The organism is Corynebacterium sp. BD556 (genome assembly GCF_038452275.1).
Classification (GTDB): Bacteria; Actinomycetota; Actinomycetes; order Mycobacteriales; family Mycobacteriaceae; genus Corynebacterium; species Corynebacterium mayonis.
This window is the reverse complement of sequence record NZ_CP141643.1, coordinates 2,232,871-2,288,412: the sequence shown is the minus strand read 5'-3', so window position 1 is coordinate 2,288,412 and position 55,542 is coordinate 2,232,871. Positions and strand designations below refer to the sequence as shown.

Here is a 55,542-nt window from a genome sequence, read left to right as displayed (position 1 = left end):
GGCTCCACCGTGCTCGCTGACGCCACCGTTTTATCCACCGGGTGGGTCCAACCCGCCTCCCCCTTCATGTCCGGCGGCGTGTGGGTGGGCCCAGATAACCCCATCGAGCAGGACGTGGATTCGCTTCCGGCCGGCGAGGAAGTGTTGGTGCGCGGGCTCGGCATGGGCTTTTTCGACCTGATGGCGCTGAGCACCATTGACCGTGGGGGCCGCTTCGTACAGGACCCAACCACCCGCTCGGGGCTGCGCTACGAGCCTTCCGGGCGGGAGCCGCACCTGGTGGTCACCTCCGGGCGCGGCTACCCCTACCTACCCAAATCCGAGTACCGCTCCCTGCCGCCCCAACCTTTGCTGCCGCGGCTGCGCACCACCCTTAAACATCTCAAGCGCACCGAGGACCCCATCAGCTTTGGCACACAGGTGTGGCCGGCACTAGTCCGCGACTCCTACGCCGCCTACTACAGCACGCTTTCTCGCGTGCGCCCCGACGCACTGCACGTGGAAATACATGAAGTAGTGCGCCGCATTGAGGAGGCCGACCTTGAATCCGCGGCGACAACCTCCGACATTGAGCGGGTCCCGACCGCACTCAACGCTGCGCTGAGCGCGGTGGCAGATGAGCCTTTCGACATGCTCGACTGGATCGACCCGCTGCGCAACGCCGACGGTTTGAGCATCGTTGCACTCAACAGCATGATTGCGAGTCGGATGGAGCGCGACATCACCGAAGCCGTCGCGGCCTGGGATTCGCCGCTCAAGGCGGCGCTGTGGGAGATTTCAGCGGCCCGCAAACCCACGGCGATCGCGGTCGAAAACGGCCGCGGCGCCGAACAGGACCGAGTGGGCGCACTGCGCGACTACCTCGCCTTTGGCCAGATGGTTGGCTCCGGCCCGCCGCTGTTTCGCACCCGCGAACTGCTCGCGCTTCACGACGCCGGCCTTGTCACCTTCTTGGGCAACAACCCCACGGTCACAGGCGGGCCCGATGGTTACAAGGCCGTCAGTTCCACCCGCAGCTTCAGCGCGAGCGCGCTTGCCGACGCCTTCTTGCCCAGCCCCGACATCCGCCTGACCATCGACGCCCTGGGAACCTCACTGCTGAAAAGCGGCCGAACCCGCCCCTTCGCTCCCCACGGCACCCCCACCTCCGCCCCAGAAACCGACGAGGCTACCCGCCGCACAGTGCGCCACGACGGTGGCCTAGACCCGCGCCTGCACATCGCCGGAATCCCCACCGGCGGGCAATGGGCAGACACAACGATCTCCCCCATGCCCGGCACAAACGCCCCCTTCCTGCAAGAAACAGACAAGGTCGCCGCCTCGCTTTTGCGCGCCGCGGGGATCCTCACACAGCCAGACTAAGCGCCACCTCAGTGCCGTGCCCCGCCGCAGCGGAAATGGTGGCTGTCCCCCCGGCGCGCTCCATACGCCCGATGATCGAGTCGCGCACACCGTGGCGATCCTCCGGGATTTGTGCAACATCGAAACCGGGGCCGCGGTCGCGCACAAAAACCGACACCTCGCCACCTAAGTGCTCGGCGTAAACATCGACGCGGGCCACACCCGCGTGCTTCGCGGCGTTGACCATCGCCTCGCGTGCCGCCATGACGATCGCCTCCGTTTGGTGCGTGTAGGCCACATCCTCCCCGACGGTGACCGGGCGGATGCTGACACCATGCAAGTCCTCAACCTCTCCAGCCGCCTTGGCCACGGCCCCGAACAGCGACCTCGTCTCGTTTTGAGTGTGCGAGTCGGCGTCGAAAAGCCACGCCCGCAACTCGCGCTCCTGACTACGCGCAAGACGAGCCACATGCGCCGAATCACCGGCGTGTTTCTGAATCAAAGCCAGTGTTTGCAACACCGAATCGTGTAAACGTGAGGCGAACTCGGCACGCTGATCCGCCACCGCTTTAGCTTGGCGCTCCGCCACCAACGAGGAGGCGAGCCGCACCACCAAAGGCACCACCAACAGCGCAATACCGAACACCGTGGCCAGCACCGCCACGACAATACCTGCGGTTCCGCCTGCATCTCCCAACAGCGCAACCGCCATCACCCCGCCCATCACCAGTGAAACACCAAGCGCCAAAGCAAAGAAATTACCCACCGAGGACAACCCCCGGTCATAGGCCTGCCAAGCGACGACCGCGCCGACGACGACGATGCCAGCCAGCAAAACAAACACCCCTCCCACGCCGCTGACCAAAGCCAGCGAAGTCACCGCCCCCACCACCGCTAAGGCGACGAGCAGCATATATACCGGGGCGGGCCAGCTCGTCTTTATAGGACGGTCCCCTTGGGCTGCTTCGGGCTCCAACGGGCTAAACACCCACAACATCGCATAGAGCAAAAACCCGAACCCGTTGGCAAAGCTCGCCGCCGCGAAAAATACCCGCACCCAGCGCAGATCAACATCCAACTGGGAGGAAAGCCCGGCGGCGACGCCGCCGACAACACGGCCACGCCTAGCGCGCGTAAAACGCGGAAACAACACGCCCTCGGCGCCCACAGAAGCGCGGCGTGCGGAAGATGCAGGCATGAAACCATCATCGCACGCGGCAGCGCTGAGCGGATCGGGGATAACCCTGAAATTGAAATTCAGGGTCGTTCCCGATGGTGCATGGCCAAGCTGTGCGAAAGACTTGAAGCATGAACACCAACAAACCGATCCAGCACCCCGAGCCCACTTTCAACGACACCCTCAAGCAACTGTGGGCCACCCGCCCACCCCGGATTCCCTCCAAACAAGGCGGCAACGCCATGCTCGCCGGCGTGTGCGAAGGCATTGGCGCGCGCTACAGCATCGACCCCCTCATCGTGCGCATCGCCTTCGTGGCGCTGGCTTTTACCTTCGGTGGCGGGATCTTCCTCTACCTGCTTTTCTGGCTCAACATGCCACTGTTTGGCACAACCGTCTCCCCGTGGCGGGCCATCAATATGCCCAATGATCGCCTCACACAGGTAGAAAAAGACCAGCGCAACACCGGCTGGGCGCTTCTCGTTGGCCTTTTTATCTTCCTGCCCTCGATCGCCGCGGGCGACGGCAGTTGGGCCGCGAGCTGGGTGGTCACTGTCGTGGCTGGCGCTACGGCCATCTACCTGCTGCACCGCGCGCGTCCCGTTGCACCGGAAGGTCTGCTCCCCCGCCCCGCCGACCTGGGCCAAGAACAAGAACACACACCGGCTTCGACTCAACCGCAAGGCACGGCCCTGCGTCTCGACACCTCCAACCTCACCGTCCCCGAAGGCTACGAGCACCCCGCCCAAACTGCCCCGACGCCACCTAGCTGGGACCCGCTGGGGGCTGCGCCCGGACTGTGGCACCTCCCGGAGCCACCGGAAGCACCGGCCCAAGAACAACCACGCACACGAGCCAACCCGCTGCGCTGGATACTCATCGGCTTAATTCCGCTTGCTGTCGCGCTTTCCGTGGCTGCCGCAGCTTTCACCCTCGGCGTACCTTGGTTCTCCGTCAACACAGAGAACTCCAATATGCACATCAATGTCAGCGACCATTTGGAGGACACCTACGACTCCTCCGTCGGCACCACCCGGATCGACCTGAGCGAACTTGAACCGCTCAAGGAATCGCGGGAAGTCACCATCGACCACGGCATCGGCACCGTGGAGATCATCGCGCCGAAAAATGTGCGGGTGGAAATGACGTGCGACGTCGGCGTAGGCACAGAAGACTGCCCCCCGGTGATCAACGACGATGCCGAAGGTCGAACCCTGCGCCTCAACGCGCACGTCGGCATCGGCAGTATCACCGTGCGAGACGCCGCCTAAACCTGGGCCGTGTCTATTCCCACTCGATAGTTCCCGGCGGCTTCGAGGTCACGTCCAACACGACGCGGTTGACCTCAGCGACCTCGTTGGTGATGCGGGTGGAAATTATCTCCAGGACCTCATAGGGCACGCGCACCCAGTCGGCCGTCATCGCATCCTCCGAGGCGACGGGACGCAACACGATCGGATGGCCGTAGGTCCGCCCGTCTCCCTGGACGCCGACAGAGCGGACGTCGGCAAGCAAGACGACGGGGCACTGCCAGATCTGCTCGTCAAGGCCGGCGCGAGTGAGCTCCTCGCGGGCGATGGCGTCAGCGGCGCGCAGCGTCTCCAAACGCTCCTGCGTGACCTCGCCAACGATGCGGATACCCAGGCCCGGGCCCGGGAAAGGCTGGCGGTTGACAATGACCTCCGGCAGGCCCAACTCGCGCCCCACGGCGCGGACCTCATCTTTAAACAGCAGGCGCAGCGGCTCGACGAGGGTGAACTCCACATCGTCCGGAAGCCCGCCCACGTTATGGTGGCTCTTGATGTTTGCGGTACCGCTGCCCCCACCGGACTCAACCACATCCGGGTACAAAGTGCCCTGCACCAAAAAATCCACCTGGTGGTCCGAGAGAACCTCAGCGACGGCGCGCTCAAAGGAACGGATAAACTCCGCGCCGATAGCCTTGCGCTTCGCCTCCGGCTCGCTGACCCCAGCCAACTTATCCAAAAAGGCTTGACGCTCGTCCACAGTGACCAGCTTCGCGCCGGTCGCGGCAACGAAATCGGTTTCTACCTGCTCTCGTTCCCCCTGGCGAAGCAAGCCGTGGTCAACGAAAACGCAGGTTAAACGGTCACCAATAGCGCGCTGAACTAAAGCCGCCGCCACGGCGGAATCGACACCTCCCGACAGACCACAAATGGCCCGGCCGTTGGCGCCAACTTGCTGGCGCACCTGCTCAATGAGCTGCTCCGCAATGTTGGAGGCCGTCCAAGTCTGCTCCAGCCCAGCGATCTCGGTGAGGAAGCGGGTCAGCACCTGCTGGCCATGCGGGGAGTGCATAACTTCCGGGTGGTACTGGACACCCGCGAGGCGCCGAGCGGTGTTTTCAAAGGCGGCGACAGGCGCGCCGGGGGTCGAAGCGGTGACCTCAAAGCCCTCCGGGGCGCGGGTGACCGAATCGCCGTGGCTCATCCACACTGGGTGCTGCTGCGGCAACCCCTCATGAAGCACGCCCGACGCACTGGTCATGGTCGTGCGACCGTACTCGCGGGCACCGGTTTCCTCCACGGTGCCGCCAAGGGCCTGGGTCATGAACTGGAATCCGTAGCAGATGCCAAAGATCGGCAGGTCAAGCTCGAAGACGCCCTCGTCGAGGTGCGGCGCACCCTCGGCATAAACCGAGGCAGGTCCGCCGGAGAGCACCAGCGCCGCCGGGTTCTTCTCGCGGATTTCGGCGGCAGTGATCGTCGAAGGCACGACCTCGGAATAGATACGTGCTTCGCGCACGCGACGGGCGATAAGCTGCGCGTACTGGGCGCCGAAATCGACGACGAGTACCGGGCGAGGTTGGGCATAAGTCACGCCCCAAAGCTTAACGCACACAAGGCCCGGTGCCCTAGCGGGGCCCAGGCCTTGTGACGGCGAAACGACGTGCCCGCTTAGCGACGCATCGCCAACCCCACTTTCTGGAAAGACTTCAGCTCCGTGTAGCCGCACTTGGCCATGGCACGGCGCAACCCACCCACAAGATTCATCGTCCCGTAAGGGTCCGTCGCCGGGCCGTTGAGGATGACATCCAACGGTTCGCGCTCACCCAGGTAACCCGTGGGCACAACCGAACCGCGCGGGAAGCGCGGGTGCGCCGCCGCAGCCTCCCAATACACCCCGTGGCCCGCGGCTTCCTCGGCGGCGGCCAAAGGGCGGCCCACCATGACGGCGTCCGCCCCGCAGGCGATTGCTTTGGCGATGTCCCCGCTGTTTTCGATCTCACCGTCTGCGATGACGTGAACGTAGCGCCCGCCAGTCTCGTCTAAATACTCGCGGCGCGCAGCCGCGACATCAGCAATGGCGGTGGCCATCGGCATGCCAATGCCCAACGTCTTGCTGCTGGTCGTGTCGCCTGAGCCGACGATAATGCCCGCGGCCCCGGAGCGCATCAGGTGGGTGGCGGTGGTGTAGTCATAGACACCTCCGGCGATCACCGGCACCTCCAAAGAACCGATGAACTCCTTTAGGTTCAGTGCCTCCCCGCCGCTTCGGACGTGCTCCGCCGAAATCAACGTGCCTTGGATGAACAAAATCTCAGCGCCGGCTTGCACGACCTTCGGCGCGACCTCGCGGGCGTGTTGCGGGGAGACACGGACACCGACGGTCACCCCGGCGTCGCGCACTGTGGCGATGCGCTCGCCAAGCAGATCGAAGTCGATGGGGGCGGAATGCAACTTCTGCAAAATACGTGTCGCCGATGCGCGGGAGTTGAGCATCTCGTCCATGTGGGCGAAATCTTCTTCTTCTACCGCACCGATCCCGGCGACCTGGGCGATCGCCTCCCGGTAGTTGGCGTGGCGGCCGAGCACACCCTCCGCGTCGATCACTCCGAGCCCACCGAGTCGACCCATCTCAATGGCGAACTCCGGGCTGGCCAGGGCGTCCGTCGGGTGGGAGATCACCGGAAAATCGAAGGAGTAAGCGTCGAAGTTCCAGCTCGTGTCCACGTCCGAGGAGGAACGGGTGCGACGCACGGGGACCACGGAGACGTCGTCAAGCCGAAATGCTCGACGCGCTTCGCGGCCAATCCCGATTTCGACGTATTCGCGCATAAAAGCAGTGCCCCTTCCGGTTAGCTGCGGTAGTTCGGTGCTTCGACGGTCTGCTCGATGTCGTGCGGGTGGGACTCGCGCAAACCGGCCGCCGTAATCTGGACGAACTGGCGCTTTTGCAGCTCCTCGATGGAAGACGAGCCAGTGTAGCCCATCGCCGCACGCACACCACCGATGATCTGGTGGGTAAGCGAATCGATCTCGCCGCGGAAAGGCACCCGCCCTTCGATTCCCTCCGGCACCAGCTTGTCCTCGCTGGACACTTCGGCCTGGAAGTAACGGTCCTTGGAAAAGGAACGCTTCTCTCCGGTCAGGCCACGTCCCTGCATCGCACCCATGGACCCCATGCCGCGGTAGCGCTTGTACTGCTTGCCGCCAACGACCACTATCTCGCCTGGGGCTTCCTTCGTGCCGGCAAGCATGGAGCCGAGCATGACGGTCGATGCACCAGCCGCCAAAGCCTTGGCGACGTCACCGGAGTGCTGCATGCCACCATCCGCGATGACCGGAACACCAGCGGCCTTAGCCGGCACACTAGCCTCAAGGATCGCGGTGATCTGGGGGGCTCCCACGCCGGCCACAACGCGGGTGGTGCAAATCGAACCTGGTCCGATACCCACCTTGATCGCGTCCGCCCCAGCTTCCACCATGGCTTTAGCGGCCTCTCTGGTGGCCAGGTTGCCGCCGATAACGTCGACGCGGTCGCCGAAGTCCTTCTTCACCCGACTCACCATCTCAAGCACGCGGTTGTTGTGGGCGTGGGCGGAGTCGACCACGAGGGCATCAACACCGGCCTCAACAAGAAGGCCGGCGCGCTCATAGGAATCGTCGCCGGTGCCGACACCCGCGGCGACCAGCAGGCGTCCCTGGTTGTCCTTGGAGGCGTTCGGGTACTGCTCGGATTTTACGAAGTCCTTGACGGTAATCAGGCCGGTGAGCTTGTTGTTCGCGTCGACAATCGGCAGCTTTTCCACCTTGTTCGCGCTCAGCAGGCTAAGAGCATCTTCTTTGCTTACACCGTCACGGGCGATAACCAGTGGCATAGCTGTCATGACTTCGGTGACGCGGCGGTTGAAGTCGCGCTCGAAGCGCATGTCACGGTTGGTGATGATTCCCACCAGGGTGCCATCAGCATCAACTACCGGCAGGCCAGAGATGCGGAAGCGGGCGCATAGCTCGTCGACGTCGGCGATCGTCATGTCCGGCGAGGCGGTAACCGGGTTGGAAATCATGCCGGATTCGGAACGCTTCACCAGGTCGACCTGCTCTGCCTGGTCCAGAGCGCTCAGGTTACGGTGCAGCACGCCGATACCGCCTTGGCGCGCCATGGCAATAGCCATGCGCGACTCGGTGACAGTGTCCATGGCAGCGGAGGCGATAGGCATGGACAAGCGGATGTTGCGGGTGAATTGGGAGGAGGTGTCCACCTCACCCGGAACAATGTGCGATTCTGCGGGGAGCAGAAGCACATCGTCAAAGGTCAGACCCCGCAGGGCAATTTTATTCGGGTCATCTCCGCCCGTCGCAACCCGATTGGTGACATCTTCAAGTGCCATAAAAAGTGCAACTCCTTCGCGCGTTATGTAGCCCTGCCTGTTTCAAACATGATATAACGGGGCACCAAATTCTCCTACAGCTCCACTACTGGAGGGGAATTGCTACTGCCACGCAGCCGCAATATGGTGTCTTGTTGTGAACTATGACGACATGATGCCCCTCGACCCGTTCGCGGACGACCCCAATGACCCGGCATCCTTCATCGAGGATGATGAGGTCGTCGAGCCCTTGTCACCCGAGGAGCGCATCGACGTCATCCGCGATCTCGCCCAAGTCCGCGAATTCAAGGCCATGCTCGGCCCCCGCGGCATCCTCGGCATCTACTTCATGTGCGAGGACTGCGAGCAGGTCCACTACTACAACTGGGAGATCATGGAGGGCAACATGATCGCCACCCTGCGCGGTGAGCTGCCCCCCGTACATGAACCGAGCGCCCAGCCCAACATCGACGCTTACGTTCCTTGGGACTACGCCTGCGGCTACCTCGACGGGCTCGAAGCGCCGAAATAAACCAGGGCCTAAAACTGCGGCCACGCCCCTGCCGGCCGCTAAATGTCAGCAGCCCTTAGCCGTGGGAGCTGTTCATCTGCACCTGCGGCCCGTTATCCTCCGGGATGCTGCGGGGGGTCGGCTCCCCGGTTAACAGGTCGGTGCGCGAATTGGCCACCGAGGTTGAGCTCGGCTCCGGGCTCGCTCCCGAAGATTTCGGCGTCGACGGCTGCGCACTGGGCGTGACGGTGACCGTCACAGTCATAACCTCAGTCACGGTAGCGACCTCGGTCGTGGTGGTCACCTCCCGGGTAGGCAGCGGCTTGCGCGCAGATGTCAACGCGGCGCCCGTCTCCGCGTCAGGTTTGTGCCTCACCTCGCTCGACCCCGGCACAGTGACAGAGGTTGTCTCAACCGTCGTCTGCGTCAAAGTGTTGCTCCGCGGCTGCTCCTTTTGCATCGAATCGACAAGCACACGCGCCTGCTCCAGAAGCTGACGAGCCGTGTCCTCGTCGCCAGAGGCGTTCGCCGCCTCCAAGTTATCCAGAGTAGAAGCCAGCTCCACCACCGTCTCACGCTCACCGAACACCGCGGTGGAAACACCCCACAGCGGCGATCCCGGGGTCGCGCCGTAAAGCGCGGCACCAGTGCCGACAACGGCAACGGTCGCCGCAGCAGCACCAATCACACCAGAGGTCCAGGGGCTTACGCGGCGGCGCAAACGGGCCTCATCAAGAGAGGCGACACCGGAGCCTGCACCTACCACTCCAGCAACCTCCGGCGGCTGCGGCAGCGGACGCTCCACGTCTTCACGCAACCGCAAAAGCAACGAAGCCAGCTCATCTTCCCCACCGGAAGGATCCTCGCCGCGTGACAGGGCGGTCAGGAACGCATCATCGTCGACAACCGGCTGCAGGTACGGAAAGGCATCCCGGGGCTCGCCCTCGTGAGAACGACGGTTCATGCTATTTCCCTTCTTCCACGGCCTTGCGGAGGGTGGCTAGAGCGCGGTGCTGAGCGACACGCACGGCTCCCGCGGTGCCACCCACAATTTCCGCTGTTTCCTCCGCTGACAACCCCACGAATACCCTCAGGATGAGAATGTTCCTGGCCTTTTCACTCAGTACATCGAGAAGTCCTCTCACTCTGTTACTTTCATCGCTCAGCAGCGCCAAGTCCTCGGGCGTTCCGCCGCTAAACTCCTCGTCGGGCACCTCCTCTGTGGGGCTTAGCTTGTCGCGGGCCATCGCGCGGTGAGCGTCGGCAACCTTGTTAAACGCGATGCCATAAACAAACGCCATGAAGGGCCGCCCCGTGTCCACGTAACGCTCAATGGAGGTGGCCACCGCAAGACAGATCTCCTGCGCCACGTCCTCGGCGGTGGGGGTGCGCCCTCCGCCGATGCGGGCGCGTGCGTAGCGCAGCACCGGCGTGTGAATCAGCCGGATAATTTCCTGGAGGGCGCGCTGATCGCCCTCGGCAGCGCGGGGGACGAGGGAAGCGAGAGTGGAATCTAGCTCGGATGTAGACATCGCTTGGCCTCCTCCACTCTCGCCCGCAGTGTGGTGTCGTCGCTGGATACTTTTCGCCTAGCTTCCACGCGCGGGTGAGCGGGAAATGGAAACGCTTGCGTCAACACAGTAATCGACGAATAAGTCTACGCCTCGCGGCCTAACGATACACAACGAGCAGCGCTTAAAGACGGACATTTCCGCAGGAGGCAGGGTCAAACAAGAAGTTCACCGAGGTTTAACCTTGGCCCTAAACCGCAGGTGGGGGCGTTTTTCTTCCAGCGCAAAGCCCTCTTTCCAACTCGCCGTCACCGAGGCGACACCTACCGTTAACCATCTTTCGCAAGTATTCGTCAGCGGGAGCCGGAAGGAATGTCCTTCCGGCCAGGATGATCCCCAGTTGTAGTTTTCGTGAACAAGGAGCCACTTTTCATGTCACAACCCCACCTGCTTCCGGGACCGAACGCGGACTTTTGGGATTGGCAACTGCGCGGCGCGTGCCGCGGCGAAGCCTCCGAGGTTTTCTACCACCCGGACGGGGAGCGCGGACGCGCTCGGACCCAGCGTGAAAACCGCGCCAAGGCCATCTGTTACTCCTGTCCGGTACTCACCCAGTGCCGCGACCACGCGCTGAGGGCGGCGGAGCCTTACGGCATTTGGGGTGGCATGAGCGAATCCGAGCGCCAGGCAGTGCTGCGCGGCGGCTCCCACGGTATGAAGGTTGCCGCTTCGGCGGCCTCCTCCCGCTAGCGCTGTGGGTTGAAAAACACCACAACCCTGGCTGCGGCGCGACTGCGCTGCGGCCAGGGTTGTTGAGGGGATACCTAGTGGGCGTGACCGTGGGAGTGCTGGGTGCTGTCCTCCTCCGGCTTCGTCACAACGGAAGCTTCGGTGGTTAGCACCATGCGAGCCACGGAGGCCGCGTTGACTACAGCGGAGTGAGTGACCTTGACAGGGTCGATGATGCCCTGCTCAAGGAGGTTGCCGTACTCAAGCGTGGCGGCGTTAAAACCTTCACCGTTGCCCAGCTCGGCAATCTTGGACACCACAACGGAGCCGTCGAGTCCAGCGTTTTCGGCGATCCAGAAAGCTGGCTTGACCAGTGCGCGGGAAACGGCGAGCACACCGGTTTTCTCCTCGCCCTGGAACTGCTCGGCGTAGCCTACAAGCTCTTTGGCAATCTGCACCAGGGCGGAACCGCCGCCAGCGATGATGCCTTCTTGGGCTGCGGCGCGCGCGGCGTTGATGGCGTCTTCGACGCGCAGTTTGCGCTCGTTGACCTCGGTTTCGGTGGCGGCGCCGACGCGCAGCACAGCAACTCCTCCGGAGAGCTTAGCGAGGCGCTCCTCCATCTTTTCCTTGTCCCAGGTCGAGTCGGTGGCCTCGATGTCGCGCCGGATCTGCGCACGGCGCTCCTCAACGGCCTCGGCGGTGCCCGCACCGTCGACGATGACGGTGTCGTCCTTCGTCACGCTAATGCGGCGGGCGGAACCGAGGTGCTCAAGGGTAGCGTCTTTGAGGTTGATGCCAACCTCCGGGTCGATGACGGTGGCGTTAGTGACAACCGCCAGGTCGTCCATGAATGCCTTGCGGCGCTCACCGAAGTAGGGCGACTTCACGGCGACAACCTTGATCGACTTGCGGATCGAGTTGACCACCAGGGTCTGCAGCGGCTCGCCGTCGACGTCTTCCGCAATGATCAGCAACGGTACGGAGTCGTTGGCGACCTGCTCCAAAAGGGGCAGGAAGTCCGGCAGGGAGGAGATCTTGTTGCGTACCAGGAGCACGCGGGCGTCCTCCAACACGGCCTGGCCGGCTTCTGGGTCCGTCATGAAGTAGGGGGAAAGGAAACCCTTGTCAAAGGAAATACCCTCGGTAATGTCCACGTAGGACTCGATCGACTGGGATTCCTCGACGGTGAGTACACCGTCTTTGCCCACCTTGTCCATGGCGCCGGCAACCATCGCGCCGACTTCCGGGTCGCGAGAGGACACGGTGGCCACGTTGGCGATCTCGGTAGAGGACGACACCGGGGTGGCGCGGTTTATCAGTTCTTCGACAACCTTCTCGGCTGCAGCGCGGATGCCGTGGTTCAAAGCTACCGGGTTAGCGCCGGCGGCGACGTTGCGCAGACCTTCGGCGACGAGCGCCTGGGCCAGAAGGGTCGCGGTGGTGGTGCCATCACCGGCGATGTCGTTGGTCTTGACGGCCACGGACTTCACAAGCTGCGCACCGAGGTTTTCGAAAGGATCCTCAAGATCGATGTCGCGGGCGATGGTCACGCCGTCGTTGGTGACAGTCGGCCCGCCCCACGCCTTAGACAGGACCACGTTGCGGCCGCGGGGGCCGAGGGTGACCTTAACGGCGTCGGCGAGGGTGTCCACGCCACGTTGGATGCCCTCGCGAGCTTCCTGGTCAAATGCAATGAGTTTTGCCATTGGTGGCTATGCCCCCTTTATTACTTTTCGACGACGGCCAGCAGGTCGCGGGCAGACAGGAGCAGGTACTCCTCGCCGTTGTACTTCAGCTCGGTGCCGCCGTACTTAGAAAACACCACAGTGTCGCCTTCCTTGACGTCGATGGCGATGCGGTTGCCCTGATCGTCGAGGCGGCCCGGGCCGACGGCAATGACGACGGCTTCCTGGGGCTTTTCTGCTGCGGAATCCGGGATTACCAGGCCGGAGGCGGTGGTGGTTTCGGCCTCGGCGATCTGGACGAGAACTTTGTCTTCGAGCGGCTTGATGTTGACGTTTGCCATGATCGACAACCTTTCGTGTGTTGAGCCTTAAAGCTTCAAGTATCAGCAGAGATAAAGGTCTTTAAGTGGGCACAGCCGTCGTCGCGGGTGAACAACTGAGCTCTTAACAACCTGTTAGCACTCTACCCCCACGAGTGCTAACTCTCAACACGCCCCCAACCTCCGCAGAGGTGTTTAGTCTAGGCCTGATCCGCAGCACGGTTAATCACCGCGTTGCGCCACAGCTGGTACTCATCCTCCGCATCCTCACGATAGTTACGCACCGCACGGATCGCCTGCTCCACCGAGGAAATGGTCGACTCATCAACGCTTTTCCCCTCCTTGGCAGCGAAAATGACCGGGCCGCAAATCGCCCGGCTCGGATCGGTGAGAAACTCCGGATTTGCAGTATCGGCAGTATTGCGGGCCAGCGAAGCCACCGGGTTCGGCTCCATGCCTTCCTTACCAGCGTTCGGGTTAAAGATCGCGTGGAAGCGATTGCCCTCCTGCTCGAAGGCAACGTCAACGAAGTCGTCGACAAGCGAGCCCAGGAACTTGTGGGCAGTGTCCATGTCGAACACGATCCGGCGGTAGCTCAAATCGGGGTTGACCAAGAAACCGAAGCGTTCCTTATCTGCCTGTTCCGGATGGGTGGTCACAATCGGAGTGTGGTTTAACGAGGCGGCGTCGTTCATGATGTCCAGCATCTTTCCGTGAAGAAGACAATTCTGGATTAAAACTAACCTGTTTTGCCCCACTTGGCAGCGCGAGCGGCAACAAACGCTAAACCAGGGGAACCTCCACCTCCAACGAAGGGTTCGTCGCGGCGGCCAAATCGGACCCCTGTGCACCCTCGTGGATTAGCTGGGCAGCCAACGCCGCGATCATCACACCGTTATCGGTGCACAGGGAAAACCGTGGGATACGCAGCTCAATGCCATTGTCCGCGCAACGCTTCGCAGCCAGCTCACGCAACCGCGAATTCGCCGCAACACCCCCACCTAAAAGCAGCGTCCGCGCGCCCGTGTCCGCGCAAGCCAACATTGCTTTCTTAGTCAGCACATCGCAAACGGCTTCTTGGAAAGAAGCGCACACATCCTCCACCGAAATCACTCGCCCGTCGGCTTCCGCCTTCTCCACGTAGCGCGCGACAGCGGTTTTCAGCCCGGAAAAAGAAAAATCATAGCGGTGCTCACCGCGCAGGTCCTCGGCCTTGCTTAGCCCCCGCGGAAAATCGATAGCCGAAGGGTTTCCCTTCTGCGCAAACTTGTCCACAACCGGCCCGCCCGGATAGCCCAACCCCAGCAGGCGTGAAACTTTGTCGTAGGCTTCGCCGGCGGCATCGTCAAGGGTAGAGCCCAATTCCCGCATCGGCTTGCCCACCGCGTCGACTTCCAGTAGCTGTGTGTGCCCGCCGGAGACAAGCAAGGCGATCGAGTGCGGCAATTCGCGGTCATCATCAAGATTCGCTACGGCAACGTGCCCACCCAGGTGATTGACACCGTAGAAAGGCACCCCCCACGCCGCGGCATAGGCCTTCGCCGCCGAAGCACCAACTAGCAGCGCACCCGCCAGGCCCGGGCCGATCGTTGCGGCGACAGCATCAGGCTTGTCGACGCCCGCCTCACGCAACGCCTCCTCCATCACCTGCGGCATGGATTCTAGGTGGGCCCGCGACGCGATCTCCGGCACGACCCCGCCAAATCGGGCGTGCTGCTGCATCGACGACGCCACCGCATCCGCGAGTACCTCCATCGAACCGTCCGAATCCAGCCGCACCACACCCACGCCCGTTTCGTCGCAGGAGGATTCAATGCCCAAGACAATCATGTTGTCTCCTCACTAAGCCTTTCACTTTTGCGCGGACGCATCATCGAGTAGGCGTCCGCCCCGGAAGGCTGATAGTAGTTTTTGCGCACCCCGGTGGGCACAAAACCGAAAGTCTCATACATGGCAATAGCGGCAACATTATCGGTACGGACCTCCAAAAACATCGGCCCGTCGAGCAAATCCGCTGCGTAGACCAACTGACCCAGCAGCGCCCGACCCACGCCTTTGCCCTGGTGGACAGGGTCCACACCGATGGTATGCACCTCAAACTCCGGATCACTTTTCGGCCCAAGCATGGCCACACCCGCGTACCCCAGTAAGGTGCCCTTCTCGTCGAAAGCGCCGACATAGAAAGTGTAAGGCTGAGCGAACTGGGTGACGAAAACTTCACGGGACCAGGGGCCGTCGCCTTTAAAAAGCACCTGCTCAATCTCCGCCACACGGACCGCGTCCGAAGATGACAGCTCGCGTATTTTCATGCCAGGTCCACATCCGGAATCGCCGGCGACTTCGGCTTCGCAGCGGGAGGCACCGCATCAGGCCGGCGCAGGTAAAGCGGTGTCAGCGGCGCGGGCGCGGCACCAAGATCAGCTACCGCAACAAGCCCCGCCGCAGTCGGCGCCTGGTAGAGCACAGTTGCCGCATCGAAAGCGGTCTTTCCGCGCAACGTTTCGGGCACGCTCGCTACCGCCACCCGCCCTGCAGGCACATCGGCGGGCGCGCAGACATCCGGGCCTAGCTCACGCACACCTTCGCGGTAGCGCGCCCAGTACACCTCGCGACGGCGCGCATCAGTGACCACCAGGCAGGTTTGCGCGCCCAACGCGTGAGCCACTGCGTCATGGGTGACCGCGCCGTGGACCGCAATCCCCAACGCCTGACCGAAAGCGGAGGCCGTTGCCATCCCGACACGCAACCCGGTAAACGGGCCGGGCCCGCAGCCGACGACGATGGCGCCGACGTCCGCAAAGGCAAGGCCGGCGGCGCCAAGCAGAGAGCGCACCGTGGGCACAAGCTGTTCGTTGTGCGCACGCGTGGCCACGCTGCTTTCTTCCAGCGTGTCTCCCGAGACAGTGTCGACCACGCCCACGACCAGGTCCGTGGTGGCCGTGTCGAGGGCGAGAACTATCACTGGAAGCTGGCCCCCATCAGCGCGTTTTCATTCGGCTTCGCGCCCAACTGCCAGGTGGTGCCATCAAAGTAAAACGGCAGCGGACCCTGCAGCAGCAGCGGCTGCTCCATGAGCTGATTGCAGATGTTGACACTGTTCAAGTTGACCTTGTCCAAACCCGACTCAGTCTCGGTCTGGGACAGCAAAACCATGTAGCCCGTCTCGTCGTCGAGGTGGAGCTTGTCCCGATCCAGCCCGAGCTGTTCAATTTTGATCTCGCTAAGATCTTGCGGCTCGTCCGGGCACAACGTGATAAACCCCTGGTACTGCTCGGCGTCGTAGATCCGGGACAGATCAATCAGCTCACCCGCGGTGGCCTCCGAGTCGCTGGGGCGGCTATGAACCAGCGCCTGCTCCAACGTCGTCGGCCCCTTCGCCAGCGTGCCTGTGGCCGACTTGGACAGCGGCAAGAAAATCAACGCGGCAAGAACCAAAAGCCACACGACGACAGCGATAACGACCCAGCTACGGTGCTTGTTGTTCAACTTCATAAACCACAAGCCTACATCCCGGCCACGACACCGCCACGGTTCAGTCGCTGCTCGCGGAACCAACCACGCGCCAGGAAATGATGCGCGCCTCTAAGTTCGGGTCCGCCTCGTTCAACGTTTTTCGGTCCAGCTTCACCACCAGGTAAGATCCAGCGATCCGCTCCACTAAACCACCGCCCCACTCAGCGACTACAACAGCGTCGAGAAGCTCCGTATCCAAATCGAGAGCGTCAAGCTCGCCCAAAGGGTCCCCGGAGGAACCTTCCCCAACAAGACGGTAAGCGTCGACATGCACCAACGCCGGGCCCGACGCGCGGGGGCGATGCTCTCGGGCAATAACGAAGGTCGGGCTGGTCACTCGGCCCTTGACGTCCATTCCCCCCGCGATGCCCTGCGTCAGCGTGGTTTTGCCAGCCCCCAGCGGGCCGTCGAGAATGACCACATCCCCAGCCTGCAACACCTCCCCCAGCTCACGACCAAGCTCTTTGGTGTCCTGGGAGGTGCGGCAAACCCTCTGCCCCGCCTGCGCAAATGCTCCCCTCATTGCCTCTCCTTGCCTGCGGTTATGTACGTGCGAACGGTACGCCCAGACGGCGCACACACAATCTCGTAGTTGATGGTGCCCGCCCGGCGCGCCAACTCAGTCGCGCTGATGCCACCTTGACCGAAGATAACAGCTTCATCACCAGCAGCGACACCGAACTCATTGGCACCTAGCCAGATCACAATTTGGTCCATGCACACCCTGCCCACCTGCGGGTAGAGCTGCCCGCCCACACCTATATCCAAGTGATCCTGCCAGGCGCGCGCCACCCCATCGGCGTAGCCCGCGGAGACCACCGCCGTGTAACCGTCCACCGGCGCAGTCCAGGTCAACCCATAGCTGACCCCCTCACCGGCCGCGACCGGCTTAACCGCCAACACCCGCGCCACCCAACTCATCGCGGGCCGCAAGCCATGATCCACACCAGTGATCGGTTCCAGGCCATAAAGGGCAACACCCGTGCGCACCTGATCACAACGCAGATGCGGCCGAGACAAGGCTGCCGGGGAATTAGCTATGTGGTTGCGCTGCACCACCAGCCCGTGGGATCGAGCCGTGTCCACTGCCCGACAAAACGCCTCCACCTGGGTGTCAGTAAACCCAGAGGAGGGATCATCGGCGCATGCCAAATGCGACATCACGCCAACGACATCAAGCCCCGCCTTTGCAGCCAATGCGCAAGCCTCATCCCAGTCCTGCTCATCAATGCCGGCGCGGTTCATGCCCGTGTCCGCTTTCAGGTGGACACAGCCGGTAAAGGAGGCGTCGACAAGCGCGCGAATGTGCGCAATGCTCGGCGCCGCCACCTCAATGCCCGCCGGGACGACCTGCCCCGGCACCCACAGCCACGCAAGCACGGGCAAGGTGCTCACAGCCTGCACAACTTCAGCCTCAGCGAAAGTAGCCACGGCGAATGAATCAGCACCAGCAGCCTCCATCACAGGCACGACCTGTTCAACACCGTGGTTATAGGCGTCAGCTTTCACCACACACATCAACTGCGCGTCGCCCACCAGCGCCTTCATCGTGCGCACATTATGCGCGATAGCGTCGAGGTCAATTCGGGTTTCCAGCAGATTCATGGGCCTTAACTTTAGAGCAGGTGCGCAACACCCAACGCGACAAGCAACACAGTCACCGCCCACGTGGCGGCCAAAGTGGTGGTGCGCGGATTGGCCCGCGCCCACTCGAAGGCGCGACCGGCGAGACTATCCGGGCGGGCGCGGACCCAACCGACCACAAAAGCGCTCAAGGTAGGCAAGCTCAACGCCACCGTAGCGTAGAGCACCAAGGAGGCATAGCGCACCGCCGGATCAATACCGGCGGCGGAAAGCACCGCCAAACCAAGATAGAAAGGAATCGAGGTGGCTGACTGAACCACACCCAAAATGAAACCCGTAAGCACCGTCAGCGGCCCGGGGCTGCGAAGCGGCCGCATAATCTTGTCAATCAACGCCGAGTTGTCCCCACCCCGAAACGCAAGCAGACCGATCACAACACCCGCCACGATGAGCAAATAGCCGAAGGAAGGGCCCTCGACGAAGCTTTGCACCACCGATCCGAGCCCGTCGAAGATGACCAGCATGACAAAGGCGAGACTAGCCACGCCAAGCCAGTCACCAACAATAAGCAGCGTGGCCGTCGCCGCGTAGCGGCTCTTTCGCGCCCCACTGCTGCGCGGCAAAACAATGCCGACAGCAACGATGACACCAATCAACAACAGGTTAATCGAGTCGATGAAGGCCAAAGACAAAGCGCTCAGCACGGTATGCGCCCACTCCTTCCATTAATAAACCGCCGCCCCGTGGCGGTGGGCGGGGCAGGCGGTTGCGCGGGCGAAAAAGCCACTATTCCACGGTGACCGACTTGGCTAGGTTGCGTGGCTTGTCAATGTCCTCGTTGCCGTTTTCGCGGGCAATATCGGCAGAAAGGAACTGAAGCGGAACCGTGGCCAAAAGCGGCTGCATAATAGTGGGGGTTTGCGGGATGCGAATCAGCCAGTTCGCATAAGGCTCCACGGCGGTGTCGCCGTCTTCCGCGATCACAATCGTCTTCGCGCCACGCGCGCGAATCTCCTGAATGTTGGACACAATCTTGGAGTGCAACTGGGATACCCCTCGCGGGCTCGGCACGATGACCACCACCGGCAGACCATCCTCGATCAGGGCGATGGGGCCATGCTTGAGCTCGCCGGCAGGAAAACCCTCGGCGTGGATGTAAGCCAACTCCTTGAGCTTCAGGGCACCTTCCAAGGCGATCGGGAAGCCGACGCCGCGGCCCAAAAAGAGCATGGTCTTGACCGCACCAAGCGTTTCAGCGGTGGAATCGACCTGTTCTTTGACCTTGAGCACCTGTTCGATCTTCTCCGGGATGGCCTCAAGTTCCTCCCAAATCTGCTTGATCTCATCCGGGTACTTCGTACCCTTGGCCTGCGCTAAGGCCAAACCCACGATGTAGTTCGCGGCAACCTGGGCAAGGAAAGCCTTCGTGGAGGCCACACCGATCTCCGGCCCGGCGTGGGTGTAGAGCACAGCGTCGGACTCACGCGGAATCTGCGAGCCGTTGGTATTGCACACCGCCAACACCTTCGCACCCTGGGTTTTAGCGTGGCGCACCGCCTCGAGAGTATCGGCAGTCTCGCCGGACTGCGAGATCGCCAACACGAGGGTGCGCTCGTCTAGAATCGGGTCGCGGTAGCGAAACTCGGAGGCCACCTCAATTTGCACCGGGATGCGCACCCAGTGCTCTATGGCGTACTTCGCGGCTAAACCAGAGTGGTAGGCGGAGCCGCAGGCGACGACGAAAACCTGGTCGAAGGACTTCAAATCGTCGTTGGTGAGGTGGTTTTCATCGAGCACGACACGCTCACCATCCCAGTGACCAGCAAGCGTGTCACGTACCGCACCAGGCTGCTCGAAGATCTCCTTCATCATGAAGGAGTCGAACCCGCCCTTTTCCGCGGCTTCCAAGTCCCAATCAATGGTAAATGGCTTGCCTTCGCCTTCGGAGCCGTCGAAGTTAAGGACCTCGTAGCTGTCTTTATCAATGACCACCACGGAGTCCTGTCCAAGCTCGATAGCATCCTTCGTGTGCTCAATGAAGGCGGCGACGTCAGAGCCGAGGAACATCTCGCCATCTCCCACCCCGATCATGAGCGGGGTAGAGCGGCGGGCGGCAATGATTTGACCCGGATGGTCGGCGTGCATGAACAGCAACGTGAACGCACCTTCGAGGCGGTTTAGCACCTTCAGTGCCGAGGCACGGAAATCACCGGCAGTCTCGCCGCCGTTATAGGCCAAAGCCAGCAAGTGCGCGGCCGTCTCGGAATCCGTTTCGGAAGCGAACTCGATGCCTTCTGATTCCACTTCCTTGCGCAACACACTGAAGTTTTCGATGATGCCGTTGTGCACGATGGCGACTTTGCCGTCGAAGGAGACGTGGGGGTGGGCATTTTCATCGGTCGGGCGGCCGTGTGTAGCCCAGCGGGTGTGGCCGATGGCAGTGTTTCCCGTGAGCTTATCGGGGCCGACTTCCTCAATTTTGTCGTCCAGGTTTGCAAGCTTTCCTGCGCGCTTGACCACGGAGAACTCTCCGTTTCCAGCGATGGCGATACCCGCTGAGTCATACCCTCGGTACTCCATCCGGCGAAGCGCTTCCACAGCGATGTCGAGCGACTGTCGCTGTCCTACATATCCGACGATTCCACACATGGAAATCAGAATACAACGGCAACAAAAAACTGCCGCGCTTGTCGACGCCACCCCCTATCCCTCATCCCCCAGAGGTGGTCATCACGTATCCTTGAGTGCGTGTCAGCGAATTTGAAGAAACTCTCCGCCCTGTCCCAACGCGGTCCGCACCGCGTCCTTGAGGGCGACCTCGGCTACACCGGGTTGCCTGGCAAGGTCTACACTCCCGCCGAGGGCTCAAATTTGCCTGCCGTCGCTTTCGGCCACGACTGGATGCGCACCGCCGACAACTACACCGCCACGCTGCGCCACCTCGCCAGTTGGGGCATTGTCGTGGCAGCTCCCGACACGGAAACTGGGTTCAACCCAGACCACGCGGGTTTCGCCTCCGACCTGGAAACCACCTTACAAATCCTCGCCGGTGTCCGCCTCGGCAACGGCAATGTGACCGTCTCCCCCGGAAAGCTAGGCTTGGCCGGTCACGGGATGGGCGGCGGCGCCGCGGTACTTGCCGCCGTAAACAACGAAAAGCTCAACGCTGTGGCCGCGGTCTTCCCGGCGGCGACCGCCCCCTCAGCCATCGAAGCGGCCCGCAACCTATATGTTTCCGGTATGGTCATCGGCCCGGACAAGGACGCTGATGCGCTTTTCGACCCAGGCAACCCGTCGGCCTTGGCCTACAACTGGGCCGGTGAAGTGGTCTACCGTGTGGTGAAGAAAGGCAACCAGCAAAGTTTCGCAGAGGACGGCCTTGGCAAACGGCTTTTGGGCCTAGGCGCCCCGAAGCGGTCGGTGCAGACAACTGTGCGCGCCCTTCTCACCGGTTATTTTCTTCACCAGCTCGACGGCAACAAGAAGTACGACGACTTCTCTCAGCCGAACGCGAAAGGCAAAGCAGTGTCCTCCCTGCGCAACGACGAGCTGGCGAAGCGCGCCGGGTTGACCGCGCAAAGTTCGGGCCTGACTATCCGCTAGCGGCCCCACCTGGGTTGTCGCGGCGCAGCACCCCTTGTACCCGCCCACCGCGTGGTGGGCGGTAAGCGCCTTTGGGCACGGGCATGGGCGGGCGCAAGTTCAGCTCTCGCGCAAGCTGCTGTTGGCGCCCCATGATTTCCATTTTGCGGTGCGATTCTTTAATCGCCGCCTCGAAGTCCAGCATGCGTTTGGCGGTGCGCCTTTTGTATTGCTCCGCGAACTCAAGAAAATCCATCACCATTCACCTGTCTTTTTAATGCGGGCGCTAAGACCCGGGTCCTCCGGCTGCACTGCTCGCTCCGGGCCTTTTGGGTTCTCTACGATCTCTGGGTCAAGTCTGGGCTGGATCTGCAGGGTATCCGTCGCAGCGTGCATGGCTGCCTTCTCAGTGGCTGCCTGCGGTTGCGCCACCTCCGCTAGCTGCGGCGGCGGCGGCAACGTGCCCTCGGCCAGCGGAGGCCCCGGAAGGTCCACAGGTTCGGCTTCAGTGCGCTCCGGCTGCGGCTGAGGTGCGGAACATGCAGTTTCGGCGGCCTCCACACATTGAAGCAACACATCAATTCCACCCATGACGGCGGCCGCACCGATCGCACTAATGGTTCCTGCAACCGCAATGGCCCAAGCAGTGCCCTCAGGCGAGAGTGGCTCGGGGAGAAGAACCTGCGACGCCTGCAGGTTGCACGGCGCCATAGGTGAGGTAGCCGACGAGACAGCACCTCCGTCTGCAACTGGGTTGCCGCTCGGAAGCGGCACCTCAAGCGGAGGCGCAGGCGGCGCAGAAGACGCAGCGAAACTCCCCTGCCCTGGAACCTCCGGTGCTTCAGATGGCTCCACCGCCGCGGGCTGTGTCGCTGGCGGCACCACAGAATCAACGCGTTGGTGGTGTTCTTCCCCACTGCCCCCTTGCTCCGAGGCAACGGGCGGGCACTCGAACTGCGCCACCGGCGCAGGTTGTTTTTCCTGAACGGTATTGCAGCGCTCAGTACACGCCGCCAAACAGGCTTCAATCGCGCTGTTGCGGTCCTTAGTTGTCGATTTGACCTGGGCCAGCCCCTCAGCGGCCAAATCAAGGACAAGGCCCGCGATCCTTACGCCCGGGTGGATGCGGGCAATCATCAAAGGCATCATAATCAGGTCGAGGAGAATGTTAGTGGAGGAATCAGAAACACTGGTGATCTCCTCGATGGCTGCGCAGCACTCCTCCACTGCCCGGCACAACTCGTCGGTTTCCTCTCCCTGCCGCGACTGTTCCTCCTGCCGTGCCCTTTCATCTGGGCCGATACCGATATCATCGAGCCATCCCCGGATCCGCGGCGCAAGGCTGGAAAAGCCGAACGCAATGAAGTCCACCAAGACCTCCTCGAACACGGATTTGCCGAATTCGATCAAAGGTGAACTCCGACCTCTGCCCAACACCAAAGCGTCAGCCCCAGCACGCAAATAATCCAGGTCCATCCCGGCAGTTTTTGTGTACTCCTGCGCGATCTGCGCCGTCAACTCGTTAATATGCGCCACCTGGGCAGCACTGGCCTGGGGCAGAGCATTGGCCTCCGTGGCTAAGCGGGAAAGCTTCTCCACAACCCCGTTCATCGTGTCCCCCGCCCACCCAACTCGGCGGCGTTGACAGAGTCGTGGTTGTCGATAGCGTCGACAAGCGAAAGTATCTGCTGCCACGCCTCAACCCTGTTGCGCAAAAAATGAACAGTTTTCTGGTGCACCCCACCCATCGCTGCGGCAAGCTCGGCAGTGTGGGCGGTAAAACCCTCCCCCACCGCATGCACCGGAACATCGGGCTGGTTGGCCTCAAATTGCCCGATGAGTTTCTCGTGTTGTTCGATCGCGGCCCGCAAATGCCGACGCATCGCAGACGGGTCCACGTTCAGTGAAACGCCCACTTGAATCCCCCCAAAAACTGCCCCGGAAGGCGCAACGCGCCCTCCCCCAAATTAGTCATTACACCTTAATTAGACTGCCGCCGAAGGCGCGCGGTTCCCTCCCCCCGGGAAAAGTTTTTTGCGCATCCGCCGATCGCTAGGTGTATCTGGCGCCAATCTACACCGCAGCGACGACAGCCGCGAGGCGACCAGCCACCTTACGGGCAACCTCCTCGTCGGACGCTTCCACCATCACACGGAACAACTCCTCCGTGCCGGAGGGGCGCAGAAGGACCCGACCCGTGCCACCAAGTTCGGCTTCCGCCGCCTCCTTCGCACCACACACGGACTCATCTGAGAGGATCAGCGCCTTATTCGACACCGGAACGTTAATGAGCACCTGAGGCAGCACCTGCATGACCTGCGCAAGCTCACCTAAGGACTTGCCAGTCTCCGCCATGCGGGCCATCAGCATCAAACCCGTCAAAGTGCCGTCGCCGGTCGTGGCGTGGGCCGGCACAACAATATGGCCCGACTGCTCGCCGCCCAAGGAATAGTCGCCGCGGCCGATCTCCTCAAGCACGTAACGGTCGCCCACCTGAGTTTCTTTCATCTCGATGCCCTCGCGCTGCATGGCCAGCTTCAAACCCAAGTTGCTCATCACGGTGGCGACAAGCGTGTTGGCGTGCAGGCTGGTCTTTTCTTTCATCGCGGTGGCCAAAATCGCCATGATCTGATCGCCGTCGACGATGTTGCCCTCAGCATCCACAGCGAGGCAGCGATCCGCGTCACCGTCGTGGGCCAGACCGAGATCGGCGCCGTGCTCGATAACGGCAGCCTGAATCTTGTCCATATGTGTCGAGCCGGAACCGTCATTAATGTTGAAAGCGTTCGGCTCGTTATAGATCGCCACCACCTCAGCACCAGCAGCACTATAAGCCTTCGGCGCCACCTCGAAAGCGGCGCCGTTGGCGCAGTCAACAACAACCTTGATGCCGCTCAGATCCGTGCTCACAGCCTCCCGCAGATGGGTAAGGTAGCGCTCCTGGGCATCCGGGGCCTCCTCAATGACGCGCCCGATGGCTGCGCCAGTCGGACCAGCCTCGTCAAGGTCGAGCATGGCTTGCTCGATGCGGTCCTCAACATCGTCGGGAAGTTTCTTGCCGCCAGCAGAAAAGAACTTGATGCCGTTGTCTGGCATCGGGTTGTGCGATGCGGAGATCATCACGCCGATGTCGGCGCCGTAGTCATCCGTCAAAAAGGCCAGCCCCGGGGTGGGAATGACGCCGACTCGCAACACATCAACGCCTTTCGACGCCATCCCAGCCGCCATTGCCGCAGCCAACATCTCACCGGAGACACGCGGATCCCGGCCGATCAGCGCCGTCGGACGCCGTCTGCCCGTCCCCGTCTTCTCGGTGAGCACCACCGCGGCGGCCGCACCCAGTTTCAAAGCGAGCGGGGCGGTGAGTACCTCGTTGGCGAGGCCGCGAACACCGTCTGTTCCAAACAATCGAGTCATGTGCCCAATTATGCCCTAGCCCCGCTCACCCCCAGAAAACGGCGAAAGCCGCCTCGTTGGCACCCAACGAAGCGGCTTGTGTGCCCAAAGCACACAGCGGTTTAGCGCTTAGAGTACTGCGGAGCGCGGCGGGCCTTGTGCAGACCGGCCTTCTTGCGCTCGACAGCACGAGCGTCACGGGTAAGCAGGCCAGCCTTCTTCAACGTCGGGCGCTCAGCCGGGTTGTAGAGGTTCAGCGCACGGGCAATGGCCAGGCGCAGGGCACCGGACTGACCCGTCGGGCCGCCACCGTGGATGGTGGCCTTGATGTTGAACTGGCCTTCACGCTCAAGCAGCGTCAACGGGGTCAAGATGTCCTGCTGGTGCAGCTTGTTCGGGAAGTACTCCTCAAACTCGCGGCCGTTGATGGTGATGGTGCCATCGCCCTCGGTCATGGTGACGCGGGCAATAGCGCGCTTACGGCGACCAACGGTTTGGATCGGGCCTTCGTGCAGCGAAACCGGCTCGACAGCCGCGTCCGATTCAGCCTCGACCTCGGGAGCAACGGCGTCACCGATGGTGTAGTTGAACTCCTCGGTGGCGGCGGTGGCTGCGTCGATGTCAGTCACTGCGGCGAGGTTTTCTTCTGCGAAGTTGTTCGGTTCAGTCATTACTGTGCCACCTGCTTAAACTCGAAGGTTTCCGGCTTCTGACCCGCGTAGGGGTGCTCGGAGCCGACGAAGACGTGAAGCTTCTTGATGGACTGGCGGGAAAGGCGGTTGTGCGGCATCATGCCGCGCACTGCTTCCTCGATGACGCGATCCGGCCGCTCATCTAGGGCGCGACCCAGGGTCATGGACTTCAGACCACCCGGGTAACCGGAGTGGCGGTAGCGCATCTCACGATCACGCTTGTTGGACGAGATGTGGACCTTGTCAGCGTTGATGACTATGACATGGTCACCAGTGTCGACGTTCGGCGCAAACTGCGGCTTGTGCTTGCCGCGCAGCAAATCAGCCACGGTGGAAGCAAGCTTGCCCAGCACCACGTCGGTGGCGTCGATGACGTACCACTTGCGGGTAATGTCACCGCTTTTCGGGTGGTAAGTAGACATAAATGACTCCTTCAAGTCTGTCTAGAAAGCTGCCGGCCAAAAACGCGCGTTTCCCGTATTTCGTCGGCGGCCGGTGGGGACCCGACGAAAAGTGTGCGCCCGAAAGCGCCAAAACACACAGGCCCATAAGCCTACGGCACGTGCGAACTATCTCCAAAAAATGCGAAAGCAGCCCGCCAGCTCCCTCGTTGTGGAGCCTGGCGGGACGCTTCGATCAAATTGATCCCCATATTGTGGCGGATGCTGTAAGTTGCACGGTCCCCCAACTGCGTGCCCCTTAGCACCCGCCGACACACACCCGTCACGCGAGCGCCTTGTCCGCTCCCCCTGTTAATGCGGCCCCCGCGCGCCGGGTTAGGCTTCTACCCCCAGCTTGCAGCGGCGGCCGAGTTGACGGCCTGCATACGGCTGTTTCCTTCTTCTACCGTGGTGGCGATAGTACGCAGGATGGTGTTGAGGTCCTCTGCAGCCTGATCCCACTTGCGCTGGTGGACGTTGTATGCTTCGGCGGCGTCACCCTCCCAGGTGGCCACCATCGGCTGCAGCATCGCTTTGAGGTCATTGAGTTGACCTGCGATGTTAGCCGCAGCGCTTTCCATGTCTTGGGCAGCACCGGAGAGCTGCCCAAAGCCGTACTTGATTTCCATGTTGTGTCCTTTCGCTGTGTGCTTCGCTGGGCTAGGTTCTACAAGGGCAGTCCGGCACCGACCGATGTGATGTCGGAGGTGTTGGCGGCATCGGTGTCCTCGAAGTGGCGGGCGTTGTCACGGATGTTGGAAGCGATAGCCCCCAAAGCTTCCGCCAGGCGGCGCTGCGCGTCGTCGTAGCGCACCATCAACTCATCGAAGCTGCGCTGCGCCTGACCACTCCAAAAAGCGCGGGTCGACTCGGCGACCTGCTGGACGCGATCAGCTTCGATCTGGACGTTACTGTTGGTCTCGTCGACACGCTCGGCGGCCGAGCGCATCACATCGGCTTCTGTCTTGAACTGTCCCATTGCGGGAGTCCCCCTTTGGTTGTTTTTTGCGGATCCATCCTCCCCGTGGCCGGGAAGTCTTGGAGGTGCGCGCCGGGTTGTCATCCGGTGCGAACGCCTCACATTCGTATTGGACTGCTTTTTGTGCCCTTTGGTTCCCTCGGCGGGAAAAATCTTTAGAAGCTTTCGTCCTGCAGGCCTTCGGCGTCGAAACTGGCGCTGTCCATCACCACGCGGCAGGTAGCCCGTTGCGCGGTGGTCGGCTCCCAGCGAAAGTGGCAGCCAACAAATAGTTGCCGACCCCCATCGGCCCACGTCTTCCAATGAGACCGCGATCCATCCAGCGCGGTTTGCTCATAGTAAATCACCTCGGCCTCCTGGCTGAGCAGTTCGACCTCCGGATCAGCGTCGATGTCGGCCACAACCTGATCCACCATCTGTTGCGGGGTCAAAGGATGAAGGTTTTCCACCGCGATTTGGATTCGGAGGTTCGGATCCTCGCCTGTTGCGCGCCACATGTCGTTGTCAGGTTCAACCGTGTACCCGGTGGGCAACTCCACGCGCAGCCCGCCGCGCTCCACCACCACCCCGGGCGGGCTCACCAGTGAGGTCGTAGGGCTGGGAACAACACTGCTGGGAACACCACTGCTGGGCGCGGACGTGTCCTGAGCAACAGCCACCTCGTTGTCTTGTGCGCCTACCCCCAATGTCAGCCACACGGCCGCGGTGACCATCCCCGCAACAGCAACAACCGCGCCCGCTATAATCCACAAGTCTTTGCTGGGCGACCGGCTCGCGTGCTGGTGTTTGTCGGCTGGGGGCCGGGCGATGCGCAGCAATTCGGTCGGCTCACTCGGTTGCGCCTCCGCCTCGCCGGGATGTTCGGTGGTCAAGGTGACGTCGTACCCCGACAGAGCCCGCTCCAACTCGTTGATTTTGTTGTCGGGTGCCACCACGTGCACCACCACGCCAGCCGGGTTATCCCCAATGACACTGCGAACGTGGCTTGCCACCTCGGCCATGCTGGGTTGGTCGTAGCGGTAGACGTTCGAAGCTCCGGAAAAAACCACCCCGGAATCGTTGACGGAAATTATCAAAACGGGCTCCGACGACAAGGCGGGAGTGCTCACAGCCCGGCTCCTTCCTCGTAGGTGGCGGCGACCTGCAGCGGACCAACGACACCGTTGTGGCGGATCAAGGTGGCACGCCCGGGATCCTGCGGGGAGGGTTTAACGCCGAAGATGGGGCCTTCGTCGCGGGTGGCGTCGAAAAGCACGACCTCCGGGGTGAGGTCTTTGAACGTGGAGAGGAACCCGCTGAACATGGCGCGGGCGACGCCGCCGAATTTGCGTGCGGCCACGATGTGCAAACCGACATCACGCGCGTGCGGCAGAAGCGGCACTAAGGCGCGCAGCGCAGAGTCGTCGATAAGGTCAAGATCGTCGATGACCACCCAGATTTCCGGGCCTGTCCACCACGAACGCTTTGCCAGCTCACCCGCGGTGACGTCCGGGCCGGGAAGGCGCTGATTGAGTGTGGTTGCGGCGGCGGCCAAAGCTTCTTGGGCTGCCGTGGCCGATCCTGCATAGGCCGCCACCATGTCCTCGCTCACGCGGCCGAGGTGCGCCCGGCGCGGATCGACGATGACCAGCCGTGCATCCTCACGCGGCAATCGCTCCACGGAGGCTAGGACTGTGGCGATGAGGGTGGATTTGCCGCAACCGCCGGTGCCGATGGCCAGAAGGTGCCCCGATTCCAGCAGTTGCACACTAAGCTCCGCCCCGCCCTCGCCGAGGATGACCTGGCCTGGGTGGGCGGCAAGAAGCGGCCCGGCGTCGATATGGCGCGGCAGCACCTTGAGCTGCGGCACGGCAGGCTCTTGCGTGCTCGCCGCAATGTGCGCCAGGTCCTGCGTGTACGTCGCCGCGAGAAGCATCGGTGTGCCCTCGGGACTGAGCCCGCGGCCTGGGGCATCGGGCACCGAGGCTTGAGCTTTACGGTCGATCAACGAATCGTGCGGCTCGGTCAGTTTCAGCTCCACACGGTTGCCTATCAGGTCGCGGACGTTGGCACGTATCGCGCTCCACCGCTGCGATGTGAGCACGAGGTGGACGCTTGCCGACGGCCCCTCCGACGCAATCCTCACCACCTTCTCCCGCAGGTCTGCGAAGGGTGAATCCGGGTCAGCTAGCGTCTGCCACCCATCAATCACCACAACAATGTGCTCCGAAGCGCGGCGGGTGGGGTCTGCGACGTGGCCGGCAACTTCGTCGATTATGCGGCGGATGCGTTCTTCGTTGTCTTTGACCCCCACGCCCGCCACATGCGGCAGCATCTCCAGCTCGACCAGGCTGCCGGCGCCGCAGTCGATGATGTAGAAGGCGACCTGCCTGGGCTTATGCGTCGCCGCTAAGGATGCGACGAGGGTGCGAAGCGCCATGGTTTTGCCGGATTGCGGGCCACCCACGATCGCCACGTGCCCGCCGGCGCGCGTGAGGTCGAGCACTAGGTTGTCTTGGCGCTGGAAGTAGGGCTCGTCGGTCACACCCACCACGGCGCGCATTGCACCCATGTTTTCGCACACGGTGGCCAGCTCGATCTGCTCCGGCAAGGGCGGCAACCACACGGTGTGGGCCTTTTGTCCCCGCGTCAGGGCGGTGTCGCGGGCGGCTTCGACGATGACGTTGAGAACGGTCGTCGACTCGTCGACCGTTTCCTCAACGACGTGGTCTACCGCCGCCAGCGCCGCCTCATCGGCCCAGCCGGTGAAAAGCCGCACCGCCCGCGCCTTGCTTGTCCTTCGCTTATCGACGACTCTGACTAACGGCCCCGACACATAGGCGGCCCGGAACCGGATCATCTCCCCAGGACCCGCCTTGAGGTAGCCGGAGCCAGGCTCATTGGGCAGCTCATGGGCGTCCGGTACGCCGAGCACCTGCCGCGACTCCGCCGCGGAGAAGGTGCGCAGGCCAATGCGGTACGACAGGTGTGAATCCAGGCCGCGCAGCCGACCTTCCTCTAGCCGCTGGGAGGCCAAAAGAAGGTGCACCCCAAGTGAGCGGCCAAGCCTGCCCACCGCAACGAACAGGTCCGCGAAGTGCGGGTGGTGGCTGAGCAGCTCGGAAAACTCGTCGACCACGATCAACAGCGAAGGCAACGGGGCCAGCTCGTGCGGGTTGGCGGCGCGGGCCGAAGCGTAGTCGGTGACGTTGGCGAAGTTGCCTGCCGTGCGCAGTAGTTCCTGACGGCGGTTGAGCTCACCAGAGATGGCATCGTACATGCGCTCAACGAGCACCGCTTCTTCCTCCAGGTTGGTGATCACCGCCGAGGTATGGGGCAGGCCTTCGCAGCCGAGGAAGGTCGCACCGCCCTTGAAATCCACAAGCACCAGGTTCAGCTCCTCGGGGGAGTGCGTGGCGGCCAGCGCCACCACAAGGGTTCTGAGGAATTCACTTTTTCCGCTGCCTGTGGCGCCGATGCATAATCCGTGCGGGCCCATGCCGCCGTGCGCCGCCTCCTTCAAGTCGAGGTAGACCGGGCTTTTCGCTGGGGTAACCCCCACCGGCACGGCTAGCCGCTGGCGCGTACCAGCCCGGCCAGTCCACATTGTGTGGCTGTCTAATTGGTCGATATCGTCAATGCCCAACATGGCAAGCAACCCCTCTCCACCGCTGCCGGAGGCGTCGGCGGGCCTGCGGTAAAACGCCAGTCGCCGCGCGATGAGTCCCGCTTCTGCTTCCGGAATCAGGTCGGGCACGCCGAGCAGTTCCTCGCCCGCCTCTGTGCGCGCGTGGATCTCATGGTCACAGATCAGGTGAAACGCGCCCTCATCGACGAAGTAGTCTGTGTCCTCGTCGATGACGATGACACAGTCAATGTCTGTCTCCGCCAGCGCCGCGTGCGCCCCAGCCGCCCCGCACAGCGCCACCGTTAAAGACGCTGCCTCCGGGTTCCGGGTGTGCGGCAACCACTTGGTGAAGGCGAGGCTGGGGTCGGGGTGGCGGTTGATCAAGCCGATTGTTTCCGGCCCGTGGAAAAACGCCAACTGCACTACTATGCACCGCGCCACAACCAGTGCCGAAGGCCCCGCCAGCACCACAGAAGGAAACGCCGCAAGTTGGACAATGATCGGCATTCCCGCAACGGTGCTCACTGCCGCTACGGCCCGGCGCAAACTCACCGCGCACACTGGGTCGAGGTCTTCCGGGGAGCCGGGGTCGGGGACTTCGACAGGCGTGCATAATGCCCCTGCTCCCACGCCGAGGCGTACCTCCCCGGCGCGAGAAGAGTCGGCGGAGCGCTCCCACACCCGCGTGGTTGGCATTGCCGCCACCAGTTGCTTCGGGTCGGGGTGGAAGTGGACAGCGTGCTCCCTTTGCTTGTCGCCGTTGCGCCGCGCTTTGGTCATCAGCGCGTCGAGGTGGCGCAGAAAAACCCGGCGAGTCTCGTCGATGTCGCTGGTTTTCTCGCCTGGGTTGAACATCATGGCCACGCTGAAGACCATCATGAGCGGAAACAAAAGCATCATCGGGCTCATGCGGCGCCCCGAGAGGATCATGATTGCCACGACCACTCCGACTGTACTGAGCATGACCACCGGCAGGAGCACCTTTATCAGCGGCTGTGGGGGCGGCTTGTGTGCCTCCGGCACGGCCTCTGCCTCAATGCTTCCTGTTGGAAGCGGTGGTGCCGGGTCTGCGGATGGTTCCGGCAGTGGCGCCAACACGGCGTTGTGGTCTGTTCCGAGCACAGCAAGTTCCCCCTCGACATTCCCCGTGGTCGCAGCCGCCGGTTCGCCCCGAGCCGGCAGAGATGCTGCGGACTGTGTAGCCAGCTTAGGCAAGCCTGGTCCTTCCCGCGCGTCGAGTGGAGCATTTGCTTGCCCTGCCTGTGTGCGGTTGATGTGGACGTGCGCGGCACCCTCGGCAATAATGTAGCCAGCGCGGCACGGGGGACGTCGCCGCTTCACTGTTTGATTCGGGGGTTGTCCATGGTTGCTGCCACAGCACACCACATTGTTCACGTCACCATCCGTATCGATGTTGTCACGTTCCACCGCGACATCGATCTCACGTTGCCTACGTCTTCTTCACTCGCGGAGATTTTGCCTGAGCTTTCGCGCTTGGTTGATCTGCCCGCGGTGCGGCGGCCGTGGCAGGCGACGACGGCTGCGGGCGCGCCGCTTGACATGAATACGCCGCTGTATCAGCTCAAGCTTTACGACGGCTCCGTCATCGCCCTGCGCCCTCAGGAAAACCCGCGTCCTCCAGTGGTGCGTGACGCGGCGGAGGCCCTGGCGGCCGATGCTGAAAACGCCAATCAGGTGCGCGGCTTGGATGTTGCCGCCTCCTGTACGGGAGCTGTCGCTTTCGGCATACTTGTTTCGCCGTGGCTGGGGGTGGCCGGGGCTTTGGCGGCCGCTGGCTTACTTGCGGTGCTTTTGAGTCTGCCCTCCCGTGGCTGCGTTTTACACACCTGCGGCTCCGTCTCCGCCGCCGCGGGGTGTGCGGTGTGGGTGGCGGGCCCGCCGTCGACTTGGGTTTCTTCCCAGGACCCGGCGTTGGGGGCCGCGGCCGGGGCCGGGGTGTTGCTGCTTGCCACTGGGGTGGGGGCGGCGCTGACAAGCATCGGCGCTGCGGTGGCGGCGGCCTGTCTGAGCACCGCCGTGCTGGTCTGCGTGGCAGCGGTCGGGGCTTGGCTGCCGAGTGCTTATGCTCCAGCGGCGGTGGCAGTGTTAGCCGTGCTTATCGTGCTGACGGTTGCGCCGCGTGTCGCCACTCGCGCAGCCGGGTTGCGCATCCCTCACATTCCCACGGCGGGTGAGGAGTTCGCCTCAGCCGATACTTACCAGTCTGATGTGGACAAGCGTGCTCGGCGCGCACGAGAGATCACCGCGGGCATCCACTTCGGTTGCGCGTTGGTTGCTTGCCCGGCGTTAGTGGCGCTTGCCTGGCCCGGCACCGGGTGGGCGCAAGCCCTGTGCGTGGGTGTTGTGGGCGCTTTCGCTTTGCACGCGGGCCGCCACCATTATCCGGCACCCCGGCTGGCTGTGAGCGCAATCACGTTGAGCGCTGTGGTGTCGTGCGCAGTTGCGGCGAGTCGTGCTGACTTTCACCCGGTGCCGATGCTTGCCACCGCCGCGGTGGTGGCGCTGTTGAGCGCCACTGCGGTTGTTTGGGTAAGTCGCGTGCCGGAGATTGAACCCACCACTACTGTCTGGCTGGAGCGAATAGAATCTGCTTGCCTTATCCTCGCCTTGCCAATCGCGCTTCACCTCGCGGGGGTTTTCGACGCCATCCGGGGTTTGTGATGCACCGCGTAGCTCTCATTGCCGCCGCAGCCCTTCTTCCACTGGTTGTGCCGTTGGCTCATGCCCAGGACATCGCCTGCATGGCCCCGGCCCCTGCGTCGGCCCCCGAAGTGTCCCCCTGGCCCGACACACTTCGTGACTTCGCTACTGGGGCAGGTGTGCGCGTCGCCGTTATCGACACCGGGGTAAGCCCCCACCCTGAGCTCGACCAGCTCATCGCCACCGCCGATTTTGTCTCCCCGGAGCAGCCCGATCCGCTTTTCGACTGCGATGGTCACGGCACTGTCGTCGCTGGGATTATCGCCGCCAACAGCACCGGCATTGCTCCCGACGCGGAGATTTTGGCGGTGCGGCAGACTTCCGCGCACTACCGCAACCGGCGCTCCGACGAGGAGGTGGAGACGTCGGGAAGCTTGCGTTCGCTTGCCGACGCCATCCACGCCGCCCTCGACGACCACGCGCGTGTCATCAACATTTCCGTCGTTTCCTGCGTCGACCCGCGCGACGCCGACCTGATCGATGCGAGCACACTTCACCACGCCCTGGCACGCGCCGAACACGACGGGGCGGTTGTCGTCTCCGCCGCCGGCAACGTCACCACCTCGTGCCCGCAGGGCTCTTTCGTCTTTCCCTCACACTTGCCTACTGTGCTTTCCGTCGGCGCGCGCGCCGACGCGCACACGCTGGCCGATTATTCCGTGGATTTCCCGGAAGGGTTGCAGACAGTCTCCGCCGCGGGCACCCACGAAGTGGGACTTTCCTGGAACGGCGGTTTCGCCCGCGGCAGCGCACCCGAGCGTGACACGGTGCACCCCTTCACGGGGACGAGCTTCGCGGCTCCCGTGGTCAGCGGCACAGCCGCCCTGCTTCTTCAGCGCCACCCACATCTAACGCCCGACAAGGTGCGTTGGATCATCCGCCAGGCGGCGCAACCGGCGCATGGCGCGGTCGACCCGCTGGCAGTGGTGACACACCTGCCCAGCGAGGACGCCACCCGCACGTCCCGGGTAGTGCTTCAACCCAGTGCCCAGGAGACCTCCGGCGCTGGCGAGCGCCTCCGCGCTGTGCTGCCGCTGCTAGCGGCCGCCGCGGTTTGCGCGTGGGCCGTAGGCGTAATGAGCAAGAGGTGCACCCGCCCACGGGATCAATAAAGCGCGGCCAGCGCTTCCTGGCGGCGCAGCGCGTCACCCTCAGGCAACAGCGACACAATCTCCCAGGGAGCTTGCTCAATCCGCTCCGCACCGATCACCGCTAGGTTGTTTTTATCTTCTACCTCGTGACGCAATCCGTGCGTGGAGACCACATGGTAGCCGTGGCCGGTGTCGACGGCGACGGCTCCGTCATCAAGGCCCGTAAAGTGCGTCGCCGTCGCCCCCGCTGATAGTCGCACTGTCGCCTCACCTTGTTCCACGTCAACCGCACCACGGTCAGCGCCGACGCACACCTTCGCGGCCTCCCAATTTTGCGGCGCGACCTCAGGCAGGTGCAGCTTCACCGCAGTGACGGCGTCGGGATAGTTGGCTAGCTCTGCACGCGGTGTCGTGGTTAGCTGCGCACCGGCGTTGCGCATGATTGCGGCCTGCACCTGCGTGACTTGTTGTACCGCGCGATCCGGCGTGAGCATCCACCACTCATCTTCGGACTGGATTAGCTCCGGCAGCGGGTCAGGAAGGCGCAACGGCGGGTTTTCGCGCAAAGCGCTTAATACTTGCGCTGGCGGATGCCAGCGCGGAGTCTGCGGGGTGATACCCAGCGCACGGCGTATCACGCGCCCCGCAGGATCATCCGCCCCAGGCAACAAGGCGCGCCCCTGGGCGGTAACTAACCACTCGCCCTGGGCTGAGGCAGCCACTACGGCGTGTTCCGGCGGCAGCGGATTGGTGTGCGGCCCAGCGGCAACAGTTACTGTCTCCCCCGCATGGCACACCGACCAGGCCGCCGCAGTGCCACCTTTCGGCGCGAAGTGGGAGGGTGCCGCAGGCAACCCCACCGGCACCCCACGCGGCAGATCGACTAGGTGGGCATCGCCCACCCGCACCGGGTTGTCCGCCGCGCCGGTGATCAAGCGCGCCGAGGTTAGGTTCGTGACGGGATGAACCGCCCCGTCGACACGTACAAACAGCTCCCCGTGGCTGGCGCGCAGAATCGGCGCATCACCGGGATCCGCGTTGGGCCGCAGCCAGGCCAAAAGCCCCATCACGGCACCTACGATGACCGCGGCGGCAAGGCCGAAGGCCATGGCGCGGCGGCGCATCGCCAGCGGGTCGTGGATCATCCGAATATCACCGAAGATCAGCCCGTGTTCCACACGGCGCTGCATGAAACGGTGGCCTGAAACTTGCGGGCGTGTCGTCGGCAGCAAGCGGTGCTCACGCTCATGACGCCGCAAAGCGCGCCCGGTTTTTCCGTCCATGTCTTTCCCCCGAAAGCTTCCCCTCGGCGCGGGGCGTGTTAAAAAGCTAGTTCTCCCCGCGCGTGTGGGTTTGAATCTAGCCCACGTCTGGCAGGTGCGCTACCAGGCGGAGGCCGACTCGAGCTGGGCGAGCTCATCGGAGCCGTTGGCGAGGGCGTCTTTTCGCATCTGTTCGATCTCTGCGCGGCTGAACCTGTCGTTGAGCGCGAAGATCACCGTGGTGCCTTTGCGGTAAACCGGCGTTGCTCCCTCGGAGGCCCACAGTGCCTTGGTCTGCTCGTAAGCCGGGTATTGCTGGTACCAAAAAGGCTCGGGGCTCGACAAGATGAAAGACACGTTCAAGTCCTCGGCGGCTTTGTCCACGATGTTTTTCGTCCTCTTTGCGGCGGCGGACTCGCCGCGCACGCCTTCGCCCAGCAAGCTGGTGCGCCAAAAGAGGATGTCTGTGCTGGAACCGCGGCCGCCCAGGGGCCACTGGTAGTGCCTGCCGATGGTGGGCACGCCGTTGTAGGCGTAGAGCCAGGAGTAACCGTCAGCCGGCTCGCCCATCGTGTAGCCCTCCCAGGCGGCGGGCTGTGTGGCCAACCAGTCGAAGGCGAGCAGGTCGTTATCGTTGACCATGCGCCCGCCGGTGCGCGGCAGAGCAAACGAAGATTTCGCGCCTGTCGAGGTCCTGTCGTGCGCCCACGCCATCGTCAACGACCCAGCCGCCACAGCCACAACGATAGAGGCCACCGCGGTAGCACGCAGCCAGGCCGGTTTGGCCCAGCGTGCCCCCAGCGGCGCCAAACACAGCAGGCGAACGATCGCGGCCACACCTACTGCCGCTCCCGCCACCAGCATCATCGCCACCGGCATGACGAGACGATGTGCGGTGTTGTAGTGCAAGTTGCCGATTATCGCCAATGTATCGCCCCACCAGCCGTCGATAGGTTCAAGGGCGTTGACTGCGGCAGCGGCCGAGATCAGGGTGAAAAGGATGGGCCAGATCTGCCCACGCCACACAAGCGCCACCGCCGCCCCGAGGCCACCGAGCACCCACAAGGTGACCACGGAGTGGCCCACGAACTCAGAGAAGAACTGGTCGACGTGGCGAGTGTCCATACTCCACACCGCAGCCCATGTGTTGCTGTAGCCTTTGTCTTCCGGGGTGGCCCACCCCGAAACTTCTTCGGCCTGGGCAGACCCCGCCAACACCTGCGGCAAAAATAGCACCACGCCGGCCACCGCCGGCCCGGCCAACCACGCTAAATCCCCGATCCGGGAACGCGCCGGTTTGAGCAGCAGGCTGGTGAGCCAAAACAGCGCCACGGGCACAGCGATGTAGGTCACCACTGAGGGGTGGACGTTGAGCGCGCCGACGAAGGCAAGCGCAGCCGGAAACGCGAGGGCATGCCACCCTGGAACCTCGCAGAACACCCATATCACGGAGCCAACCAGGCCCACGGCCACTAAATAGGGCCACATGCCGACGTAGTCCCCGATCCACAAAATAGGCGGAGCTACATAAATCGCTGCAGCCGCCAGCCCCGCCGCAATCTGGGCGGTCAACCCGCGTGAACGCAAGATGGTCAACACCAGGCACGCCATCGACAAGGGCAACACAAAGCCGGGAAAGACGGTGGAAGCGATGTTGACCGCCGGGATCGGGTCGAGTCCTGCCGCCTGCCCAAACAGCGCGACGAGGGCATGGAACCCGGTGGGGTAGAGCAGCTGCGCGTGGGACTCCAGATTTTGCAGCTCACCCATCCGTGTCGGGGAGGCTACACCTTCTTCCATGATGTAACGCACCACGTTCGCGTGCCACTGGGAGTCCCAGCCCTGCACGATGTTGCCCACACCGTGCGGCAAGCGAACTAGCCAGCTCAGCCGATCAGAAATGATCATCCAGGAACCGGCGACTACACCTGCGGCGGGCAGAACCCAGAACGGGTCGAGCAGGCTGCGTTCACGCCACACACCGGGCCACAGCGCACGGCGCCAACCCACATTGGCCCGCCGTCTGGCGCGTCTGGCGAACATCCACCGCCACGCTGCAGCCGCAGCCAACGCCAGCAGCATGCTGATGAAAAAGGTCAGCCAGTTAAACGGTGCGCTTGTCGCTCCCCACATCCAGGCACTGACACCCACGACGCCGAAAGTGACCGCCGGAGCGACCGCCAGCGCCGCCGGGGCTTTAGCGCCTGCCACGAAGCTGATCAGGAATCCGGGAAGGATAAGGACTAGCAGCGCGATGAGCACCACCGACGCTAGGGCCATGGTCGCGCTTCCTTTCCTTGTCCACCTGAGGTTGTCGTCACTTTATATCCCCGCAATTCTATTGCCTTGACCCTGCTCGTCCTAGTCGGCGCGCTCGAGGAGGTCACGCTTGTCCCGGGTCACAGCCAGCCGCGCCGCCACATCCTCGTCGGCCGGGTAGGTCACCGCACTTAAGGTCAGCCCCTTCGCTGGGGCGAGCTGCACCTGGGGACTGCGTTCGCGTTTTTCAAGCAACCCTTCAACCCAGGCTGGGTCACGGCGACCCGCCCCGACGTGTAGGCAAGACGCAACCAGCGCACGCACCATGTTCCAGCAGAAAGCATCGGCGCGGATGTGCGCTTCATAAAGGCAAGGTTCCTCGCTTGTCGACGCCTCAACCCACCTCATCTCCTTGACCTCCCGCACCGTGGTGGCGTGCGGCCGTGCCTTGCAAAACGCCGCAAAGTCATTGAGCCCCACCACCAGGTCCGCCACGGCCTGCATGCGTTCGATGTCGATGGGGCGCGGCCACCAGGCGGTATCGCGCACCCGCGTCGGCAAAACGCCGGAAGGGTGGGTGCTCACCCGGTAAACGTAGGTGCGGTCGATGGCGGCGAAACGGGCGTCGAAAAGCGGATGCGCCATGGCGACCTTTGTCACCCGCACGTCCTCGGGAAGAAACTTGGCCAGCCGGGGCACCAGTTTGCCTGGATCCCCGTCGATGGATCGTTGCACCAACGAAGCCCGCGGAACATCCAGGTGCGCGACCTGTCCGCTGGCGTGGACCCCGGCGTCAGTGCGCCCCGCCACCGTCAACCGGGCAGGAACGCGCAGGATTGTGCTTAAAGCGTCTTCCAACGTCTCCTGGACGGTGCGGGTGGCAGTGCCGTCAGCAGCCGGTTTCTGCCGCGCCCAACCGTGAAAATCCGTGCCATCGTACGCAATATCGAGGCGCAGGCGAAGCGAATCCTTGACGGGCTGAGCTAAAGTCACCCGCCTACCTTAGCAACCAACGGGTAAAGCCCCGCTTCCTTACACGACGTGCGCTTCAGGAAACGGGGCTTGAGACACAACCCAAAAGGAACTACTCCTCCTCGGTCGCTTCTGCCTTCTTCTCAGCCTCAGGCTCAGCAGCTGCGGCTTTGTCAGCCTCAGCCTGCTTGGACGCTGCAGCGCGGGCGGTGCGGGTAGCCTCGGCGGAAACAGTCTCCTCAAGCACCAGGGAGATGTGCACCATCGGGGCGTTATCGCCGGCGCGGTTTTCCAACTTGATCGTGCGGGTGTAGCCGCCCTCACGGTTGGCAAACTTCGGTGCGAGCTCGTTGAACAGGTACGCGACGATGTCCTTGTTCGGCAGCTCGGCGGCGACAGCACGGCGGTCAGCCAGCGTGCCCTTCTTCGCCTTAGTGATCAGCTTCTCTGCGTAAGGACGCAGAACCTTCGCTTTGGCAGCGGTGGTCTTAATTGCGCCGTGCTCGAAAAGGGACTGCGCCAGGTTAGAAACAATGTGTTTCTGGTGATTGGCGGACCCTCCGAGGCGGGCACCCTTCTTAGGGGTAGGCATTTTCGTACTCCTCGTTGCGGTTGATTGAGCGCGTGCTCGGGTGTGTTACTCGGATTCTTCCGCGCTGGTGTCGACATAGTCCCCAGTCTCGGCGTCGTAGCCTTCGATCTGGGTCGGGTCGAAATCTTCCGGTGCGTCCTTCAACGTCAAATCCAACGAAGCCAGCTTGATCTTGACCTCGTTAATGGACTTCTGGCCGAAGTTACGGATGTCCAGCAGGTCACTTTCGGTGTACTCAGCGAGCTCACCAACCGTGTGAATCTCCTGGCGCTTCAGGCAATTGTAGGAACGCACAGAGAAGTTCAAGTCCTCGATGGGCAGGTTGTAAGCAGCGATGTACTCAGTTTCCTGCGGGGAGGGGCCGATCTCGATGCCCTCGGCTGCGGTGTTTAGCTCGCGAGCAAGACCAAACAGCTCAACCAAGGTGGAGCCAGCAGACGCCAAGGCGTCGCGGGCGGTCATGGAGTTTTTGGTCTCCACGTCGATGATCAGCTTGTCAAAGTCAGTGCGCTGCTCAACACGGGTCGCCTCAACTTTGTAGGCGACACGGGTGACCGGGGAGTAGATCTGGTCGACTGGGATGCGGCCGACCTCTCCGCCAGCGTTGGGCATGGCCGGGACATAGCCACGGCCGCGCTCGACAACAAGTTCCATCTCGAGGCGCGCTTGCTCGTTGAGGGAAGCAATGTGCAGATCCGGGTTGTGAATCTCCACGCCAGCCGGCGGTTCAATATCGCCGGCGGTGACGTCTCCCGGGCCTTCCTTGGACAGGTACATAACCACCGGCTCATCCGAGTCGGAGGACAGCACAATGTCTTTGACATTGAGGATAATCTCGGAGACGTTTTCCTTGATGCCGTTGATCGTGGTGAACTCATGGAGCACACCGTCGATCTTGATGGAGGTCACGGCTGCGCCCGGAATGGACGACAGCAGCGTGCGGCGCAGGGAGTTTCCGAGAGTGTAGCCGAAACCGGGCTCCAAAGGTTCGATGACGAACTTGGAACGGTTGGTGTCGATGAACTCCTCAGTCAGTTGGGGGCGCTGCGAGATGAGCATGAACTTCTCCTTTGTCGGCAACCACTATTTGATGCCGGTAGGAACGGATATGTGGAAGATTTGCGCGCCGCGTGCGTCGGCAAGCAAGCGCGGGGTGAAGTAAAGGCTTACTTCGAGTAGAGCTCGACGATGAGCTGCTCCTGCAGCGGAATGTCGATCTGAGCGCGCTCGGGCAGTTGGTGCACGAGAATGCGCAGGGTCTCCGGAACGACCTGCAGCCACGCCGGGACGATGGAATCACTCAGGGAATCCTGCGCTTCCTCAAACCAGAGCATGTTGCGGGACTTATCGCGGACATCAATGATGTCGTACTGGGTCACGCGGTAAGAAGGAACATTGGTCTTCTTGCCGTTGACAGTGAAGTGGCCGTGAGACACGAGCTGGCGAGCCTGGCGGCGGGTGCGTGCCAAACCAGCGCGGTACACGACGTTATCCAGACGCGACTCCAGCAGGATCAGCAGGTTGTCGCCGGTCTTACCGGGAAGGCGGTTGGCCTCCTCGTAGTAGCGGCGGAACTGCTTTTCCATAACGCCGTAGGTAAAGCGTGCTTTCTGCTTCTCCTGAAGCTGGAGCAGGTACTCGGATTCCTTGATGCGGGCGCGGCCAGCCTGCCCCGGAGGGTAGGGACGACGCTCGAAGTATTTGTCGCCGCCGACGAGATCGACGCGGAGGCGACGGGACTTACGGGTAGCAGGGCCGGTATAACGAGCCATGGTGTTTTACCTCTTTTCCTTCTCTGCCTTAAACGCGACGACGCTTCGGCGGACGGCATCCGTTAAACGGCTGCGGCGTCACGTCGGAGATCGAGGACACCTCCAGGCCAGCGGCCTGAAGAGAACGGATGGCGGTCTCGCGGCCGGAGCCCGGTCCCTTGACGAAAACGTCAACCTTCTTCATGCCGTGATCCATTGCCTTGCGGGCAGCGTTTTCGGCAGCCATCTGCGCGGCGAACGGAGTCGACTTGCGGGAGCCCTTAAAGCCGACGTGGCCGGAGGACGCCCAGGAGATCACAGCACCGTTCGGGTCCGTGATGGACACGATGGTGTTGTTGAACGTGGACTTGATGTATGCGTGGCCAGCGGCCACATTCTTCTTAACGACGCGACGGCCACCACGGCGCGCGCCGGAACGAGTCTTAGGAGGCATGTGTTACTTCTTCTTTCCTGCGATGGTCTTCTTCGGGCCCTTGCGGGTACGCGCGTTGGTCTTGGTGCGCTGTCCACGGACAGGCAGGCCACGACGGTGACGCAGACCCTGGTAGGAGCCGATTTCGATCTTGCGACGGATATCCGCCTGCACCTCGCGGCGCAGATCGCCCTCGACGGTGTAGGAGGACTCGATCGCGTCACGCAAAGCGGCGAGCTGTTCGTCGCTCAGGTTGTCTGTGCGCAGGTCCGGAGAAATGCCGGTCTTTTCGAGCAGTTCCTTGGAACGGGTAGCACCGATTCCGTAAATGTAGGTGAGAGCGATCTCCATGCGCTTGTTGCGCGGGAGATCAACACCAGCTAGACGTGCCATGTGGTACGTGCCTTTCAGGTTGTTACGGTGGTTTTCTCCCCACCCGTCCACGCCACGCGACGCTTTACCCGGACCTAACCGGATGATGGGCCGTGATTACGCGCGGCTTTGGCCACCGTGGCCAAAGGTCGTGGGCGTCCCGAAAACTCGGCACGCCTTGGGAAGGGAGGCTGAAAAAGTTTCCTTACTTGTAGCGGTACGTGATTCGACCGCGCTCCAGATCGTAGGGAGAAAGCTCCACGACGACCCGGTCTTCCGGAAGGATGCGGATGTAGTGCTGGCGCATCTTCCCACTGATGTGGGCAAGCACTTCGTGCCCGTTGTCGAGTTCGACACGAAACATTGCGTTCTTCAAGGGCTCGACGATGCGACCCTCAACCTCGATTGCGCCTTCTTTTGCCATACACTCCACTTCCTACGGCACTCACGGTGACGCGGTGCCAGTCGAAAAAACGTCCTGCTACCTGGCGGATCAAGGCAGCATGAGCTGCCTGGTGAAACACCAACTTGGCAGTCTATCGCTAAGGCTGGGAAAAGACAAACTCCTCTCTTAAAAAGGAGCCGGAGCAAACGCGCGCCCTAGTAGACGAAAACTTTGTCGCCTATCTGCAAATCGTTGAAATAACGCTGCGCATCACCGCGGTACATGCGGATGCACCCGTGGGAGAGCAACCTCGGATCCCCTTCGTGGAAGGCAATACCGTTGTAGGTGAAGTAAGTCGCGTACGGCATCGGGGCATTGTTGAACTCATACGAGATCTCGTCTTTGACCTTACGGTTGACGTAGAAAGTCCCCCGTGGTGTCTCCCACCCCGGCGCACCAGGGCCAATCGTCGCGGCCTGGTAATACATCTGGCCGTTTCTTTGCAGCCAGGAACGGCGCCCGTCAATGTCGATGCAGGCTTTGGCATCCTTTGGGCACGGGCCGTAGTCGAAAGCTGGTGCTTGCGGCTTCGCCGGCTGCGGGGCTGGCGCTGGCGCTGGTGCTGGTGCTGGTGCTGGTGCTGGTGCTGGCCTGGGGGTGCGCTCCGCGATCAAGCCGGGGAAGAAAGCCTCCACGGACTGATCAATGGCGGCCTTGGCCTGGTCAGCAAGGCGCGGGTTGACCGCCCGCAGGGCCTCAGCTTGGTGGCGAAGCTGTCCGCGGGTTTTCCATGCGGCATCACGGGCACCGCGGTCATTGCTCGGACCTAAGCTGGAAAACGAGCCATTGAACTGCTCGAAGGGGTTCGCTGCTTGCGCTCCCGCGACCGGCGCGGCAACAAGTGAGGCACTAAGCCCTACGATGGCGGCGAGGCAACGGATACGGCGCTTCATCGCAGAATACTTCTCCTGTCGCGGTAAAGAAGACATGGGAGAAGTATAACCGGGGCCGAAGAAAATGCTGAACAGCCCTTGCCGGCCACGCCCTACGGGCGAGGTGTGAGAATCCGCGGGCCGTCAACAGTGGCCGCAACGGTGTGTTCGAAATGCGCGGCGGGCGCAGAATCAATGGACACGACCGTCCAGTCGTCATCAAGCACCGTGGTGTCCGTCTCCCCACCGAGGATGAGCATGGGCTCAATCGCAAGCACGGAGCCTTCCTGGATCAGTGGACCGCGCCGCGGCTTTCCCTCGTTGGCAAGGAAAGGTTCTTCGTGCATCGTGCGCCCAATGCCATGCCCACCGTATCCCTCAACTATGCCCAATGTGACGCCGAATTTTTCCTCCGCAGCCAAGGTAGCTAGCTCCAGTGCATGAGAGACATCGGTTAGCTTGTTGCCCGGCACCATCGCTTTGAGGCCCTCCATTAACACCCACTCGGTTGCGCGATTGAGCTTATCGACGTCGCCAGCCAGCTCTCCCACCCCAAAAGACCACGCCGAATCCCCCACCCAACCGTCTAAGGTCGCGCCGCAGTCAACGGAGACCAAATCTCCCTCTTTGAGCACCGTCTCCGCCGAAGGGATGCCGTGGACCACCACATCATTGACCGATGCACAAATCGATGCCGGGAAACCTTGATACCCGAGAAACGTCGGAGTCGCGCCGTGGCTGCGAATGACTTCTTCAGCGACGCGGTCTAAGTCGAGAGTGCTCGCCCCGACAACGGCCGCCTCCCGAACAGCCACAAGAGCTTCGCCGACGATACGCCCCGCCGCCTCCATGGCGTCGAGCTCGGCAGGGGTCTTGGCTGCGATCTTGCGGCGTCGAAAAGCCACTGTGATGCTCCTTCGGTCAATGAATAATCGGAAATAATGCAACCAGCCGACACCCCGAACTGGAGGCGCCGGCTGGCTGGGGCGAAGAAAACCCTTACTTGTTGATCGCTTTCATGGCACGTTCGTTGATCTCGTCAACATCGCCTTCGGCGTCAATGTTGATGATGGCATCGCCGTAGTGCTCGATCAGCGGCGAAGTTTCATCGCGGTAAACACCGAGGCGAGTGCGGATCGTCTCCTCATTGTCGTCGGCGCGCCCCCGGGCCAGCATACGCTCGACAACAACATCCTCATCCACAGAGAAGTTGAGCACACCGTCGAGCGCCACGCCCTTCTGACTCAACAAATCAGTGAGAATATCAGCCTGCTCCACGGTGCGCGGGAAGCCGTCGAGGAGAAAACCCTCACGGGCATCTTCCTCAAGAAGACGCGACTCGACCATGCGTGCCGTGACATCAGTGGGCACAAGCTTGCCAGCGTCGATGTACTCCTTCGCCTCAACACCAAGCGGGGTGCCCTCGCCGATGTTGGCGCGAAAGAGATCTCCGGTGGAGATATGGGGTACACCCAGTTTTTCGGAGAGGATAGCTGCCTGGGTGCCTTTGCCGGCGCCAGGAGGTCCGAGAAGTACGAGTCGCATTATCGCAGAAGCCCTTCGTAGTTGGATTGGAGCAGTTGAGACTCGATTTGCTTCACCGTGGTCAAAGCAACCGAGACCATAATTAGAATAGCGGTGCCGCCGAAAGCGGACATTCCTCCCGCCCCCGAGCCGGTAATGCCGGCATCGAGAGCCAAGTTAGGCAGGATCGCAATGAACGCAAGGTAGAGCGCGCCGACAAACAGCAGGCGGTTCATTACGAAGCCGAGGTACTGCGCCGTCGGGCGGCCAGGGCGGATACCCGGAATGAAACCGCCGTACTTCTTCATGTTCTCCGCCTGCTCCACCGGATCGTACTGGATGGAGACATAGAAGAAGGAGAAAAAGACAATCATGCCGAAGTACAACGCGATGTACTGCCAGGAACCGGGGTTTTGCAGCCACGCCATCACGTTGATCTGCCACCAGTTCTCCGCCGGGTTCGGGTTGTTCATCGTGACAATCTGGGTAATCAGCACCGGGACGTACATCAGTGAGGAGGCGAAAATCACCGGAATAACGCCAGCCTGGTTAACCTTCAGCGGCAAATAGGTCGAGGAACCACCATACTGGCGGCGACCCACCATACGCTTGGCGTACTGCACTGGGATGCGGCGCTGTCCCTGCTCCACGAAAATAATGCCCACAACCAAAACGATGACGGCAAGCAAAACAACGGTGAAAGTAACCCCACCCGACTGCGACAAAATCACCGCCCCCTGTGTCGGGATCTGAGTGGCGATACCGGCGAAAATAAGGAGGGACATGCCGTTGCCGACACCCTTTTCGGTAATGATCTCACCGAGCCACATAACCAAAATGGCGCCGGAGGTCATAACAATGATCATCATGATCAGCGTCCACACGTTGCGGTCATCGACGAGCACCGGCGTACCTTGGCCAAGCAGTTGCTCCCGGTCCGCCAAAGCGACGATGCCGGCGGACTGGAGGAGTGCAAGGCCAACGGTCAGGTAACGCGTGTACTGCGTCATCTTCGTCTGCCCAGCTTGGCCTTCCTTCTTCAACTCCTCAAACTTCGGAATCACCACGGTCAACAGTTGGACAATGATGGAGGCCGTAATGTAGGGCATGATGCCGATCGCGAAGATGGAAAGTTGCAGCAGCGCACCGCCTGAAAACAACCCGATGATGGAAAACATCGTCGCCTGGTCGCCTTGGGAAATCTCGTCGAGCTGACGGGAAATCGCGGGGTAATCGACCCCCGGGGTTGGGATTTGGGCACCGAAGCGGTAGAGAATCATCAACGCAAGAGTAATGAGAATCTTCTTGCGCAAATCCGGGTCTTTAAACGCCTGAGCGATAGCGGACACAAAGCCTCCTGGCTCCTAGGCTGCAAGCGCCTAGAAGGTAGCGGACATGTTTTTAACGCGGAGCCAAGCCCACCTTCAGGCAGACCCACTCCGGACAAGTTTGACCTTAACAGCCTAGCAGTTGCTCTCCCATAATTGAACTGGGGCAGCTCCGGGTTAGCTTCCGGGCACCTGTGAACACGCAAAAACGCCGCCTACCTCGAAGGAGATAGGCGGCGCTTGGGGCTCCGTGAAGCTTTAAGCCTCAGTGACGGATCCGCCAGCAGCCTCAATCTTTTCAACTGCTGACTTCGAGAACTTCGCAGCGGTGACATCGACCTTAACGTCGATCTCGCCGTTGCCCAGAACCTTCACCGGCTGGTTCTTACGAACCAAACCAGCAGCCGCGATATCGGCGGCGGAGACAGCTCCACCGTCCGGGAACGCCTTCGCAAGGTCGGAAACATTCACAACCTGGTAGACGACGCGGTTCGGGTTCTTGAAACCCTTAAGTTTCGGCAAACGCATGTGCAACGGCATCTGGCCACCCTCGAAAGCAGCGGAAACCTGCTTCCGAGCGCCAGTGCCCTTGGTGCCGCGGCCTGCGGTCTTGCCCTTGGATGCCTCACCGCGGCCAACGCGGGTCTTGGACTTGTGCGCGCCCTTTGCTGGGCGCAGATCATGGAGCTTGATGATGTCAGCCATGTTTTCTACTCCCCTGCAACTTCTTCGACGGTGACGAGGTGACGCACCTTCAAAATCTGGCCGCGGGTCGCCGGGTTGTCCTTCTTAATGACGGACTGACCGATCTTGCGCAGACCCAGCGCGTCAAGGTTCTGGCGGGTGGTCGGCTTCTCACCGACCCGGCCATGGTGCAACGTAATCTTCAATGCCATGATGCTTAGGCCTCCTGTCCTGCGCGTGCGCGCAGCATGCGAGCCGGTGCGACATCCTCAATGGACTTGCCGCGCTTAGCCGCAACTTCCTCCGGGCGAACCAGTTCCTTCAAACCAGCAACCGTGGCCTGAACCACGTTGAGGGCGTTGTCGGAGCCGAGGGACTTCGCCAGGATGTCCTGGATACCCGCGCACTCAAGCACCGGGCGAACCGCGCCGCCGGCGATGACACCAGTACCGGGAGCTGCCGGGCGGAGCATGACGATGCCCGCGGCCTGCTCAGCCTGCACCGGGTGCGGGATAGTACCGCCGATCATCGGGACGCGGAAGAAGTTCTTGCGAGCTTCCTCGGCACCTTTCTGAATAGCTGCGGGAACTTCCTTTGCCTTGCCGTAGCCGACGCCGACCATGCCCTCACCATCGCCAACGACGACGAGTGCGGTAAAGGACATGTTGCGGCCGCCTTTGACGGTCTTGGCAACACGGTTGATGGTGATGACGCGCTCGATGTACTTATCGCGCTCGTCGTTTTGGTTGCGACGGTCGTCGCGGCGGCCACGGCCACCGCGCTCGTTGCGGTTGTTCTGCTTGTCGGCGGAGCGCCCGCCGTCACGCCGTTCACGTTCGGCCATTACGCGTTCCTTCCGTTGATGGTGTTGATTGCGGTGATCATTAGAATTTCAAACCACCTTCACGAGCTGCGTCAGCGAGAGCTGCGATTCGACCGTGGTACTTGTAGCCGGCGCGGTCAAAAACAACGCTTTCAATACCCGCTGCCTTGGCGCGCTCTGCAACGAGCTGACCTACCTTTGCCGCCTTGTCCTTCTTGTCGCCCTCAAGGGAGCGCACGTCCGCTTCCATCGAGGATGCGGAAGCAAGGGTGTGCCCGGCCAGGTCGTCGATGATCTGGACGTGCATGTGGCGGGAGGAACGGTGCACGACAAGACGCGGCATCTCCGGGGTGCCACGCAAAGTCTTGCGGATACGGCTGTGACGACGAACGCGAGCCTCGCGGCGGCGCGAAGAAATATCGCGGCCCACCGGAGTGCGCTTGGTGTTCTCTGCGGTATTGCTCATGTTTTACTTACCCGTCTTTCCGACCTTGCGGCGAACCTGCTCGCCTGCGTAGCGGATACCCTTACCCTTGTACGGGTCATCCTTACGCAGTCGGCGGATGTTAGCCGCGATCTGGCCAACCTGCTGCTTGTCAATACCCTCGATGGAGAACTTGGTGTTGCCGTCAACGGCGAACGCGATGCCTTCCGGCGCCTCAATCACAACAGGGTGCGAAAAGCCCAGGGAGAACTCGAGGTTCTTACCCTTGAGCTGGACACGGTAACCAACACCGAAGATCTCCATGTTGATCTTGTAGCCCTCGGTAACACCGATGACGTTGTTGTTGATCAGCGAGCGCGACAGGCCGTGGAGAGCACGGTTGGTGCGGTGATCGTCCGGGCGGGACACCACAATTTGGTTGTCCTCCACGGAAGCGGTAATCGGCTCCGGCAGGTCGACGGACTTAGTGCCCTTCGGGCCCTTGACCTCAACCTTTTGGCCGTCAATTTTGATCTCTACGCCGTTCGGGACGGCAATGGGTGCGAAACCTACACGCGACATAGTCTTTACAACCTCCCTTTACCAGACGTAGGCGAGGACTTCCCCACCTACGCCCTTCTCCTGGGCCTGACGATCGGTCAGGAGGCCTTGGGAGGTGGAGATGATCGCCACACCCAGGCCGCCGAGGACCTGCGGCAGGTCGTTGGACTTCGCGTACACGCGCAAACCCGGCTTGGACACGCGGCGCAGTCCAGCAATGGATGCTTCGCGCGTCGGTCCGTACTTGAGGTCGAGGGTGAGTTCCTTGCCCACCTTCGCATCCTCAACCTTGTAGTCGTTGATGTAGCCTTCCTGCTTGAGAATCTCAGCGATGTTCGCCTTGATCTTCGAGGAAGGCATAGACACGGTGTCGTGCTGCGCATTGTTTGCGTTGCGCACGCGAGACAGCATGTCTGCAATCGGATCAGTCATGGTCATAAGGCGACCGTTTACCTTTCTCGTTGCGGTTCCCTGCAACCCACCACGACGCCTTTAAAAGCGCCACGTTTTCCGTGTGTTCTGTCGGGGGCTACTCAACGCTCCCCGCGCTTAGTAACGCGAGGCGCTCGCCGCCACCCTTGCACCCGGACCGCATGTCGGCGGGGGGCCTGCAACAAAGTTGGATGTTCAAATGTACTTCGGATGCGCGCACGAAAGTGCCGGCGCGCAAGTCCGACGGCTCACGTTACCTCGCCGCACGCCGAAAAAGCAATTCGCTTCTCGACGTCCCGCCGCCGCCTTTCCCCAGGACGGCGGCGGGCGTCCCTAAGCGAGGGCGACGCACCCGGGCTAGAACGGCAGCGTTAGCACCGCGCCACCCAGCAGGGGCGCGAAGGCTGCCACGGCGCCGCCCACGGCGGCCAGCACCAGAGCGACGAGCGCGGCGATGATGCCCACCGGCGAGGAGATTCCCGAGCCTTCCGTGCCGGAGCTCGGCCCCTCGGTGGAGCCCGGTACGACAAGGCCGCTGGACAGGGGCATGCTGGAGAGCGCGGCGCTCAGATCGACCCCTGAGGAGCCCTCGTTACCGTTCCAGTTCGTGCAGGTCAGACCCTCGTCGAGGGCGCGGCCGTGGAAGCGGTCGAGGAGGAAGGGCATGCCGAACGCTCCCCCACTGACGGACTGGGCCACGTGGTTGGCCTCCCCGATTGTGCCGATCTCGGGGAGGATGTCGTCGCGGTAGTACACCGCGGCGCCCTGGGTGCACCAGTTCCGCGCGAGGTCCTTGGCCTGGCCGTAGGCCACATTGCGGTCGAAGCGGCCGGAGACGATCATCATCGGCACCTCGGGGGCCCGCCTCCCGATCAGCTGGTCCTCTACCGCTCGCTGCGCCTCCGGGTACTCCTTAACCAGCTCGGCGAGCGAGCGGCCCCCTGCGATCCACTCACGCGTCGAGGTGTAGGCATACTCGTCCATAATCTCGTCGGTGCACATCTCGGACAGCGCTCGGAGGGCGCTACGACCGTCGTCGTTGACGTTGGCCTCGACGATCTCGCCGATTACTGGGTACCGCTCGGCTAGCCCGTTGACGGCGAAGCCGATTGCGCCGGCCAGGTCGGACCCGTCGATGTTGGACATCACCGCGGTCAGGTCGGCCGGCGGCGCCGAGGCGTATCCGCCGACCAGGTTGAGGTCGGGGGCGTAGCTCGGCTGCAGCTCGGCAGCCGCCGTGGTGGCGCCGCCTCCCTGGGAGTGGCCATAGAGGCCAACCGCCCCGAAGGTCTCCCCGCGGCCCTCGACGAGCGTGCGCGCAGCACGGGCGGCGTCGAGCATGGCGTGGGCCTGATCGACGCGATTCATGTAGGTGTGGACGCCCGGCGTGCCCATGCCGATGAGGTCGGTCACGACAACGCGCACGCCCTGGTTGGCGAACATCATGTCGTACATGCCCTCAAGGTTGACGAACCGCCCAGAATAGACGGGGTCGGGCTGTCCATCGAGGGGCCAGTTGCGGGACGGGGCGCACTGGTCGCCCTGTCCGACGGTTCCACGCACGACCACCAGGGTCGGCCGGGGCCCGTCACCGCGCCACGGCACGGTGGGCTCCACGACGTAGCCGGTCACGGGAACGAGCCGACCGTCAGCGTCTTGCGTGGTGTACATGATCTTTTCGGCGGTGTTGGGCAGCGCCAGGTCCGCCTTTCCGAACATCCCCGAGTAAGGGACGGTCTTCTGCCGCAGGATCTGCCCCACCTCGCTGGGCGCCACGCCCGAGGTGTCATAGAACTGGTCGACCTGCCCACGCTGGACAACGCCGCTCGTCACCACCGACGACCCGACCGAGGAGCCCTTGAGCGAGCTGCCCTCCGCCGCCTGCGCCGCTCCCGCTACCGAGACAACCGTCGAAACAACCAGGGCCGCCGTCGCGGCCGCCGTTTCGCGGTACATACCCCCTCGCCGAATACCCATGTGATCCCCACTTCATTGACAGCCAATATTGACATAGCTCACACTAGCGGGGCTTTAAAGTTTGTTGGGCAAAACGTTATATTTTGGTGTGTGCGCTACCCCCGCGCCTCCCCCGCGCCTCCCCGTCCCGGCTCCTACCAGGGAAGAGCAGGGCGGGATTGCACCCTCTCCTGGCCGAGGTCGGTTCTGTCTCCTGCGTCGCGGCCGCTGCCGTACGCCCCGCCGTCGTAGGTCCGCCGCGCCCGCGATGTCGTCAGATGCAGCCCGAGGTCGCGGGCGTAGTTCTCCTGGGCCTGTTCGGCGCGCCGCAGGTCGTCGATAAGCGCGACCGCGTAACGCTCATCGCTGCCGGCAACCCCATCTTCCGCCGCAGCCAGCCGCTGCCCCACCGAACGTGCAAAACCCTGCATGAAGGAACGCCGTTTGACCACGGTAGAAGCATCAAACGGGCCGCAAGAGGTGAGGTTTGTAGCGCCGGCGATCATCACTGGATTGAGCAAGACATACAGCATCTCCACGCGCTGAAGATGCCTGTGCCTGCCGAACAGCGTCACCGCAAAGACCTTGGTTGACCTGCGAACCTTCTGCTGGAACCCGACGCAGTGCAGCGCGGTGGCCACCGCAAACAACAGCGCCGCCTGCATTTCCGTATAAGCCCCCGAGAAAGTGAATGTTTTGCGGGCCATCGCGTCAGATTCCTCCGCAGCCGACACGTCCCTTTCTTCAAAGCCGTACATGGCCATGATCTCAAAAGCACGGTCGTAGAAAACCTGCCCCTCCGGCGTCCCCTCCCGATCTGCCGCCTGGTTGAGGAGTTTGCGAACCTTCTCTTTAACCTTGTCGATATCCTTCATTGACTTCCTACACCCCCGAATTGACTGGTAAAACACGCGACGGGTCGCTTCTAGCACCCGTCGCGCTGTGGCTTTGGAAGTAGATATAAGGTACGCGCGCAAAAGAATCCAACGCTTCGCCAGCGTTCGGTGGATAACTCACCGCCAACGCTTTTGCCTGTGGATAGTTCACCCACCAGTCGAGCGTTGCGGTTGCACATGGCCTAACCCAAGAACATCCCGGATGCCTTGATGATCGTCTCCCACAAACCGTACAGCAAAGAGGCGCCAATGAAGAGGGCCAACGCCATGGAAATAGTCGTGTGGACGCCGCCCGAGCTGCCCGTCGCGCGGCCCTGAGCGCTCGCCTCGCTTTCAGCATCAAGAACCGCCTGGCGGTCCGCATCGCTTTTCGCCTTCACCACCTCAGGGTCCTCCATCCAACGCTCAGCGACGGGGCGCACAAGGAAGTTGGCGATCAAACCGACCGCCAGCAAACCACACATAATAAACAGCGACAGCTTGTAGAGCTCCGGCCCTTCGTTGCCGCGGTTGGCTTGAGACTCGACGACCATGTTGACAATCAACGGACCTGCAACACCCGCCGCCGACCACGCCGTGAGCAAACGGCCGTGGATGGCACCGACCTGGTAGACACCGAACAAGTCGCGCAAGTACGCAGGAACAGTAGCGAAACCACCGCCGTAGAAAGACAAGATGATCAACGAGGACACCACGAAAATAACCAGGCTGCTCGCGCCGGCAGTGGCGAGAACCAAGTACAAAAGCAGACCAACACCGAGATAGACCATGTAAATGTTCTTGCGCCCGATCACGTCGGAAAGCGAAGACCAGACAAAGCGCCCACCCATGTTGGTCAGCGACAGCAAGCCAACGAAACCTGCCGCGGCGGCAGCGGTGATCGCGGGGAAGAAGTCCTGGATCATCGGCGCTGCGTTTTCCAAGATGCCGATGCCAGCGGTGATATTACAAAACAGCACAACCCACAGGCACCAAAACTGCGGAGTCTTGATGGCGTTAGCGGCCGAGACATTACCCGAAGTCTTCAACGGGGACTTCTTCACGGCAGCCGGATCAAAACCTTCCGGAACCCAGTCCGGGTGCGGCAGACGAATTGCGTAGGAACCCAGAGCAATGACCACCAGGTAGAGAACACCAAGCGCGAGGAAAGTGGGCTGCAGACCAGCCGCACGGTCCGCAATTTCCGTGCCACCGCCGAAGAACTCCATCATGCGGTTCGACACTGGCGAGGCAATCAACGCGCCACCACCAAAGCCCATGATCGCCAAACCTGTGGCCAATCCGGGACGATCAGGGAACCACTTCATCAGCGTTGACACCGGCGAAATGTAGCCAATACCAAGGCCGATACCGCCGATGAAGCCGTAGCCTAAATACACCAGCCATAGCTGACCAGAAGAAATACCAAGGGTGGCCACCATAAAGCCGACAACCCACAACGCCCCCGCTACAGCCATGGAAACGCGCGGGCCGACACGCTCAACCCACGTTCCGAAAAGCGCGGAGGAGATACCGAGCATGCCGATCGCCAGGGAGAAAATCCAACCCACAGCAACTTCTCCAACGGCGAAGTGTTCCATCATCGGGCGTTTAAACACCGAAAACGCATACACCTGACCAATCGAGAGGTGGATTGCCAACGCTGCTGGTGGGATCAACCAGCGGTTGAATTTTTCCGGCGCGATAATCGCGCCGCGGGAAAAGAATGACATATTTAGCCTTTCGTGCTCTTTGTCCGTGCCGCCGTCGACGGCCGTAGCGGATGGTGCTGCGCCGCAGACTCCAGTGTGGCAGACTTTTTGACCGCAGACGTTGACAAGTACGCAGTGATATTAAAACACCCTCCCAATACGGGCCAAGCAAGATAGGCTGTCATATCCTCATCGGGCAGCGACAGCGCAGGCCACGTTGCGTTTTTAAAGGAGATTCAGCGGTGCTAGTGCCAGCGCCAGTGCCGGTGCCAGTGCCGGTGCCAGTGCCGGTGCCTACCTAGCCACTTTTGAAAAGACTGTTGTTTCGCGTTTCGCGGGGCCCGCCAAATACCGACTCACGACCCTGCACGACCCTGCATAACTTCTGTGTGTCTCTAAGTGTCACACCGAGTCAACGACTACTGCTGCCGGATCGTCAAGCAGTGGCCCGGCTGGCTCACGGCTAATGGACCCGGGCCAACTCCGGCTAGTGTTCATCACCGCGCATACTGTTTGCGGGTACAGACTGCCCTTCGGAGATCCAATTCGGTGATTTCCTGGGCTACTTTGCTAGCGCCGCTTTCAGTTTCAGATGTGCGACAGGCAAGATGGCGAAGGTCCCGTCTCGGCTGCTGTTGACCGTCTCGGGTGTGCTGCCAGTGCTGATGAGCGCTTGCAAAAGCACCCGCACAACAAAACCCCCGCCAAACCCGAAAAACTCCGGTGGGCGGGGGTGGTGTAGTGAAGCGAAGCTGTTTAGGCCTGCTTCATCTTGCCGTCTTGGTCGACGAACGGGAAGCCGAGGTGCGTCAGCAGTGCGCGGCCCTCGTCGTCGTTCGATGCGGTGGTGACGAGCGTGATGTCCATGCCACGGACACGATCGATTTTGTCAATGTCGATTTCGTAGAACATGGTTTGCTCGTTGAGGCCGAAGGTGTAGTTTCCGGCACCGTCGAACTGTTTGTCGCTCAGGCCGCGGAAGTCACGAATACGCGGCAGGGCGACGTTGAGCAGACGGTCTAGGAACTCCCACATGCGGTCGCCGCGGAGGGTGACCTTCGCGCCGATGGGCATGCCTTCGCGGAGCTTGAAGTTTGCGATGGACTTCTTGGCGCGACGTAGCTGCGGCTTCTGGCCGGTGATCGCGGTGAGGTCCTCGAGAGCGCCGTTGATGACTTTGGAGTCGCGGGCGGCGTCGCCGACACCCATGTTGACGACGATTTTGGTCAGACCCGGGATCTGCATGACGTTGTCGTAGCCAAACTGTTCGTTGAGCTTGGTGCGGATGTCGTCTTTGTAGCGGGCTTTCAGACGCGGGGTGTAGTTCTCAGCCATGCTTAGATGTCCTTCCCGTTCGACTTGGCAACGCGGACTTTTTTGCCGTTCTCATCGAAGCGGTAGCCCACGCGGGTCGGGCGTCCATCGGAGTCGAGAACCATCACGTTGGATACGTGGATGGGGGCCTCCTGGGTGACGATTCCGCCGGACTCGGCGCCGCGTTCGTTGTAGGAGTTAGCGACGTGCTTCTTGATGCGGTTGACGCCCTCGACAAGGACCTTGTTGCGCTGCGGGTAGGCCTCAATGACCTTGCCTTGGGCACCTTTGTCCTTGCCGGAGATCACCTGGACCATATCGCCCTTTTTGATCTTCATACTTAGATCACCTCCGGTGCGAGTGAAACAATCTTCATGAAGCGCTTGTCGCGCAGTTCACGCGCGACGGGGCCAAAGATGCGAGTTCCGCGCGGTTCGGTGTCGTTTTTGATCAAA

General features: G+C 62.1%; 59 protein-coding genes (2 of these 59 cut by a window edge). 7 read left to right on the top strand and 52 right to left on the bottom strand.

Translation table 11 applies throughout. The features are described 5' to 3' along the window. A protein-coding gene (locus tag VLL26_RS10810) for an FAD/NAD(P)-binding protein (RefSeq protein WP_342319073.1) crosses the window boundary here: on the top strand, positions 1–1,362 show its 3' portion. It extends 555 nt beyond the left edge of the window; 1,362 of the gene's 1,917 nt are visible here — the last part of the coding sequence; its start codon lies beyond the left edge, outside the window; the stop codon is at positions 1,360–1,362. Here VLL26_RS10810 and VLL26_RS10805 read toward each other — a convergent pair. After that, positions 1,346–2,539 (bottom strand): PspC domain-containing protein, encoded by a 1,194-nt coding sequence (locus tag VLL26_RS10805; protein WP_342319072.1) that lies wholly within the window; start codon positions 2,537–2,539, stop codon positions 1,346–1,348. The two genes, VLL26_RS10810 and VLL26_RS10805, sit on opposite strands and share 17 nt — an antisense overlap. Positions 2,540–2,649: 110 nt before the next feature. Here VLL26_RS10805 and VLL26_RS10800 point away from each other — a divergent pair, with 110 nt between their 5' ends. Beyond that, a complete protein-coding gene (locus VLL26_RS10800) occupies positions 2,650–3,789 on the top strand; it encodes a PspC domain-containing protein (protein ID WP_342319071.1) in 1,140 nt (379 codons plus the stop codon). 13 nt (positions 3,790–3,802) lie between these two features. Here the strand turns inward: VLL26_RS10800 and guaA are convergent, their stop codons facing one another. The 3 genes from guaA to guaB form a co-directional block, all read right to left on the bottom strand. Then, entirely contained in the window at positions 3,803–5,359 is a 1,557-nt protein-coding gene (gene guaA, locus VLL26_RS10795) for a glutamine-hydrolyzing GMP synthase (RefSeq protein ID WP_342319070.1), read from the bottom strand. Between the two features lie 77 nt (positions 5,360–5,436). Then, the gene (locus VLL26_RS10790) at positions 5,437–6,597 is read right to left on the bottom strand and encodes a GuaB3 family IMP dehydrogenase-related protein (RefSeq protein ID WP_342319069.1); all 1,161 of its coding nucleotides are present in this window, start codon (positions 6,595–6,597) and stop codon (positions 5,437–5,439) included. Between the two features lie 20 nt (positions 6,598–6,617). Next, positions 6,618–8,153 carry an IMP dehydrogenase gene (gene guaB, locus VLL26_RS10785; RefSeq protein ID WP_342319068.1) on the bottom strand — a complete coding sequence of 512 codons (1,536 nt, stop codon included), beginning with the start codon at positions 8,151–8,153 and terminating at the stop codon, positions 6,618–6,620. 151 nt (positions 8,154–8,304) lie between these two features. On the opposite strand from guaB, the gene VLL26_RS10780 reads away from it, so the two are divergent. Further along, a complete protein-coding gene (locus tag VLL26_RS10780) occupies positions 8,305–8,664 on the top strand; it encodes a DUF5319 domain-containing protein (RefSeq protein WP_342320204.1) in 360 nt (119 codons plus the stop codon). A 55-nt stretch (positions 8,665–8,719) separates the two neighbouring features. Here the strand turns inward: VLL26_RS10780 and VLL26_RS10775 are convergent, their stop codons facing one another. After that, positions 8,720–9,607, bottom strand: a complete 888-nt coding sequence (locus VLL26_RS10775; RefSeq protein ID WP_342319067.1) for a hypothetical protein — start codon at positions 9,605–9,607, stop codon at positions 8,720–8,722. Between the two features lies 1 nt (position 9,608). Next, positions 9,609–10,175, bottom strand: coding sequence for a sigma-70 family RNA polymerase sigma factor (locus VLL26_RS10770; protein ID WP_342319066.1), 567 nt, complete (start codon positions 10,173–10,175; stop codon positions 9,609–9,611). A 411-nt stretch (positions 10,176–10,586) separates the two neighbouring features. Between VLL26_RS10770 and VLL26_RS10765 the strand changes: the two genes are divergently transcribed. Beyond that, positions 10,587–10,904, top strand: a complete 318-nt coding sequence (locus VLL26_RS10765) for a WhiB family transcriptional regulator (RefSeq protein ID WP_342319065.1) — start codon at positions 10,587–10,589, stop codon at positions 10,902–10,904. Between the two features lie 74 nt (positions 10,905–10,978). Here the strand turns inward: VLL26_RS10765 and groL are convergent, their stop codons facing one another. From groL to glmS, 11 genes are all read right to left on the bottom strand, one after another. Further along, positions 10,979–12,592, bottom strand: coding sequence for a chaperonin GroEL (groL, locus tag VLL26_RS10760; protein WP_342319064.1), 1,614 nt, complete (start codon positions 12,590–12,592; stop codon positions 10,979–10,981). 20 nt (positions 12,593–12,612) lie between these two features. Further along, positions 12,613–12,912 carry a co-chaperone GroES gene (gene groES, locus VLL26_RS10755; RefSeq protein ID WP_342319063.1) on the bottom strand — a complete coding sequence of 100 codons (300 nt, stop codon included), beginning with the start codon at positions 12,910–12,912 and terminating at the stop codon, positions 12,613–12,615. 179 nt (positions 12,913–13,091) lie between these two features. Beyond that, positions 13,092–13,586 (bottom strand): hypothetical protein, encoded by a 495-nt coding sequence (locus VLL26_RS10750; protein ID WP_342319062.1) that lies wholly within the window; start codon positions 13,584–13,586, stop codon positions 13,092–13,094. 88 nt (positions 13,587–13,674) lie between these two features. Then, entirely contained in the window at positions 13,675–14,721 is a 1,047-nt protein-coding gene (gene tsaD, locus VLL26_RS10745; RefSeq protein ID WP_342319061.1) for a tRNA (adenosine(37)-N6)-threonylcarbamoyltransferase complex transferase subunit TsaD, read from the bottom strand. Continuing rightward, a complete protein-coding gene (rimI, locus tag VLL26_RS10740) occupies positions 14,718–15,200 on the bottom strand; it encodes a ribosomal protein S18-alanine N-acetyltransferase (RefSeq protein ID WP_342319060.1) in 483 nt (160 codons plus the stop codon). Before rimI ends, tsaD begins: the two co-directional genes overlap by 4 nt. Then, positions 15,197–15,853 (bottom strand): tRNA (adenosine(37)-N6)-threonylcarbamoyltransferase complex dimerization subunit type 1 TsaB, encoded by a 657-nt coding sequence (gene tsaB / locus VLL26_RS10735; RefSeq protein WP_342319059.1) that lies wholly within the window; start codon positions 15,851–15,853, stop codon positions 15,197–15,199. Before tsaB ends, rimI begins: the two co-directional genes overlap by 4 nt. Continuing rightward, positions 15,850–16,383, bottom strand: a complete 534-nt coding sequence (locus VLL26_RS10730; protein WP_342319058.1) for a hypothetical protein — start codon at positions 16,381–16,383, stop codon at positions 15,850–15,852. The genes tsaB and VLL26_RS10730 overlap by 4 nt, the downstream gene beginning before the upstream one ends. Before the next feature lie 40 nt (positions 16,384–16,423). Next, on the bottom strand, positions 16,424–16,927 hold the full coding sequence (gene tsaE / locus VLL26_RS10725; RefSeq protein WP_342319057.1) for a tRNA (adenosine(37)-N6)-threonylcarbamoyltransferase complex ATPase subunit type 1 TsaE: 504 nt from the start codon (positions 16,925–16,927) through the stop codon (positions 16,424–16,426). Then, the gene (gene alr, locus VLL26_RS10720; protein WP_342319056.1) at positions 16,924–18,009 is read right to left on the bottom strand and encodes an alanine racemase; all 1,086 of its coding nucleotides are present in this window, start codon (positions 18,007–18,009) and stop codon (positions 16,924–16,926) included. Before alr ends, tsaE begins: the two co-directional genes overlap by 4 nt. An 11-nt stretch (positions 18,010–18,020) precedes the next feature. After that, the gene (locus tag VLL26_RS10715) at positions 18,021–18,692 is read right to left on the bottom strand and encodes a hypothetical protein (protein WP_342319055.1); all 672 of its coding nucleotides are present in this window, start codon (positions 18,690–18,692) and stop codon (positions 18,021–18,023) included. Between the two features lie 82 nt (positions 18,693–18,774). Continuing rightward, positions 18,775–20,637, bottom strand: coding sequence for a glutamine--fructose-6-phosphate transaminase (isomerizing) (glmS, locus tag VLL26_RS10710; RefSeq protein ID WP_342319054.1), 1,863 nt, complete (start codon positions 20,635–20,637; stop codon positions 18,775–18,777). A 99-nt stretch (positions 20,638–20,736) separates the two neighbouring features. Between glmS and VLL26_RS10705 the strand changes: the two genes are divergently transcribed. Beyond that, entirely contained in the window at positions 20,737–21,591 is an 855-nt protein-coding gene (locus VLL26_RS10705) for a chlorophyllase/cutinase-like alpha/beta fold protein (RefSeq protein WP_342319053.1), read from the top strand. On the opposite strand, the gene VLL26_RS10700 is transcribed toward VLL26_RS10705, so the two are convergent. The 10 genes from VLL26_RS10700 to eccCa form a co-directional block, all read right to left on the bottom strand. Next, complete coding sequence (locus VLL26_RS10700) at positions 21,581–21,826, bottom strand: hypothetical protein (RefSeq protein WP_342319052.1); 246 nt, start codon at positions 21,824–21,826, stop codon at positions 21,581–21,583. The genes VLL26_RS10705 and VLL26_RS10700 overlap by 11 nt on opposite strands. Further along, complete coding sequence (locus tag VLL26_RS10695; RefSeq protein WP_342319051.1) at positions 21,826–23,169, bottom strand: hypothetical protein; 1,344 nt, start codon at positions 23,167–23,169, stop codon at positions 21,826–21,828. The genes VLL26_RS10700 and VLL26_RS10695 overlap by 1 nt, the downstream gene beginning before the upstream one ends. Positions 23,170–23,177: 8 nt before the next feature. Beyond that, the gene (locus VLL26_RS10690) at positions 23,178–23,486 is read right to left on the bottom strand and encodes a hypothetical protein (protein ID WP_342319050.1); all 309 of its coding nucleotides are present in this window, start codon (positions 23,484–23,486) and stop codon (positions 23,178–23,180) included. Between the two features lie 157 nt (positions 23,487–23,643). Further along, a complete protein-coding gene (gene glmM, locus VLL26_RS10685; protein WP_342319049.1) occupies positions 23,644–24,987 on the bottom strand; it encodes a phosphoglucosamine mutase in 1,344 nt (447 codons plus the stop codon). Positions 24,988–25,088: 101 nt separating this feature from the next. Further along, a complete protein-coding gene (gene rpsI / locus VLL26_RS10680; protein WP_342319048.1) occupies positions 25,089–25,637 on the bottom strand; it encodes a 30S ribosomal protein S9 in 549 nt (182 codons plus the stop codon). Then, entirely contained in the window at positions 25,637–26,080 is a 444-nt protein-coding gene (rplM, locus tag VLL26_RS10675; protein ID WP_342319047.1) for a 50S ribosomal protein L13, read from the bottom strand. Before rplM ends, rpsI begins: the two co-directional genes overlap by 1 nt. Positions 26,081–26,442: 362 nt before the next feature. Beyond that, on the bottom strand, positions 26,443–26,727 hold the full coding sequence (locus tag VLL26_RS10670) for a WXG100 family type VII secretion target (RefSeq protein WP_342319046.1): 285 nt from the start codon (positions 26,725–26,727) through the stop codon (positions 26,443–26,445). Between the two features lie 38 nt (positions 26,728–26,765). Further along, entirely contained in the window at positions 26,766–27,077 is a 312-nt protein-coding gene (locus VLL26_RS10665; protein ID WP_342319045.1) for a WXG100 family type VII secretion target, read from the bottom strand. A gap of 155 nt (positions 27,078–27,232) precedes the next feature. Then, complete coding sequence (locus VLL26_RS10660; RefSeq protein ID WP_342319044.1) at positions 27,233–28,186, bottom strand: type VII secretion-associated protein; 954 nt, start codon at positions 28,184–28,186, stop codon at positions 27,233–27,235. Then, positions 28,183–31,806 carry a type VII secretion protein EccCa gene (eccCa, locus tag VLL26_RS10655; RefSeq protein ID WP_425292322.1) on the bottom strand — a complete coding sequence of 1,208 codons (3,624 nt, stop codon included), beginning with the start codon at positions 31,804–31,806 and terminating at the stop codon, positions 28,183–28,185. Before eccCa ends, VLL26_RS10660 begins: the two co-directional genes overlap by 4 nt. 240 nt (positions 31,807–32,046) lie before the next feature. Here eccCa and eccD point away from each other — a divergent pair, with 240 nt between their 5' ends. Both eccD and VLL26_RS10645 read left to right on the top strand, forming a co-directional pair. After that, a complete protein-coding gene (gene eccD, locus VLL26_RS10650) occupies positions 32,047–33,366 on the top strand; it encodes a type VII secretion integral membrane protein EccD (protein ID WP_342319042.1) in 1,320 nt (439 codons plus the stop codon). Then, complete coding sequence (locus VLL26_RS10645; RefSeq protein WP_342319041.1) at positions 33,366–34,517, top strand: S8 family serine peptidase; 1,152 nt, start codon at positions 33,366–33,368, stop codon at positions 34,515–34,517. Before eccD ends, VLL26_RS10645 begins: the two co-directional genes overlap by 1 nt. Here the strand turns inward: VLL26_RS10645 and eccB are convergent. From eccB to rplN, 25 genes are all read right to left on the bottom strand, one after another. Next, positions 34,511–35,779 (bottom strand): type VII secretion protein EccB, encoded by a 1,269-nt coding sequence (gene eccB, locus VLL26_RS10640; protein WP_342319040.1) that lies wholly within the window; start codon positions 35,777–35,779, stop codon positions 34,511–34,513. The two genes, VLL26_RS10645 and eccB, sit on opposite strands and share 7 nt — an antisense overlap. A 99-nt stretch (positions 35,780–35,878) precedes the next feature. After that, the gene (locus tag VLL26_RS10635; RefSeq protein WP_342319039.1) at positions 35,879–38,038 is read right to left on the bottom strand and encodes a DUF6541 family protein; all 2,160 of its coding nucleotides are present in this window, start codon (positions 38,036–38,038) and stop codon (positions 35,879–35,881) included. Between the two features lie 81 nt (positions 38,039–38,119). After that, a complete protein-coding gene (truA, locus tag VLL26_RS10630; RefSeq protein WP_342319038.1) occupies positions 38,120–39,010 on the bottom strand; it encodes a tRNA pseudouridine(38-40) synthase TruA in 891 nt (296 codons plus the stop codon). A gap of 91 nt (positions 39,011–39,101) precedes the next feature. Continuing rightward, positions 39,102–39,581 (bottom strand): 50S ribosomal protein L17, encoded by a 480-nt coding sequence (gene rplQ / locus VLL26_RS10625; protein WP_342319037.1) that lies wholly within the window; start codon positions 39,579–39,581, stop codon positions 39,102–39,104. A 45-nt stretch (positions 39,582–39,626) separates the two neighbouring features. After that, complete coding sequence (locus tag VLL26_RS10620) at positions 39,627–40,640, bottom strand: DNA-directed RNA polymerase subunit alpha (protein WP_342319036.1); 1,014 nt, start codon at positions 40,638–40,640, stop codon at positions 39,627–39,629. Positions 40,641–40,747: 107 nt separating this feature from the next. Continuing rightward, the gene (rpsD, locus tag VLL26_RS10615; protein ID WP_342319035.1) at positions 40,748–41,353 is read right to left on the bottom strand and encodes a 30S ribosomal protein S4; all 606 of its coding nucleotides are present in this window, start codon (positions 41,351–41,353) and stop codon (positions 40,748–40,750) included. Positions 41,354–41,381: 28 nt separating this feature from the next. Continuing rightward, positions 41,382–41,786 carry a 30S ribosomal protein S11 gene (gene rpsK, locus VLL26_RS10610; RefSeq protein WP_019193981.1) on the bottom strand — a complete coding sequence of 135 codons (405 nt, stop codon included), beginning with the start codon at positions 41,784–41,786 and terminating at the stop codon, positions 41,382–41,384. 3 nt (positions 41,787–41,789) lie between these two features. Then, positions 41,790–42,158, bottom strand: a complete 369-nt coding sequence (gene rpsM, locus VLL26_RS10605; RefSeq protein WP_019193980.1) for a 30S ribosomal protein S13 — start codon at positions 42,156–42,158, stop codon at positions 41,790–41,792. A 184-nt stretch (positions 42,159–42,342) separates the two neighbouring features. Continuing rightward, a complete protein-coding gene (gene infA, locus VLL26_RS10600) occupies positions 42,343–42,561 on the bottom strand; it encodes a translation initiation factor IF-1 (RefSeq protein ID WP_070422742.1) in 219 nt (72 codons plus the stop codon). A gap of 176 nt (positions 42,562–42,737) precedes the next feature. Next, positions 42,738–43,511, bottom strand: coding sequence for a L,D-transpeptidase (locus VLL26_RS10595; RefSeq protein WP_342319034.1), 774 nt, complete (start codon positions 43,509–43,511; stop codon positions 42,738–42,740). A 56-nt stretch (positions 43,512–43,567) separates the two neighbouring features. Then, positions 43,568–44,359 carry a type I methionyl aminopeptidase gene (gene map, locus VLL26_RS10590; protein ID WP_342319033.1) on the bottom strand — a complete coding sequence of 264 codons (792 nt, stop codon included), beginning with the start codon at positions 44,357–44,359 and terminating at the stop codon, positions 43,568–43,570. 94 nt (positions 44,360–44,453) lie between these two features. Next, positions 44,454–44,999: an adenylate kinase gene (locus VLL26_RS10585; protein ID WP_342319032.1), complete on the bottom strand. Its 546-nt coding sequence runs from the start codon at positions 44,997–44,999 to the stop codon at positions 44,454–44,456. Then, a complete protein-coding gene (gene secY, locus VLL26_RS10580) occupies positions 44,999–46,327 on the bottom strand; it encodes a preprotein translocase subunit SecY (RefSeq protein ID WP_342319031.1) in 1,329 nt (442 codons plus the stop codon). The genes VLL26_RS10585 and secY overlap by 1 nt, the downstream gene beginning before the upstream one ends. A 237-nt stretch (positions 46,328–46,564) precedes the next feature. Continuing rightward, positions 46,565–47,011 carry a 50S ribosomal protein L15 gene (gene rplO, locus VLL26_RS10575; protein ID WP_342319030.1) on the bottom strand — a complete coding sequence of 149 codons (447 nt, stop codon included), beginning with the start codon at positions 47,009–47,011 and terminating at the stop codon, positions 46,565–46,567. Positions 47,012–47,016: 5 nt separating this feature from the next. Beyond that, complete coding sequence (gene rpmD, locus VLL26_RS10570; RefSeq protein WP_342319029.1) at positions 47,017–47,202, bottom strand: 50S ribosomal protein L30; 186 nt, start codon at positions 47,200–47,202, stop codon at positions 47,017–47,019. A 5-nt stretch (positions 47,203–47,207) separates the two neighbouring features. Next, positions 47,208–47,834: a 30S ribosomal protein S5 gene (gene rpsE, locus VLL26_RS10565; protein ID WP_342319028.1), complete on the bottom strand. Its 627-nt coding sequence runs from the start codon at positions 47,832–47,834 to the stop codon at positions 47,208–47,210. Between the two features lie 40 nt (positions 47,835–47,874). Continuing rightward, on the bottom strand, positions 47,875–48,279 hold the full coding sequence (rplR, locus tag VLL26_RS10560) for a 50S ribosomal protein L18 (protein ID WP_342319027.1): 405 nt from the start codon (positions 48,277–48,279) through the stop codon (positions 47,875–47,877). 3 nt (positions 48,280–48,282) lie between these two features. Beyond that, positions 48,283–48,819, bottom strand: coding sequence for a 50S ribosomal protein L6 (rplF, locus tag VLL26_RS10555; RefSeq protein ID WP_342319026.1), 537 nt, complete (start codon positions 48,817–48,819; stop codon positions 48,283–48,285). Between the two features lie 18 nt (positions 48,820–48,837). Next, a complete protein-coding gene (gene rpsH, locus VLL26_RS10550) occupies positions 48,838–49,236 on the bottom strand; it encodes a 30S ribosomal protein S8 (RefSeq protein WP_342319025.1) in 399 nt (132 codons plus the stop codon). 351 nt (positions 49,237–49,587) lie between these two features. Beyond that, entirely contained in the window at positions 49,588–51,186 is a 1,599-nt protein-coding gene (locus VLL26_RS10545) for a lipase family protein (protein WP_342319024.1), read from the bottom strand. A 155-nt stretch (positions 51,187–51,341) separates the two neighbouring features. Further along, complete coding sequence (locus VLL26_RS10540; protein WP_342319023.1) at positions 51,342–52,061, bottom strand: DUF2786 domain-containing protein; 720 nt, start codon at positions 52,059–52,061, stop codon at positions 51,342–51,344. A 203-nt stretch (positions 52,062–52,264) separates the two neighbouring features. Then, positions 52,265–53,794 (bottom strand): L-lactate MFS transporter, encoded by a 1,530-nt coding sequence (locus VLL26_RS10535; RefSeq protein ID WP_342319022.1) that lies wholly within the window; start codon positions 53,792–53,794, stop codon positions 52,265–52,267. Positions 53,795–54,529: 735 nt separating this feature from the next. Then, positions 54,530–55,108, bottom strand: coding sequence for a 50S ribosomal protein L5 (rplE, locus tag VLL26_RS10530; protein ID WP_342319021.1), 579 nt, complete (start codon positions 55,106–55,108; stop codon positions 54,530–54,532). Between the two features lie 2 nt (positions 55,109–55,110). Continuing rightward, positions 55,111–55,425 carry a 50S ribosomal protein L24 gene (gene rplX / locus VLL26_RS10525; protein ID WP_342319020.1) on the bottom strand — a complete coding sequence of 105 codons (315 nt, stop codon included), beginning with the start codon at positions 55,423–55,425 and terminating at the stop codon, positions 55,111–55,113. A 2-nt stretch (positions 55,426–55,427) separates the two neighbouring features. Then, positions 55,428–55,542: the 3' portion of a 50S ribosomal protein L14 gene (rplN, locus tag VLL26_RS10520; protein ID WP_342319019.1), read on the bottom strand. 254 nt of this gene lie beyond the right edge of the window; the window shows 115 of its 369 coding nt (coding positions 255–369); the start codon falls outside the window, past its right edge — the gene reads right to left on this strand; it ends in the stop codon at positions 55,428–55,430.

What these genes read in the sequence shown, in the direction of transcription:
- VLL26_RS10805 (WP_342319072.1), bottom strand. Translation starts at nt 2,539, where the DNA reads ATGCCTGCATCTTCCGCACGCCGCGCTTCTGTGGGCGCCGAGGGCGTG.
- VLL26_RS10800 (WP_342319071.1), top strand. Translation starts at nt 2,650, where the DNA reads ATGAACACCAACAAACCGATCCAGCACCCCGAGCCCACTTTCAACGAC.
- VLL26_RS10790 (WP_342319069.1), bottom strand. Translation starts at nt 6,597, where the DNA reads ATGCGCGAATACGTCGAAATCGGGATTGGCCGCGAAGCGCGTCGAGCA.
- guaB (WP_342319068.1), bottom strand. Translation starts at nt 8,153, where the DNA reads ATGGCACTTGAAGATGTCACCAATCGGGTTGCGACGGGCGGAGATGAC.
- VLL26_RS10780 (WP_342320204.1), top strand. Translation starts at nt 8,305, where the DNA reads ATGATGCCCCTCGACCCGTTCGCGGACGACCCCAATGACCCGGCATCC.
- VLL26_RS10775 (WP_342319067.1), bottom strand. Translation starts at nt 9,607, where the DNA reads ATGAACCGTCGTTCTCACGAGGGCGAGCCCCGGGATGCCTTTCCGTAC.
- VLL26_RS10770 (WP_342319066.1), bottom strand. Translation starts at nt 10,175, where the DNA reads ATGTCTACATCCGAGCTAGATTCCACTCTCGCTTCCCTCGTCCCCCGC.
- VLL26_RS10765 (WP_342319065.1), top strand. Translation starts at nt 10,587, where the DNA reads ATGTCACAACCCCACCTGCTTCCGGGACCGAACGCGGACTTTTGGGAT.
- groL (WP_342319064.1), bottom strand. Translation starts at nt 12,592, where the DNA reads ATGGCAAAACTCATTGCATTTGACCAGGAAGCTCGCGAGGGCATCCAA.
- groES (WP_342319063.1), bottom strand. Translation starts at nt 12,912, where the DNA reads ATGGCAAACGTCAACATCAAGCCGCTCGAAGACAAAGTTCTCGTCCAG.
- VLL26_RS10750 (WP_342319062.1), bottom strand. Translation starts at nt 13,586, where the DNA reads ATGAACGACGCCGCCTCGTTAAACCACACTCCGATTGTGACCACCCAT.
- tsaD (WP_342319061.1), bottom strand. Translation starts at nt 14,721, where the DNA reads ATGATTGTCTTGGGCATTGAATCCTCCTGCGACGAAACGGGCGTGGGT.
- rimI (WP_342319060.1), bottom strand. Translation starts at nt 15,200, where the DNA reads ATGAAAATACGCGAGCTGTCATCTTCGGACGCGGTCCGTGTGGCGGAG.
- VLL26_RS10730 (WP_342319058.1), bottom strand. Translation starts at nt 16,383, where the DNA reads ATGAAGTTGAACAACAAGCACCGTAGCTGGGTCGTTATCGCTGTCGTC.
- tsaE (WP_342319057.1), bottom strand. Translation starts at nt 16,927, where the DNA reads ATGAGGGGAGCATTTGCGCAGGCGGGGCAGAGGGTTTGCCGCACCTCC.
- alr (WP_342319056.1), bottom strand. Translation starts at nt 18,009, where the DNA reads ATGAATCTGCTGGAAACCCGAATTGACCTCGACGCTATCGCGCATAAT.
- glmS (WP_342319054.1), bottom strand. Translation starts at nt 20,637, where the DNA reads ATGTGTGGAATCGTCGGATATGTAGGACAGCGACAGTCGCTCGACATC.
- VLL26_RS10700 (WP_342319052.1), bottom strand. Translation starts at nt 21,826, where the DNA reads ATGGATTTTCTTGAGTTCGCGGAGCAATACAAAAGGCGCACCGCCAAA.
- glmM (WP_342319049.1), bottom strand. Translation starts at nt 24,987, where the DNA reads ATGACTCGATTGTTTGGAACAGACGGTGTTCGCGGCCTCGCCAACGAG.
- rpsI (WP_342319048.1), bottom strand. Translation starts at nt 25,637, where the DNA reads ATGACTGAACCGAACAACTTCGCAGAAGAAAACCTCGCCGCAGTGACT.
- rplM (WP_342319047.1), bottom strand. Translation starts at nt 26,080, where the DNA reads ATGTCTACTTACCACCCGAAAAGCGGTGACATTACCCGCAAGTGGTAC.
- VLL26_RS10670 (WP_342319046.1), bottom strand. Translation starts at nt 26,727, where the DNA reads ATGGAAATCAAGTACGGCTTTGGGCAGCTCTCCGGTGCTGCCCAAGAC.
- VLL26_RS10665 (WP_342319045.1), bottom strand. Translation starts at nt 27,077, where the DNA reads ATGGGACAGTTCAAGACAGAAGCCGATGTGATGCGCTCGGCCGCCGAG.
- eccD (WP_342319042.1), top strand. Translation starts at nt 32,047, where the DNA reads ATGGTTGCTGCCACAGCACACCACATTGTTCACGTCACCATCCGTATC.
- VLL26_RS10645 (WP_342319041.1), top strand. Translation starts at nt 33,366, where the DNA reads ATGCACCGCGTAGCTCTCATTGCCGCCGCAGCCCTTCTTCCACTGGTT.
- eccB (WP_342319040.1), bottom strand. Translation starts at nt 35,779, where the DNA reads ATGGACGGAAAAACCGGGCGCGCTTTGCGGCGTCATGAGCGTGAGCAC.
- VLL26_RS10635 (WP_342319039.1), bottom strand. Translation starts at nt 38,038, where the DNA reads ATGGCCCTAGCGTCGGTGGTGCTCATCGCGCTGCTAGTCCTTATCCTT.
- rplQ (WP_342319037.1), bottom strand. Translation starts at nt 39,581, where the DNA reads ATGCCTACCCCTAAGAAGGGTGCCCGCCTCGGAGGGTCCGCCAATCAC.
- VLL26_RS10620 (WP_342319036.1), bottom strand. Translation starts at nt 40,640, where the DNA reads ATGCTCATCTCGCAGCGCCCCCAACTGACTGAGGAGTTCATCGACACC.
- rpsD (WP_342319035.1), bottom strand. Translation starts at nt 41,353, where the DNA reads ATGGCTCGTTATACCGGCCCTGCTACCCGTAAGTCCCGTCGCCTCCGC.
- rpsK (WP_019193981.1), bottom strand. Translation starts at nt 41,786, where the DNA reads ATGCCTCCTAAGACTCGTTCCGGCGCGCGCCGTGGTGGCCGTCGCGTC.
- rpsM (WP_019193980.1), bottom strand. Translation starts at nt 42,158, where the DNA reads ATGGCACGTCTAGCTGGTGTTGATCTCCCGCGCAACAAGCGCATGGAG.
- infA (WP_070422742.1), bottom strand. Translation starts at nt 42,561, where the DNA reads ATGGCAAAAGAAGGCGCAATCGAGGTTGAGGGTCGCATCGTCGAGCCC.
- VLL26_RS10595 (WP_342319034.1), bottom strand. Translation starts at nt 43,511, where the DNA reads ATGTCTTCTTTACCGCGACAGGAGAAGTATTCTGCGATGAAGCGCCGT.
- VLL26_RS10585 (WP_342319032.1), bottom strand. Translation starts at nt 44,999, where the DNA reads ATGCGACTCGTACTTCTCGGACCTCCTGGCGCCGGCAAAGGCACCCAG.
- rplO (WP_342319030.1), bottom strand. Translation starts at nt 47,011, where the DNA reads ATGGCTGACATCATCAAGCTCCATGATCTGCGCCCAGCAAAGGGCGCG.
- rpmD (WP_342319029.1), bottom strand. Translation starts at nt 47,202, where the DNA reads ATGGCATTGAAGATTACGTTGCACCATGGCCGGGTCGGTGAGAAGCCG.
- rpsE (WP_342319028.1), bottom strand. Translation starts at nt 47,834, where the DNA reads ATGGCCGAACGTGAACGGCGTGACGGCGGGCGCTCCGCCGACAAGCAG.
- rplR (WP_342319027.1), bottom strand. Translation starts at nt 48,279, where the DNA reads ATGAGCAATACCGCAGAGAACACCAAGCGCACTCCGGTGGGCCGCGAT.
- rplF (WP_342319026.1), bottom strand. Translation starts at nt 48,819, where the DNA reads ATGTCGCGTGTAGGTTTCGCACCCATTGCCGTCCCGAACGGCGTAGAG.
- rpsH (WP_342319025.1), bottom strand. Translation starts at nt 49,236, where the DNA reads ATGACCATGACTGATCCGATTGCAGACATGCTGTCTCGCGTGCGCAAC.
- VLL26_RS10545 (WP_342319024.1), bottom strand. Translation starts at nt 51,186, where the DNA reads ATGTACCGCGAAACGGCGGCCGCGACGGCGGCCCTGGTTGTTTCGACG.
- VLL26_RS10540 (WP_342319023.1), bottom strand. Translation starts at nt 52,061, where the DNA reads ATGAAGGATATCGACAAGGTTAAAGAGAAGGTTCGCAAACTCCTCAAC.
- VLL26_RS10535 (WP_342319022.1), bottom strand. Translation starts at nt 53,794, where the DNA reads ATGTCATTCTTTTCCCGCGGCGCGATTATCGCGCCGGAAAAATTCAAC.
- rplE (WP_342319021.1), bottom strand. Translation starts at nt 55,108, where the DNA reads ATGGCTGAGAACTACACCCCGCGTCTGAAAGCCCGCTACAAAGACGAC.
- rplX (WP_342319020.1), bottom strand. Translation starts at nt 55,425, where the DNA reads ATGAAGATCAAAAAGGGCGATATGGTCCAGGTGATCTCCGGCAAGGAC.